This is a genomic window from Tannerella forsythia 92A2, from assembly GCF_000238215.1.
Lineage (GTDB): Bacteria > Bacteroidota > Bacteroidia > Bacteroidales > Tannerellaceae > Tannerella > Tannerella forsythia.
Genome location: NC_016610.1, coordinates 1,095,756 through 1,153,426 on the forward strand (window position 1 = coordinate 1,095,756; position 57,671 = coordinate 1,153,426).

Below are 57,671 nucleotides of genomic sequence, written 5' to 3' on the forward strand. Positions count from 1 at the left end.
GGCGGTTTGTTTGCTGTATAAAAATCTGTATAGTATGCATAAAAAGCAATCGAACCGGGCATAAAGTCATAGGTATAATATTCACTCCATAGTTTCTCATTATTCCCATTCATTTCGCCTATCGGCACAACATAAGGTAACGGAGTTTGTACATTATCTCCATTATCCAATTTTAATATCCTAAAACCTTTGACAAGACCTTTTTCGTAGATGAATTTTGTCAGCTTACTTTCTTTAAAATCAAAGATGTAATGCGAATTTAGTCCATCTTTGTTTCCTACCAACTTCCAATCGTCAGCATGAACTGTATAATAAAGTATTTCCCAGTTCAGCTTTTCTCCCGATGCTCCCGGAGGTCCGGGAGGGCCCATCGGACCTTCGCACGAGGTAAGTGCCATGGCCAGTACACAGATCAATAACCCAATCTTTTTCATTGTTCTTTATTTTAAAATTCGTGTTGCAAACATACATAAAAAGTTTGAAAGCCATACGGCTGCCCCCCAAAAAACCGCCTGTCCGACTTTATTGATGTTGCGGACGCAGCAGGTCGTTGACGGTTTTAACGGGGTTGAACGTTTCGATCGGCACTTCGACAAACACCGTATTCCAGTCGCTCATGGCGCCGTTCCATAAACCCGGCAGCTCGAGTGCTTTCAGCTCGCGTCCGTCTTTGCTCTTCTGCGAGATAAATCCCGTATTCCGGTCTACGAAATCCGGCAGGTTATATTTCGTCCCGTCGGGACTTTTCAGGGCGCAAACAAGATCGACCGGATTAAAGTGCGTTCCCTGCTCGAAGAATTGACGGGCTTCGGGTTTTTCCATATCAATCTGTGAGCTTTCGAGAATCTGCAACGAAATAGTCCTGTCGGGGTTGACGGCAAAAAAGGGTCCTCCGCCGGGCTCGCCCACGTTCTTCACCATGCCGCACACGCGCAACGGACGCAGTAATTTCCGTTTGATGTAAAGAATCACTTCGACATCTTCAAGGTACTCCAGCTCCGGATTTTCAATGCACAATTCATCTTCGACGAAGCGGATCATCTCGGCCACCTGCTTCGGCGTATAGCGGCCGCTGTCGATCAGTTTCAGGTAGTCGGCGATCCGGGATTGCAGATCGACGAGTATTCCGGCCAAAAGTTGCTTGTACGTGACCGTAGCGTCTTTGAAATGGTCGGGCACCACGTTGTCGATGTTCTTGATAAATACGACATCGGCATCCATCGCATTCAGATTGCCAATGAGTGCCCCGTGCCCTCCCGGACGGAATACAAGCTGTCCGTCGGCATCGCGAAACGGTTCATTCTTCATATCCACGGCTACCGTGTCGGTGCTGGGCTGCTGCGTGCTGAACGACACCGAATAATGCACCCCGAACGCTTTCTCGTAGGCCGGCGTCGTTTCCTTGACTAATTGCTCAAACAACGGCTGATGTTCGGGCGAAACAGTCAGATGGATATGTACCTCGCCTGTCCGGTTCTTCGCATATAATGCTCCTTCGACGAGATGTTCCTCAAGCGCCGTCCGCACACCATCCGCATACGCATGAAATTGCAGCAAGCCTTTCGGCAGTGCTCCGTAATTCAGTCCTTTTTCTTCGAGCAGATTACTGACGATCGCCTTGTATTGACCCGCAGCCAGCAGCGATGGAATATCCTGCCCCTCGTTTTGCTGGCAACAGGCATCGAGTAATTGATAAAAGGCAAATCGCCCGATTTCGTCGAAAAATTTCTTCTCAAAGGGAGTTGTGGGAACCTCGTACGAGGCGGACAGGAAGCTAAACAAGTCTTTAAACATGCGGCTGGCTGCCCCCGAAGCCGGTACAAATTTGAGTATTTTCTTGTTCTCCGCCAGATACGCTTTCCAGCGGTCGATGTACTGTTGACGTGCCTCGTCCGAGATCGAGCGGATCCCTTTCGCGACCGACGCCGACGCTTTGATCTCCAGAAATGGAAATCCCTGCACAAAACGATCCAGCTGCTCCTGTAAACCAGTTTCCGTAATCTTCTTTTCAGCCAGTAACTGAAGATCATTAGATGTTAACATATTCCTTCTTACTCTATGATTCGCTCACAAATTTACATAGAAAATCCGGTTTCGGATGTTTGTGCAGGGATTTTTCTTTTCAGACTGTGTCTTTTTTCAGCCTATTCACTTTTCTCCTTTCTTGACGACCGGAATTTTTCCTGTTAGCTTATTTTATCTCGGATTTTTTGTATTCGTAAAATATGCCTTATCTTTAAAGCCGTTTTTTTGCGGATAGATCATGAAACGGTTTCTATATTTTATTCTCGCGTTCCTGTGCTTCGCCTCGCTGACAACAGCAGAGGGAAGCCTCTTCGCAACAAAAGATACGGTACGGCAAACGCCTCAAGACACCGTTCCCATACGCCGGCTGACCCTTCAATCGCTGCCTGCCCCTCTTGAGCCTTCCGCCGCGATGGATGAACGGACGTATGGCGTGGTGACGCTTTCGGTCGCCAGCATTCGCACACAAGGCAGGTATCCTGCCGAGATGGCGACTCAGGCGCTGCTGGGCACTCCCGTCCGTATCTTGGAACGGCACGACGGATGGTTGCGCATTCAAACACCCGACAATTATACGGGATATACGAAATCCGGCAACGTGACTGAGATGAGTGCCGACGCTTTTGCAGCATGGACAGACGCCCCGAAAATCATTTTTCTGGCTCATCATGGCTTCGCCTATTCACGCGCCGACCGTAAGTCGCCTCCTGTCTCAGACTTGGTGGCGGGCAATATGCTCCGCCTCGAAGGTAAAAAGGGAGCCTTCTATCGCGTCTCATATCCCGACGGACGAACGGCTTTTGTCCTGAAAGCCGAAGCACAGCCAATGGATGAATGGCTGAAGCATATCCATCTGACGGCTGAACGTGTTCTTGCTACGGCACAATCGTTTATGGGTGTACCTTACCTTTGGGGCGGCACATCGTCGAAAGCGATGGATTGCAGCGGTTTCGTAAAGACCGTTTTCTTCCTCCACGGACTCATCCTGCAACGGGATGCGTCACAGCAATGCGTCACCGGCGAGCAGATCGATATCACGAACGGATACGGGAATCTCCGTCCGGGCGATTTGCTTTTCTTCGGAAAGAGCCGAGACCGTATCCGTCATGTCGGGATTTATCTGGGCAACGGCGAATTTATCCATGAGGCTACCCAGGTAAAGGTCGGCAGCCTCACCCCGTCTGCTCCGAACTACGATGTCCTGAACGCGTCGGAGTTTGTACGTGCCTGCCGTATCATCGGCGCTCGCGAATGGTCCGGAATCAGCACGATTAAAAATAATCCGTATTACCAAAACCCATGGAACAAACAAAAACAATGAAACAGAATCGCAGGAATTTTCTGAAAACGGCTGCGTTCGCAGCAGCGGCAGGCAGTCTGTCTCTCGACTCATCGCATGCCGCACCGTTCACCCTGATGCGGTCAGCAGCTCTCGACGGCAAAATGAAACTGACATTCGAGCCGGTCGATTTACAGCTGAGATATACGTTCACCGTATCTACTTATTCGCGCACCATGACGCCGACCGTCCGCACAAAAATCGAATACGACGGCATGACGGGATACGGCGAAGCCTCTATGCCCCAATATCTGGGTGAGTCGCAGGCTTCGGTATGCGCTTTTTTGAAACGGGTGGAGTTAGACCGCTTCCGCAGTCCGTTCGAGATGGAGGATATTCTGACGTATGTCGATCGCCTCGGCGAAAACAATACGGCCGCAAAAGCAGCCGTCGACATTGCCTTGCACGACCTCGTCGGTAAACTCATGGGGCAGCCGTGGTACAAAATCTGGGGGCTGAATCCCGATCATATCCCTCCGACGACGTACACCATCGGCATCGATCAGCCTGATGTCGTTCGCAAAAAGACGAAAGAGTACCTTGACAAATTCCGTATACTGAAAGTCAAGCTCGGAACGGAACATGATAAAACGATGATCGAGACGATCCGCGAAGTGACTGATATCCCGCTGGCCGTCGATGCCAATCAGGGATGGACAGACAAACATCAGGCACTCGATATGATTCTGTGGTTGAAAGAAAAAGGTATTGTGATGGTAGAACAACCCATGTCGAAGAAGAAGCTTGACGATAATGCATGGGTCACGGAACATAGCCCGCTGCCTGTCTTTGCCGATGAGGCCGTACAACGACTGACGGACATCCCGCGATTGAAAGATGCATACAACGGCATTAACATCAAGCTGATGAAGTGTACCGGACTGCGCGAAGCCTGGAAGATGGTCAACCTTACCCGCTCACTCAATATGCAGGTGATGATCGGCTGCATGACCGAAAGCTCATGTGCCATCTCAGCGGCGACCCAGCTCGCTCCGGCTGTCGATTTCTGCGACCTCGACGGCAACCTGCTCATCCAACCCGAATCGGATTGGTGCCGCGGTGCAACATTGCAGGACGGCATCATGAAACCTGCCGATAAACCGGGTATCGGTATCGACGTTCGCAAGAAGTAAAAACCATTCATCTCATCCACTTTTACAAGACGGTAATGAGATCACAATAAAAGAACGGCCGCCCTTTTTCAGGACAGGGTAAAGGGTAATCTGACTGAATGTTGAAAACGAACCGCAGCCACAGCAAAAAAACACCTGAATAATTAAACTATTTATATCTCTTGATTGTTTCTATAAACAAGAGAGTCATAAAGTTGTATGGCGTTGCTATCAAACGGAGTTTATCATGAAAAAGGAGGTGCTGATCATTGTTCTGGGAACTGTTTGCTGCTTTGCGGGAGCAACCGACCGGCTCCGTCCGGCCGATACCCGTACCGCAGGCATGGGAGGACAAGGCGTGACCCTCTCGTCTTTGTTAAACCCGTCGTTGCCGGCAATGATGCCAAAGCGCGAAGTACGCACCGACTATCTCAACCGTTATAACATCAAAGAGCTGGGTACACTCAGCGGAGGACTGTGCTATCCGAATACCCTGTTGCCTTTCGGCGCTCATGTGGCTTCATTCGGTTATGACGAATACCGCGAGAGCATGTTCCGCTTTTCGGTTGCGAGGCGGCTGAGTCGTCTCTGGTCGCTCGGTGTCAGCCTGCAATATATCCTCTTGCAGTCGGAGTTATTCGAGCGTGATATGGCCCGGATAGCCGTCGATGTAGGGGCGGCTTTCCATCCGTCCGACGATTGGCTGATTGCCGTGTCGGTCATGAATTTCCCGTCTGTCTCGCTCGAAGACCGTGAGACGGACAGCAAGGATTTCGTGATGCGAAGCGTTTTGTTGGGTATGAATTATTGGGTGGCGGAAAAGGTTCTGCTGACCGTCGGAGTGGAGACTTGCGAAGAAACGCCGTTTTCTTTTTCCGCAGGAATGGAATATGAAGCATTCTCTGATTTTCGGATCCGCAGCGGAATAAACACTCATCCGTTCCTTCCGTCGGCCGGTGTGAGTTATACGCTCGTCGGTCTGACAGCCGATGTGGCCTTCTGGTATCATCCCGTACTGGGTGCGGGTTCCGGTTTCGGACTTTCTTTCTCATTCTGAATATGACAGGCTATGGGACAACGAGGGTTTATTATTGGGCTGATCTTTTTCCTGATTCCTTGCTTCTGCGCAAACGGTCAGGATGAGCGATCGAACGAGCGATGGAAAGAATATATCCGGCAACTGGCCGAAGACGAGGAAGACAGCGAGCGGTTTGAATCGCTGTACTCCGAACTTTCTTATCTTTCCGAACATCCGATCGATCTGAATACGGCTACGGCCGAGTCTTTGCGACGGTTACCTTTCCTTTCCGATACACAGGTGGAGGCGATTCTTTCTTATCGTCGGAAATACGGTGCGCTGCTAACCGTCTACGAACTGAAAAATATCGCGGCGTTAGACTATCCAACTATCGAATTGATGGAGTCTTTCGTGTACGCCGGCGAGGTCGCACGGCCTCAACGCGCCATCAATGTTCGTAACCTGTGGAAATACGGTTCGCATCAATGGATTGCCCAATATCGCCGCACGCTGGAGCAGAAGCAGGGCTACCGTCCGCAGCCCGACAGTATATTGCAGCGTTACCCTAACCGGGTGTACCTCGGCGAGCCGTTTTACCATTCACTGCGTTACTCTTATACGTTCGACGAACGTATTCAGGCCGGGTTCGTGGCGGAGAAAGATGCCGGCGAGCCGTTTGGGAATGCCCGTCACAAAGGATATGATTACTATTCGGCTCATCTGCTGTTGAACGATATGAAGAAATGGCTCAGCACGTTTGCGGTGGGTGACTATAAAGCTTCTTTCGGCCGGGGGTTGGTGCTAAGCCATGATTTCATTCCCATACGCACCACCGTATTGTCTTCGTCCGGCTATCGCAGCAACGGCTTCCGACGCCATTACTCGACGAACGAGCACGATTTTTTTCGTGGTGTGGCTGCTTCTCTCGTGTGGAAAAACTGGACAGCCAACGTGTTTTATTCGCGCCGTAAAGCAGATGCTTCGACCGACAGCACCATTATCACCTCGTTCAAGACCGATGGCCTGCACCGTACGGAGAGCGAACGTAGCAAACGGCATGCGGTAACAATGCAAACCATCGGAACGAACATACGTTATGCCGCATCCGGCTCTCATATCGGACTGACGGCCATTACGTACAACTTCGGACCTCATACGGTCGAGCCTCCGGCGAAGCCTTACAATCGTTATCTTTTTCACGGGAACCGAAACGTGAATGCGAGTGTCGACTACATGTTCCGCATAAATACACTGAAAGGGTACGGAGAAACGGCTTTGTCGCACAATGGCGCCTGGGCGACCCTGAACGCACTGCAATGGACACCTTCCTCCTCCGTCAAAGGAATCATTCTCTACCGTCGCTACGCTGCCGATTATCAAGCCTATTTCGCTCATGCGTTTTCGCAAAGCAACGATATACGGAATGAAGAGGGCGTATACATCGGCTGGGAGCTTACGCCACCCGTTGGCTTTTGGAAAATAACCGGCTATGCGGATTTTTATCGTTTCCCGTGGATGAAGTTCGGGGTCGATGCACCTTCGTCGGGTACCGACTGTCTGTTGCAGGCCGATTATTCGAAGCTGGAGCATCTGGACTTTTATGTACGTTATCGCTACCGGCGACGCGAGTCAAATCATACGGTAAAGGGGAATCCCGAAACAAAAATCCTCCCGACGCGTCATCATCGCCTGCGTGCCCGGATGTTATACCATCCAACTCCCGAATGGTCGTGGAAGGCCGCCATCGATGCCTCGCTTCTTACTCCCGAAGCAAAAGCGACAAGTCACGGATGGATGGTTTCGAATACCGTCGGGTGGAAACCTCAAAGGCTTCCTCTCCAAACGGATTTGTTTATCGCTTGTTTCCGTACGGATGATTATCAGAGCCGTATCTATTCCTACGAAAAGAATCTGCTTTACGCTTTCAATAGCACTTCGTTTTACGGGAAAGGGATGCGCCTGTCGACCGTCTTGCGTTATTCGGTCGGATACCGCTTCGTTATAGCCGCTAAAATCGGGTGGACCCATTATTTTGAAGGTGAGCATATCGGCTCGGGACTTGAAACGATCGACGGCCGAAACCGCACCGATGTTCATGCCATGATCCGCTGGAAATTCTGATGAAAAAACTTGCGTATATGGCTCCTATTCCTGAAATTTGCGCAATGTACAACCCGTAAAAGAAAGAAATTTGTCGACGATATTATTTCAACAGATCGTATATGGCCCGGTACACAGCCGCCGCTTGGGCGTGTCGTTGGGCATCAATGTATCGCCTCTCGACGGGAAGCGTTGCTCATTCAACTGTATCTACTGCGAATGCGGGCTGAACGAGGACTTCCCGGCAAAAAGACCGGCTCCCAAACGTGAAGACGTGCGGAATGCGCTCACGGCCAAGTTGCAGGAGATGGCTAAAGAAGGTGTGCGACCCGATGTGATCACGTTCTCCGGTAACGGAGAGCCGACGATGCACCCGGAGTTCGCGGGGATTATCGACGACACGCTTGCCGTCCGCGATGCGCTCTGTCCTCTGGCTAAAGTGGCGGTGCTTTCGAACTCGACCATGTTGCATAAAGAGGAAGTGATGAACGCTCTGCTGAAGATCGACGAGTGTATCATGAAACTCGATTCCGTGAACGATGAACGGATGCGCCAGATCGACGATCCCGACCGGGATGACTTCACCTGCGAAAAACTTGTCCGCCAATTATGTCGCTTCGATGGACGGCTCGTCGTTCAAACGATGTTCCTGCGCGGCCATCGCGATGGCGTCGTGATCGACAATACGGGTGATGAGGAGGTCGCAGCATGGATCGATGCGCTGAAACAAATCCGTCCGTACAAAGTGATGATTTATACGATCGACAGGGAAACTCCGGTACGTACCCTCGAAAAGATTCCAAAGGCCGAACTCGATACGATTGCCGACCGCATACGTAAAGAAACGGGCATCGAAGTCTCCATCTCCTATTGATCTTAAACTTATATCACCGAACAAACAGTTAGAAAGAATATGAAATCGTACAGAAAAGAATTATTTTTTGAGATACCGACACGCCGAGCATTCGTGAATATCACGTCCGAGATCAAGCAATGTCTGGCCGAAAGCGGCATACGCGAAGGACTGCTGCTCTGCAATGCGATGCATATCACGGCCAGTGTGTTTATCAATGATGACGAGAGCGGACTGCATCATGATATGGAGCTGTGGCTTGAGAAACTCGCCCCCGAAAAACCGTATAGTCAATATCGGCATAACGGATACGAAGATAATGCCGACGCTCATCTAAAACGTTCGGTAATGGGCCGAGAGGTGGTCGTAGCCGTGACTGGCGGAAAGCTCGACTTCGGGCCGTGGGAGCAGATCTTCTACGGTGAGTTCGACGGCAAGCGGCGCAAGCGCGTCCTGGTAAAAATTATCGGAGACTGATTTCCTCCCTCACTCTTCGTTGATCGTTCTTTGGGGTGGTCATTTGATACGATATCATTAAACCCGGATTACGCGATACCCTGTTCGGCGTTTACCATTAATAATGGACGTACGAATGTACGACAATGGTTCCGTCAGGCTTACAGCCCTCCGCCGAGATGCGATGCCTTTTTCCCCAACGCTTCGCATTGGGCTGAATGATCTCGCCCTTTCAGGGCTGTTTTTCAATGGTTAATGGTTATTTTCCAAATACATGGTTCGGCGTGTTCCACGCATAACAATTAACCATTGACTATTGTCCGAAAGGGCTGAAAAGCCCTAGTTATTTCAGCCCCATCCCGCGCAAGGGTGGGATACCGATATCCAGACCTTGTTCGGAGGGCTGAAGGCCTGAATTAAATTCATTCTTATTTCTTCTATTGTGGAATCCGGGATAAATACAATAGCTATCTCATTGTTCAGTTTTAGAATTAGAAAAAGAAGTTTTAGGGATTTCTCTATCATATGTATTGCCTTGCTATAACATCCCTTTTCATTTGAACCTTGCTAAATAATGCCTTATTCTGCTATTATAACCTCACACCGCATAAGCTTCCGCCTTTGTTTGAATATGTTTTCCATTAGGGAGAAATTCTCCATAACTCTTCTGATAGTTCGACAATCATTAAAATGGAATCAATAGCAACCATGTCAGTCGGACGCAAAACATCGGAATCGAAGTTAAGTGTCATACCGGTAAATTTTAATTTTACTTTAATCCACCCTTATCTTCAGAAGTTTTCCAGGCTCACCAAAAAAGAGACAGCCGTCTTTCATGGAAACCAAAGAGCCTAAAGATTCCAACGTATTCTTATCGACTTTAAACAATTTATGAGCTGACAGGTCATTATATCTAAATTTCATCACATAAAAATCATCTTTACAGAAAAAAGAAACAGCCACATCGTTACCCTCCGAAAGCATATTTGTGGAATAAATCTTTCCATCTTCTGCAATACTGCGCATTAAATCCAGCGGGTTATCTTTTTTCACATCCGAAAAATCAGGCCATAAATAATGAAAATCTAGTTCACAAAGCACTTCGGCTTGTCCACCATAACATTTATAAATTCTCGGTTCAACAGCCGGCAAGTACAGAATGGTATCATTCGAAACTCTTGCAAACACATTATAGCTTGCAAATGTCACATTCTCTACTTCGGGAGGCACTGGCAAAACTGATTTTCTGGAGTCTCCATCCACATATATCAGCTTATCCTTATTCGAACCATACGCCACATTACCACGGTCATACCACACACCGCCAGAGTTGCCACTCTCACAGAAGAAATGATTCGCTTGAGCCTCGGCATCGTCTTTATATAGGAATGTGAAATCCTGATCCAAATATATTCGCTGAGAGGTGGAATAGGTATCAAGAAGCACTACTCCTGAAGGTATGACATTGAAATCTACAATACTAATAAACTCATTCGGGCCATTCCCTCTTTTAGTATATGAATTCACAAGCGCACCTCCTGAATCATACAAATAAAGACCGGGGTCCTTCCATGAGTCCAGAATCAGTATCGAATCTCCCATCCATTCAAGTTTGGTTATATTCCCGGGAAAATGACTTGACATGGAATCATTTAACATAAGTACATCAATAGATAATGCCGCCTCCTTCAATGGCAGGGCATCATCAAGATTTACACTCATCATACCAGATTTCATGTCTGAACCTCTTTTTGTGCAGGATAATATCATCAGTGACATCATCATACCAGCCACACTGACTTTTAATAATCTCATGCTACGTTTTATATAAATATGTTTTTGTTCCAAACTCATCAGATGGAAAGAGAATATATACTTTAATTCTCTTTCCATTCAGCATTATAAAATACGAGTAAATCAATCCGTTTTTATAATCATCCTCAAAACAGAATGATTAAACGTCCCCTCTATTTATGGATTACCATGGGGTTCCAGGACAGCTGGCACCGCCATCAGGATCACATCTCCAATGGCTCGGAGAATAAACCGTCACAATCCATCTTCCATTCCCGATCTCATTATCTGCCAAAGCTTCCACATTTTTCAATGCCATCTCCGGAAGATCGGCCTCCTTTTCCATGCTCCGGTTCACTCCGTAGCCTGTAGCTACCATTACTGCGAGGGCAAAGATCCCTCCTAAAATTTTTGTCTTCATCGTATTTTGTTTTTAAAATTTGTTTTGCAAACATATGGCATCTTTTTGGTGTATCCAAATATTTTTTTGTTTTTATTCTTTTTTTAACTATTTGGGTTTATTGTTTTGTCATCTAAGCGATTTTGTTTTTCTTTTGAAATTGTTTCTGCAAATGTAAAGATTTTGCCGTACTCATCTGCTTTTTCTTTCTATTTAGCAGGGTTAACGCATTTAAATTTTCAACAACCTCAATCACTGAAAATTCAACAATTTAGTTTTATATTATCAAAAACATCAGAATAATTAAAAACCGCATTCTCCTGGAACTCAATTGAAATAGTTTCAGCAGCAGACTCTTTTTTGAAAATATTATCTGCATCAATCTGCCTAAGGTTGTTCTTACAACAAGAGAGAGACACTATTACCAATACGATTGTCGTAAGATACATGATCTTTCTTTCATGGGCATCCGGTTTATTCACATTCCAAGCTGCAACAGCAACAATTACAGTCACGATTGGTTTTTGATCCTAAAAAGAGAACTCATTATGAGATAGTCTTTCTTCCATACGATCTCAACCCGGTTAAATATCATAAAACAACAAGACATACGTTTCTTCATCATCAATTAGATATTCTTCCAACATAGAGTTTTCTTTTACATCTTCATATAAACAGCAGCCAACGAGGGTATTCTTGTGAGACCATTGAGGGAAAAACGGTAATTTCCCATCCAAATATTTCACCGTACCGGTTTCGGATTGGCCGGTTTCCGTATTGATAAAACTATAATATCTTTTTCCATCAAGCAGCAAACTGACTATGATCCTGTTTTTTATCAAAAAATAATCAGTCGGGATCGCATAAGAAGATTCATAGATATTAAAACTGTTTACAGGTTTATCTTGAGGAATAGTGTATTGGCCGAAATCTACTTCATAATAAGACTCGTCTTTCATGCTCGTCTTTCGATATAATACATTTGTAAATGAGTCATAGAAATACAAAATCCCGTTTTCGTTCATTGTGAAATGGTTTTTTGTTCCCCAATTAAACATATCACGATGATATTTATCCTCTTTAAATGGCATGATTTTATCCAGCACAGCCCCATTTAAGTCCAAACAAATAAATTTATAATCATAGTTCGGCGATTTTGCCAAATTGTAAACAATAAGATTGTCGTTATGACACACCAAGTCTCCACCTGCAAAGCCTATGCCTGTTGTATTTATATAGTTAAGGCTTTTATCATAGCACAAAATTCTCTGTGTCATCTGGTCTAACAAGAAAATATGCTTCTCATTGGATGCTATAGCGATGGGATGAACATATTCTCGATTTCCTCCTCCCCGTCCATGCAATGTTTTTATGTGTTTACCGTTTATTATATCAAAGCTATGGATAGAAGATGCGTTCTCATCTAAAATATAAACAGTGTCTCCTATGAAACATAGATCGTTCACGCTTCCAATAATCTCCTCGTTTTGAGGTTGTAAAGGAAAGACTCTTATGTTTGACACAAGTGATTCAAGTTTCATGTTGTGATTACGAAAATCCGTTCGCGTAGCGTATTTTGCAATAAGGTTGTTTTTACCTGAATCAGAGCAGGAAATGAACATGCAACATGAAACAAATATTGAAATCCATTTCATCACAACAGACTGCTACAACTTGAACAAGAATGCGAATGCCATGATTTATTACAACCGGGACCTTGGTAGCTGCAGGCAGAATATCGTCCTGTCGTATTTCCATTGTTGTCAAAACAAGGCAGATGCATCACACAGCAACAATTGTCACCGCCACCCTCTCCTTCAGTTATTTGCGCCAATGCTTCCACATTCTCCAATGTCAAATCTTTAATCACCTCCTCTGTATGGTGACTGTTCTTATTTTTAACGATATTTGTTACTGCAACAGCAGCAATTACAATCACGAAAATTGTAGATAAAATTTTCTTTTTCATATTAATTAATTTTCGATTTATGAGTAAATTAAACTCTTTATCATGCTTCTCTTATAAAAACGTACTAAAATCATTTCAAAGAAAATGTGTTTATTTTATACGTGCAAACAAGCTATTCTTTTTTGTGATTATTTATAAAATATACACAAGGCGGCAATAAAATGTAAGAAAGCTCGACTTCGGGCCGTGGGAGCAGATTTTCTACGGTGAGTTCGACGGCAAGCGGCGCAAGCGGGTACTGGTAAAAATTATCGGAGACTGATTCCTCCTCCTGCTTCGTTTGTCGTTCTGCCTACTCGGGACATTTACGAGCAGCAATAATACGTTCCGAACGTAGCCAAATCACGTTCCGAACGTGATAAAGGTATTTCCGAACTGGGTAAAATCAGGTTCGGAACGTATCATAATGAATATCCGAAATACTTTGAATACGTTCCGAACCACCCTAAATACCATCCCGAATCTATCGGAATATGGTTTCTGACGTATTACAGCGCAAAAAAAATACCCAGCAAGTATAAATAACCTGCCGGGTATTTTATCCGTGCTTCGTCGTATTATTTATATCGTCCCGTGTCCCACCAAACACGAACATTCATGCTCTTTGGGTCGGAGTTCTGTTTGTTATTGAGTGCAGCCTCGGACGCATGAGGGTTCAGTTTGATTTCGTCGTCGAGGTAGCGTAATCGCTTTACGAACTGTCCCTGCGGGATGGTCGTGCTGTTATTCACCTCGATCGGACGGATTCCCTGACGTTTTCCATCATACAACGGATAGCCTGTACGACGGAACTCTGCCCATGCTTCAATAGAGTTGGGATAGATACCGATCCATTTTTGTGTAATGATTTTACGGAAATTATCTTCCTTATCCGCTCCCCACTTCACCTCTCCTCCAGCAATGTATGCGTCGTCTTTATCTTTCGAGTAGAAAGCGGCATCAACACCACTACGTGCCTCGGCAAACGAGGCCCGGATTCCGGCTTCGTAATTCGCTTTCGCATCGCCTGCGCCGTTGTAACCGAACAAGGCTGCTTCGGCTTTGAGAAAGCATACTTCGGCGTAGTTAAAGATGATCATGGGTATAACTACTGTCGGCGATTTTTCGTTGAAGTCGGCAGCCGTACTTCCGCTCTTCACCGTTCCCGCCTCCGATTTGTTCCATCCGGGATATCCGCGCGACCCCCATACACACGAGTTATTCAGGTAGTGATACTGATTTACGAACGTATTACGTCCGTTGGGAACACCCTGCCACTCGGCCACAGGTATTTTGTTTTCCGAATCCTGAAATTTAGTTCCATAGAGCCAGGCTTGTGTCTTACCGAACCACAGTGAGATACGTGGGTCGGTTACAGAACTTTCATAAAGCATCATGTCGATCATGGTTTTGCTGACACGGAACTCGTTCCAGAAAGCAATCGTGTACAACGAATGTCCATTGTTTGTTTTTGCTTGTGCTACTCCGGCATTGTCCTGATTTCCTTCAAGCAGGGGCGCTTTTAGTGCAGCTTCGGCCTCGGCTTTCGACTTCTCCGGGTCAATATAACGCAGACGCATCGCAAGACGCAGACGGCAAGCATTGGCCAACTTGATCCATTTTTTCACGTCACCTTTGTAGATGATGTCGTTCGCATCCGGATCCACTTGGTTCGTATTACTTGCCAATAAACCGGATGCTTCAGTCAGTTCCTTAAATATATCGTAATAGATATCCTTTTGAGAATCATATTTCGGGGTGATTTCGCCTGTTGCTGCATTGAAATAAGGCACATCCCCGAACATATCGGTCGTACGTGCCGCTCCCATTGCCGAAATAATACGCATCATTTGATAAATATTACTGTATTCGGGATGTCGGTCCAGCATGGCTTTCGTCTCATTTAAAGGTTTAGCCAAATACGTATAGTAGGATTTCCAGAAACCGTCGTTCGCCCAGTTATCTTTCCATTCATAATTTGCGGTGGCGAAATACGTAGCCGTATTGGATACGTATTGCGCATAATCGCTGGTGTACAGGTTATTCCCAACCTGATACTCCCATGAGCGGCAATTGAAGCCATATTCTTCCATCTTAGTCAGCAGTAGGGACGGAGTTACTTCGGTAGCGGCCAAAGGATTTTTGTTCATACTGTCGAAGTTTCCGGTACAACCCGCGATCATTCCGGTCAGTATGCAAATGAAAGCTATATTCTTTATTCGTTTCATAATCGTAAATACCATTAAAATTTAACATTAAGAGAGAAGCCCAAAGTGCGTGTCGGAGGCATCGCAGCATATTCGAATGCTTGTGCATAATCAGCACGAGAGAATGCAAACTCCGGATTCATCGGAGCCTTTTTGTAAAGGTAGAACAAATCGCGTCCTACGGCCGAAATTTTCACACTCGAAAGCGGCAATCCCGAAAGCCATGCTTTGGGCAGCGTATAACCGATGGCCACCTCACGTAACTTTACGTAGGTTTTGCTGTAAAGATGCGCTTCACCCAGCCCGTAAGAGCCACCGAGTCCCTGATAGTACTCTTCCAATCCGATCTTCGTCGTGTTCTTTTTCCCGTTCTCGTTGACTCCATCTACGATGATATGTCCTGTCGGGAAATCGGCCGAGGCATTATCACGTTGTCCTGCACGTTCGGAATTTCCATAGAAATCGGCATAGGAGCTGGTAGCCGAAAGGAAGCTGCCTCCGTAATTGACATCGATCAAGGCATTCAGTGAGAATCCCTTCCAGGTCAGTAACGAAGCGAATGATCCCGTCCAGTCCGGAGTCATATTGCCGAGTACCTGATTCGATTCTTTCTGCGGCAATCCGCTCTTTTCGTTCACGATGATATTGCCATTTGCATCGCGTTTATACGCAGTCGAAACAATATCGCCGTAGCGACTGCCTTCACGGGCTACGACCTTACCCATACGTGTTTCACCAATCACGAACTGGGTCAGTCCATCGGCCAGTTCAACACACTCGGTACGATTCTGTCCCCAGTTCAGCGTAACATCCCATGAGAAGTCTTTCGTTAGCACGGGTGTACCGGTCAACATAATTTCCCAACCTTTACTGGTCATCTTACCAGCATTGATCAGTTTCGTCGTATACCCCGACGATCCGGGCATGGTAACGGAAAGTATTTGGTTGGTTGTGTTCGACGAATAGTACGTCAAATCGAGTCCCAACCGGTTGTTGAACACGCGTAGCTCCGTACCCAATTCCCACGATGTTGTGTTTTCGGGTTTCAAGTTGAACAGCGGGAAGGTAGAAGAAGAATTGGCGTTGATGATGTTGCCGTTCGTCTTATTCAGCTCATACGTGTTTACTAATTTGTATGGTTCGGTATCGTTACCTACCTGTGCCCATGATCCACGCACCTTCCAATACGAAACGGGTTCAGGCAGATGGAACATCTCAGACAAGATACCCGACAGGCTGACCGACGGATAGAAGTATGAACGATTATCAGCCGGAAGGGTCGAAGACCAGTCGTTACGCGCCGTCACATCGAGATAGGCCATGCTTTTGTATCCTATGGTAGCATTTCCTAACACGGAGTTTACGCGCTTTTTAGAGTAATTCTCCGATGTAGTCTGATTATTACCGTTGGCCAAAGCAGCCAGCCCGGGCAACGTGTAATATCCGGACGAACCGTTCAGCGAACTGAGTTTACGGCTTGTCGTTGCCGCACCGAAGTTCGCCAATACACTGAAATCACCGAAATGCTTGTCGAAATTGAGGATCAGGTCTGCATTAAACTCTTCATAGTTGATCATACCTTTATGATACCCAGTCTCTGTAATCGTGTAATTATAGGATGTCTGACTGGTTGATTCGTCGTTATACCAGTCTAATCCCACACGGCCGGTCAGTCTCAGGTAATCCGTAATTTTTGCTACGGCCTGTACCTTTCCGAGTAGACGGTTACGCTGTTCTTTTGCCCCATTCTCCGGCTTCACCAATGCGTAAGGATTGAAAATCGTCGTACTCGTACCCGACCAGTTCGCCACATTGTTATTTATGATGCAATCTTCCAGATCCTGTAACCGGACATTGCGTGGCATAAATACAAACTGTTGCATGACTCCGTATTCGCCCAGACGCGGCCTGTTCAACGCTTTCTGGCGCATAAAATTTACTTTGGCGCTCAGGTCAATATACTTGCTGCTCCATTGCGAGCTCAGGTCGTAATACTGGCGGTTTAGCGAATGATTCGGCGTGATGCCTTCATTACGTGAGTCGGTAAAAGAAAAGCGGGACTGCATTTTTTCCGTACCTCCGGATGCAATGATTGAGTTCGTATAATTCACCCCCGTACGATAGAACTTGTCGATGTAGTTGCCTTGCGATTCGAGTGCGTAGTCCGGCGCATCTACTTGTCCATAAAGTGTTTTTCGCCAATTCTGCACCATCTGGCCTTCCATCTTCGGTCCCCATGAGCCTCCTACCGCTGCCGGATCATATTTTCCGGCCGAACCTTGTCCGTATGTGTTCTGGTACTTGAACGCGTCATAAGCAGCAGAGAAGGTCAAGTTACCGTTGTATTCGATTCTCAGATCGCCGGATTGTCCTTTCTTCGTCGTTACGATGATCGCACCGTTCTGGGCACGCGAACCGTACATAGCAGCGGCGTTTGCTCCTTTGAGGACCGAGATCGACTCAATGTCTTCCGGATTAATTTCGGAAGCACCCCCTTCGGCATCACGACCTCCCCACTGATCGGCTTTCTGGTTTACATCATCGCTGATGGGAATCCCGTCTACCACCCACAACGGCTGGTTGTTTCCACTCAACGATGTCGTACCGCGAAGAACTACACGGGTAGAACCGCCAACCCCTGTAGCCGACTGATTAATTTGTACTCCCGCCACTTTGCCTTGCAACATGTTGGCGACACTCACGGAACGGTTCTCCGTGAGCCCTTCCGTCTTAATCTCCTGCATCGCATAACCTAATGCTTTCTTTTCGCGCTTAATACCCAGTGCTGTCACAACGACCTCATCGAGTAACTCCGAATCTTCAGCTAACGATACATGTATAACAAGTTGATCTTTTACAGGAACTTCAACATTCTTAAAACCGATAAAAGAGATAACCAGTATGTCGCTCGAGGATACTTGAATGGAAAAATCGCCATCCACACCCGTTACGACACCATTCGTCGTGCCTTTTACATACACATTCGCACCGATAATCGGCTCACCCGAACGGTCTTTTACCGTCCCTTTGATCTCTTTTTGCTGAGTTATGACCGTTACTCCAGCAAACTTCTCCGCATGCAATATCGAAACAGGAACTCCCATCAAACACGATAGAAGTAATACGCTCGATAATCACTTTTTTACATTCACATTCATTTTCAATTATTTTGTTATTAGTGATTTAGCTTCTTTTATGTTAGCCAGACTATTAATCAGCTTTTTTGACCGACAAAATATTAGCCGAAAAACAAATCGTTCTTCGGCCATATCTGGAAATCTTTGGTTTATCCTACTTACACGCTACTATTCTTCCATCCGATTTCCGCGCCCTGCGCTTGTATCCGTTGCTGAAAGTCGGAGAGAAGCGTTCTGTTCTCACGCACGGTGCGCGGAAGCACTTTCTTCTCCTTGGCATAGGCAAGGAGCATTCCGACCGCCTCACCGACACTCCATTCAACCGGATGCAGACGGTAACAACCGTTTGTGATATGGGTCGTCCCGATATTTTTGCAGGCCGGCAACAAGTTATCAACCCGCTGCGGGATCAAGGCGCCCAAAGGTATCTGAAACGGCAGCGAATCTATATCAATGTAATTATCTCCGCCGAACGACGGATGAAGATCGATACGATAGTAGCCAATGCCGATACTGTCGTAGAATTCGGCGGCTCTGGTCTCTCCCGTAGCGAGCTTGCGATTTTCCTTCCCGACATGCTCTTCCGTAACCGTAAACAGGGCTTTGATGCGTCGCGCCTCGCGTATGTACGGATATTTAGCCATCCCGTCGTCGGTGCCGAGCACGTCGCCACGCAGACGTAACCCGGGCCAGCCCATACCTCCGTCAGGACGTGGAGCTTCTGTCTGCAACCAATAGAATAGCGACAAGTTCAGCTGCTTGGCCTGAGCAATGTGTTTTTCAAATTCCACCTCAGGCACATCGAGCAAGTTACCGAGCAGATAGTCGTTCTGAGGCCAATTGACAATCGTTATATCGCCGCTGTACAATCCCGGTGTAAAGTTTTTACGGGAAATGATCCTCCGGTAATTCCAGAGATTGAACACGCGGAGCTCCTTCCCTTCGGGATGGAAACCGGTCTGTCGTGTTTTCAGCGTAATCGGATCGGGATAACTCAGGTCGATCAGACGCCCCGACCAGGCAGGTTTCAATGAAGGGATATAATCGTGCCAGAAAGCATAGTCTGCGGGTTTGTCAATCGTCAGATTGGCCCCCGGCACATAATCCATCGCGAAACATACGGCAAATGCCTGGTTGTTCATCGGCATTGCTTCGGCTGCGGCATGCAGTTCGTTCGTTTCCGACTTCGCCTCTGCCCCGGTCACATATTCCGTTTGGGTCAACGGCAGCAAATCGCCGCATTCGGTGGCATCGACAAAATAGGGGGCGGACAGCGCCATGGAGTGTCCCGTCTCCTTACAATACACTTCGACGGCACGTATTGAATCGCCTTTCATCTCGGCATAGCGAGCCTTATATCTTAATAGGAGTTTAAGCTTGCCGGTGCTCAGATAAGGCAAGAGCATCTCTGTCAATACGGCCTCTGAGACAATCGGTTCATGACAGAGGCGGGATACGAGTCCGTCGCCCGGGTTGAGGAATTCACAAGCTCTCGCTTCGTCGGTCAACGGATAATTACGCCGGTAATATTCACGGACCTTATTTCGGAAAGTACGATACGAAGCCGGTGCGCCGTGCGTCTCGATCCACGGATGTTCATCGGGAGGAACGCCTTGCTGCGATACCTGCCCTCCGATCCAGTCGGTCTCTTCCGTCATAACCACATTCAGACCGTTGCGACATGCGGCCAACGCCGTGGCACACCCTCCGAATCCGCCGCCGATAATGACGACATCCGACCTCAACTCATTTGCTTCTTCGTTAGCCGGAAAACAAGTTTTATTACTGAAATTCATCACTCCCGCATTCGATAAAGACCATAAGCTACTGCCTCCGGCCAATGCGGCATAAGTCAAAAATTGTCTGCGTTTCATGAAATCGTTTCGATTATCTTTTCCAATATTTTTCAATTTCTTCCAGTGTTTTTCCGGTCGTTTCCGGAACCAGTTTCCATATAATTAAAATGTAAGGTACACACATGATGGCGAAGAGGAAGAATGTCCCCGCCGGTGTCAGATTCTGTAACATCCAAGGTGTCAACTGCCCGATCAGATACGTACCGATCCACAAAGCAAATCCTGCGATCGACATAGCCAGTCCGCGCACTTTCGTCGGATACATCTCGGAGAGCAAAACCCACACGACGGCACAAATCGAAACGGCACAGCAGAAAATATACAGCAGGAAGAACGTCAGCAGGAAGAGGCTCGAAACACCGAGCGCTTCACCGTACATAAAATACAGCCCGATAAGCAAGAGCGAACCGATCATTCCCGATACACCATAATAAACGAGCTTCTTGCGTCCTACCCGGTCGATGATCACTAAAGCCAGCACGGTCGTCAACATATTAACCAGACCGACCAGCACCTGATAGAACAACGAATCACCGCCGGACAATCCGGCATTCTCAAAGATGGTCGGGCCGTAATACAGCACGGCATTGACCCCCATAAACTGTCCCAGAATCGCAATGCCGACACCGATCATGACCGCTCTGAAGATCCCCGGCGTAAACAGCACCGACCATTCGGACTTCCCTTCGGAAGCGACGGATTGTTTCGTTTCGTAGACCTGCATCCGCGCCTCTTCTTCCGAAACGTATACTTTCCGGAAGATGCGATTCGCGCATTCATCATTTCCTTTCAGAATGAGCCAGCGAGGACTCTCGGGAATTAAGAAAATGATCAGAAGGAAAAGTGCGGCGGGAAAGGTTTCCATCCCCAACATCCCACGCCATACTTCGTCGATGAAGACTTTATCAAAGAATGTCGCGGATGAGGCAGCCTGCAAGTGACTTTCCGCATATCCGAGAAGTTGGAAGTTAACTAAATAAGCAGCCAAAAAACCGACCGTGATGGCCAGCTGATAGAGCGAAACGAGCCTCCCGCGGTATTCGGCAACGGCCAGCTCGGAAATATACAACGGCGAAATAATCGACACCACACCAATACCAATTCCCCCGATCATCCGGTAGATCACCAATGGATTGAAGTCGATACACACGGCACAGCCGATGGCCGAGACCGTAAACAGTACGGCGGCGAGCAACATCGTCTTTTTCCGGCCGATCGCATCACCCAATACACCCGCGAATGCGACGCCCGTAATCGAGCCGATCAGTGCGCAGCCTACATACCAACCTTGTTGAATGGCATCGAGTCCAAATTGGAAGCTTACCTGCGAAACGGTGCCGGAGATCACGGCTGTGTCGTATCCAAACAGAAATCCGCCGAGCGCCGCCACCACCGACAAAAAGATCAAATACCCGAAATGAACGTTCGATCTCATGGTTTATCCGATTTCAAAATATTCCTTGTAACGGTTATACAGGTGGCCGGCTTGCAGATAGGCCGACTGCGGACTCATGAAATGAGAGAATTCAAACGTGATGGCTTTGTCGTATCCGGCACGCGCTGCCGCTTCGAGCTTCATCCGCAACTTATCGAATTTGATCGGTAAGAAACGGATCGGCATGTCACGGTCGAACGATTCGGCGTTCGTCCAGCACTTCATTCCGTATTTGTCGGCCATCTTTTTATTGACCTCAAAAAATGCGTCCAGCTCGTCGTAATCGATATGCCCGTCCTGAAAAGCACATGCGTCTACCACATCGCAGATGCCGGAGAAAATCTCGCTCCACTCTTTTTCGTGCTCCTGTACTGAAACGGCGTCCGCCTTGGTCAGGTTGCCGCCACTGGCCATTACGGCCTTCTTTCCGTCGATCCACGGCGAAATAAAAGTCGGCAGCCCACCGGAAACATCCTTACACTGCTTACCCATGGCATGAAACGCGTCGATTGCCCCTTTCGTCTGACGACTGATTTCGCCGCTGATATACCAGCCGCCGAAACTTTTATATTTTCCGTAGTTCTGCCAGACCTCGTCAATCACATATTTATTGTCTTCGATTTCCCAGCTCAGGTCGCCCGTATCCCAGTACCGCCCGGAGTCATACAATCCGAAATAATACTTCATGCCGTACTTGTCCGCGAGGCGCAGAAACATGTCCACCAGATCGACCGAAGGCATATAACAACCTTTGCCCAACAAGTATTTTGACGGATAAGTAATAAATTTACGATAACCGGAACGTATTTGAATAACCGTATCGATTCCTATCTCCTTCATGTGGCGGAAATCTCTGTCCCATTCTTTTTCTCCCCAGTTTTGGTGCGGGATGTCATGCGAAATTTCGTCCAAAAAAGTACCGGTAATTTTCAATCCCTGTGCTTTCGGAACAATCAGACGGCTCTCAAGCGTCAACGTCTGTTCTTCATGATGTTCATGGGATGATTCACTTTGCGACTGTTTCGTACATCCCGACAAAGCCGGAACAGTCATCGCCGAAACACCCGCTACTGCGGCCTGTTTTAAAAATTCTCTGCGATTATTTACCTTCATTGTTTTTCATTTTTACCGCAAATATAAATATCTTTTTATTAACTCCGGCCGAAATAATAAACAGGATTCCTGTTTTTAGGACGAAAAATAAACTACTTTATTAAGAATGATCTTCATTCTTTTGAACGTACATGACACAATGGAATTAAAGTAGCAAAATAGTTGAGAGTAGCCATTTACAATTTATATTATGTCAGGTTTTCAGCCCTTATAAACCCCGCAGAGGCGGTGAATTGTTGATTCGTTGACATGTTGATTTGTTGGCTGCCGCTAATGAACAATTACGAATGCAAATGAACGCGAATGAAATTTTTATTGAGTTAAAAAAATATGGTACGCACCGTAGAGACGCAATTCATTGCGTCTCTATAACATGTACCCTGCATGACAATTAACCATTAATAAATAGGGGGCGAGATCATTCAGCCCAATGCGAAGTGTTGTGGAAAAAGCAAGCCCCTCGATAGAGGGCTGTAAGCCTGAATTATATTTATGGTAAGCGGTTAAGAGAAGTGTCTTGGTGAGCTCTACAGTGACGGATATGCCATAGGAATCATTTCTCCGTCGTCGGTAATTCGATAAAGTTTTTGATTGGTCGTAGGTGAAGAAAGAGGCCCCAAGCGCTCAATGTATGGGCCTAACTTAATGTATTGAAAGTGGTGAACGGGAAAGTCGGACGGCAGTGCGGGTCGTCCCGAATACCATCCGACTTTGATTGTTGCTGTTTGTTTCACAAATGCGGCCAGCCGTACTACTTCGTACGGATCTGCATCCCCTCCCATAAAGCACAGGCAGGTCACTGCGTTTCCGTAGCAGCCGAGCAGCCCGGCCAATACTTCTTCCGTCAGCGGTTCACCCCGATCTTCCTGAAGCCACAGACTATGGCAACCCGGACAGCCGTTCGGGCAGTTGGAAAGATTCAGGGCGAGCGTCGTCTCATCGGGTATTTCACGAAAAACGATATCGTAGCTGACGTATTTCAACATGACATCTCATGGACAACCGCCTTCTTTTCCGTCGACGGTTTCGCCACATGGGCCTTTTCGTAATATCGCTTCGCCGCTTCTTTCTGCCGTGCAAGTGAGAAGTTGCTCACACGTTTCATATAACCGATGACACGTGTCAGATAATCCACCTGCCGGCTATGACATACCGGGCAAGCCTTAAGATAACGCTTGTCGATATGGCCGCATTCTTTGCATAGCGTGTTCGGAATGTTAAACGTGAAATAATTACATCCTTCGGCTGCGGCAACACGCAGGAGCTGGCGATATTGCGTTTGTGAGAGATGTTCGTCCAGATTGGCATGGAGTGCCGAGCCACCGGTCAGGTGCTCGATATATTTACGTCCGTGCAGACGAAATTTATCGATCAGGTTCAGCGACTCGTCTTCGACAATATAGAAATAGCTGTTATAACAGTCGCGCGGAACGATGAAGCCGTCTTCTTTGTCCCACTTAGCATGCTTGACACCTACATTCTCGGCTGGGATCATCTCGCAGTTGAACATCACTTCGTTCGTACGGTACTTCTTATTGTAACGTTCGATAAGCCCGAGTACTTCCTGCACAAAAGCCGTGTATTGCGGATTGTCGCTGATCTCGATGCCAAGGTATTCGGCCGCTTCGACGAGTCCGTTCACGCCGATGGTCAGGTATTGCCGGTTCATATTGATGTAGCCGGCATCGAAGAGAGGCAGCATACCTTTGGAGTGTAACATCTTGAGGTTCTCGTTGTAGCCAAGCTGCACCTTGTGTACCAGGTCGACGATGTCTTCGAGGTACATCATGTAAGGGATGCTTCGTTGGCGAGCATACTGGATACAACGGTTGAGGTTTATGGTCAACACGCTTTTGGAGCCGGTCGAAACGCCTCCCGCTCCGAGCGTATAGCTGAACCCGTTGTCCTGTATCTCGTTACGCAGCCGGCAGCAGCTCGAAAGCGAATCGGCATTGTCGCTGATATACGTAAAGAACGAATGTCCTTCGGCATACATCTCAGCCGTGAAATCACCGTATTCCTTGTCTTTTACATCGCCGTCTTCGGTAAGTAACGCCATCGTTTCAACCGGGAAGGTCAACACGGTCTTGGTACGTTCTTTATTGAACCATTTCATGAAGCGTTTCTGTAACCAGCTGAGCGATTCCCAATGCGGTCGACTTCCATCGGGAAAGACGAACTCACCGAAGAGGCTCTCGAAATAGTAACGGTCGTAGTAAGCCACGTTCCAGAAGACCGCCTGAAAGTTACGCGCTCCTGTCGGTTGATTGATCGAATAGACAACCTGTTCGAAGCAATCGGTGATCACTTTGTCGATGCTACGCCGTTTGAGCGACAAATCGGCATCGCGGTCGGGGTGCAGGTAATAATCTTCGCCATATTCCTTTTGGATGAAATAGTTCATATACATCAGGAACTCGGGTGTGGCACACGCTCCGGAGAGCATGCTTGAAACGATGAAAACCATATTCACGAAGCCTCCGCAGAACGATTTCAGGTTGCTTGGCGCCGTTGAATTTCCGTCGATCGATTTTGTACCGCCGATCAGCCACGGGTACATCGTGATGCTCGCGCAGTAGTTGGCAAGACTCGTTTCGTCGTTCTTGTAGATGAAATGACGGTTGAGCAACGAGAGGTATTTATCGGACAGTTCTTTGCCGTACATCTCCTTGAGGCGGTCGGTCAGCAGGCGGCGATTCAGACGGATGAAGTTCTGTTTGGGCAGTTCCCCGATCAGCGTGGCGATGTTCTTGTGCTCTACATTGGCGTTGGCGTCGAACTTGCTTCCCGTGGCGGCGTTCTTCGCATCGCAGTAGTTCATCAGGAAAGCCAACTTGTCACGCACTTCGCGGTCTTCAAGATGCTTCTGTCGATAAAGGATATACGATTTGGCTACTTTGTAGTAGCGTTCACACATAAGCGCCGTTTCGACCTGATTTTGAATCTCTTCAACCGACATGCCGTCTTTGATCTGTACATGTCCGAGGATGGATGTCAAGTCTTCATCCGACGGGAAACAGCCGACCGAGAGGAAGGCCTTGGTCACAGCATTCTTGATCTTGTCGATAGAAAAAAGTTCTTTTTTTCCATCACGTTTCGTGATAAATGTATCCATCTGTTCCTGTATTATGATAGTGTATGCAAAATCTGCTCTTCTTTGTATATTCTTCCACCCGAGAACTTACAAATTCTTATTTCGTGTATCACGGCAGGTCTTCTGACTTGTTCCGGACGTCGCGCCTTCCCGCTCCGTCGCTGACGGGAGCAGTGGCCATAGATAGCGCCGTCCACATATGGCGGAACTTACAGCTACGGGGATAGTTCCGGACTTGCACCGGATTCCCATTTTCATTCCTTGTTGCGTCGGGCAACGCGGAAACCGTTTACGTGTACAAAGGTAGGAAATTGCCAATAGCTTCTTTACGAAAAATGCCGGAAAAGTTTTCAACAAATCTGCGATCAATGTATTGATGCAGTCTTTAACGATTTTAAGATTTTCCTCGCGCCTCGCAGGCGGGCGCAAGGAAATTTTGGGAAGAGGTGTTATGCTCCGTTCAGCTTCGAGCGGATTCGTGTAGCCACTTCTGCTAACTGCTCGGATGTCGGTTCGAGCTTCTCCTTCCCGAAGTGCATGTCGGATTCCTTCTGCATAGGCACCAGATGAATGTGTGCATGCGGCACTTCCAGCCCGATGACCGTCATTCCGATGCGTTTGCAGGGGATCGCCTGTTTCTGTGCACATGCAATCTTTTTGGCAAAGGCCATCATCCGTCCCAGCCGGTCATCGTCGATATCAAAAATATAATCGATTTCTTCTTTGGGAATGACGAGTGTATGCCCTTCGACCAAAGGATGGATATCAAGAAAAGCAAAAAATTCACGGTTCTCCGCAATTTTATGACATGGGATTTCGCCGTTGACGATTTTACTGAAAATAGTAGCCATAGTCGATCTTTGATTAGATGGATATTTCCATGATTTCAAACTTCATTATGCCTGAAGGAACTTGGATTTCAGCGATATCGCCTACTCTTTTCCCCATCAGTCCCTGTGCGATCGGAGTGCTGACTGCGATTTTGTTCTCTTTCAAATTGGCTTCCGAGTCAGACACGAGCGTATAAGTCATGACCGCTTTATTTTGCAGATTCTTGATCTTCACCTTATTCATAATCTGCACAACATCCGTCTTGATCTGTGCTTCATCAATGAGTCGCGCGTTGGAGATCAGCCCTTTCAATTGTGCAATCTTCCCTTCCAGAATCCCTTGCGCTTCTTTCGCAGCATCGTATTCCGCATTCTCGGACAAGTCGCCTTTGTCGCGCGCTTCTGCGATCTGTGCCGATATCTCAGGACGTTTGACGCTTTCGAGATAATTGATTTCGGACAGAATCTTGTTGTAACCTTCTTCTGTCATATACGTAACACCCATTTGTATGTCCTCCCTCGTCGTTTAAGTCGTTTAATTTAAAAATAAAAAAAGAATCCCGGTCAAGAAAGAATGTTTCGACCGGAATCCAGTTGTTTACCACTTATTATATTCGGATGCAAAAATAGGAGATATTTTACATATATCCAAATTCCGAAATACTGCTTTATAACATCATACCCTATTTCTTTTCTTTACAGGAGGGCTTCGATGTCTTTCTCAAGAACATTCGGATCATCGACGCGTTTAACCAGAATGCCTCGCCGGTTGAGCAAAAAGACGGCCGGAAGTTGTTTGACATTATAGAGTGCAGCAGCCTGCGAGTAGACGGATTGGGGGTCGTGCACACATGTCCAGGCCATGTTGGATGCCACATTTTTCCAAAGGTGAATATCCGCATCTAAGGAAACCTGATAGATTTCCAAACCTCGGCTATGATACTTTTCATAGAGTGAACCCAGCGTCAGGTTAAGCGAGGGTGCCCATTCCGTCTCATAAGCCGTGAAATTAAGAATCGTCACTTTGTCTTTTGCCATCTCCGAGAGTTTTACGCCAATACCGCGAAGATCGGGCAGTTCAATATCCAACATGTCGATTTCCCGCTTTTCTATCTGATTTAAGTCGAGGGCCTGCTGGCTACGAATCACTTTGAGCGACTGCAATGCCAGGTTATAAAGATGTTTGGCACGCGGACTTTCGGGATAGAGATGATTATAGCTGGTCGCCACAGCGCCGAACGAGCGAGAGTCTGCCTTATCGTAAGGATCGAAAAACAGCAGACCGTCGACTTGTTGGAACAAGGCATAGTATGCCGCGGTAGACATGGGTCTGGCATAAATATATTTGCGCGCCACCTGTTTATAAGCTTCAGCCATGGCAAGGGTTCGCCGCCGATACGCCGTGTCGGAAAGGACGCCGGAGCGATATTCACTGCGTATACGACTCATTTCCTGATCAGCATCCAACTGAGCGAGCGTAATCTCTTTGATAGCCGCACTGTTTTCGGATCCTTCCACCGTATAGGAGGTGGCGAACGTTTTAGCATCGGCTGTAAAGGTGACGGTCTCGGTAGAGTCGATGGCGAAATTAATCCATTGTCTACCCAGTCTCAGTCGATAAAAATCAGGATATTTAGGCCGTTCGGTTTTGAATGTGAATTTACCGGACGAGTTGAGTTTGACGGAGTCGATCAGCCGGATATCCGACAAGCCGATATTTTCCATGTACATGGTTTGTCCGTCAGCTCCGGCGACGATTCCAGTGACCGTAAATTCAGGCGTGCTTTCTCGACAAGCTTCCAAAGCAAACATAAAACCGTATATAACAACCCAATAGCATATTTTATTCATTTTCATACAAGCGTATTTTTTATTCATTTTTTATTCAACGGATGCAAATATACGTTATTTTATAGTTGCCGAAAAAAATTATTCGCTTACTTTTGCAACTATGATGATAAAAGAGATACGATCGATTATTGAGCAGGAGGCGGATGCTGTTCGCCGTATTCCTGTAACAGAACACTATACGGAAGCGGTAGATTTGATTGTAAAGCATGTTCACGACCAAGGAGGCAAGCTGATCACAAGCGGTATGGGCAAAGCGGGACAGATTGCGATGAATATCGCAACAACGTTCAGTTCGACAGGGACGCCGGCATTCTTCTTGCATCCCAGCGAAGCACAGCATGGCGATCTGGGCATTGTCTGCCCGAACGACGTGATGCTGCTGGTCTCAAATTCGGGAAAGACACGCGAGCTGTTGGAGCTGGTACAGCTAACACGGGGACTGGTAGAAGATATACCGTTTATTGTAATCACGTCCGATCCGGAAAGCCGGTTAGCCCAAGAGGCTGCCGTATGCCTCCCGACCGGAGCGCCGAAAGAGGTGTGTGCACTGGGATTGACACCCACAACATCAACCACCGTCATGACGGTGATCGGTGATGTATTAGTTGTCGGAACCATGAAACGTATCGGATTCACGAATACCGATTATGCCAAGCGGCATCATGGGGGGTATCTGGGGTCGAAGAGCCGTCGGCAAAGCAGAATGGAACAGGAGGAGTCATGCGGCAGGTGATCGGTATCGGCGAAACGATTCTGGATATAATTTTTCAGGACAACCGGCCGCATGTTGCGGTGCCGGGCGGCTCAACATTTAATTCGATGGTCTCATTGAGTCGGATCGGGATTCCCGTCTCGTTCACGAGCGAATTAGGCGAAGACCGGGTCGGGAAAATGATTTGCGATTTTATGAAGTCGAACGGGATGACCACTGACTTCATGGATTGCTCTCCAGATATGAAGAGTCCGGTCTCTTTAGCTTTCCTGTCCGAGGACAAAGATGCCGAATATCTCTTTTATACGCAACATCCCTCCAAACGTCTGAACGGCCATCTCCCGATGATTCATCCGGATGACATTCTGATCTTCGGCTCTTACTATGCGCTGAATCCTGTTATGCGTGAGCGGGTAACGGAAATTGTCGAATACGCCAAAGCACAGCGGGCCATCATCTATTATGATCTGAACTTCCGTAAGGCACATACGCATGAAGCGATTCAACTCCGCCCGACGGTAATGGACAATTATGAATTTGCGGATATCGTCAGAGGATCGGACGAAGATTTTATGAATTTATACCGAAAATCGGACACGGACGATATTTACCGGAACGAAGTAAAATTCTACTGTAAACGACTGATTACGACACACGGAAAGGACGGCGTGAATCTATATACGGAAAAGGGAAAAATACATTATGACGTGCAACCTCTGACCCCGGTCAGTACGATCGGCGCCGGCGATAATTTCAATGCCGGCATCGTCTACGGCCTCATCAAATACGGCATCGGATATCACGATTTATCACGACTGAGCGAGATGGTATGGAGCAAGATCATTCGTTGCGGTATGGAGTTCGCGGCCGATGTGTGCGGGAGCTTTTCCAATTATGTCTCGCCCGAATTTGCGAAGGAGAGGAGGCTTGATTAAAATGTTTTTGCTGATCAAGCCTTTCTCGACATTATTTTTTCAGCTTTTCTTTCAGGTATTTCCCTGTATATGACTGTTCGCAGGCGGCAATATCGTGAGGCGTACCTGCACAGACTACTTGCCCGCCCGCTTTCCCTCCTTCGGGGCCTAAATCGATGATATAATCGGCACATTTGATGACGTCGGGGTGATGCTCGATGATCACAGCCGTGTGCCCCCGGTCGATCAGGGCGTTAAACGCTTTGAGCAACGTCTTGATATCGTGGAAATGAAGCCCCGTCGTCGGTTCGTCAAACACGAACATGGTAGGCGCCTGCTTTTCCTGACTCAGGTAATACGCGAGCTTGACACGCTGGTTCTCGCCTCCCGAAAGAGTCGAAGAGGTCTGTCCCAACTTGATATATCCGAGCCCTACCTCTTGCAGAGGTTTTAACTTCTTCACCACTTTCTTGGCCTGCGCATCTTTTTGCGCTCCGAAAAATTCAATCGCCTGACTTACCGTCATCTCAAGCACATCGTAGATATTCGCTCCGTGGTATTCGACCTCCAAAGTATCGACATTGAACCGTTTGCCGTGGCAGGCCTCGCATTCAAGCATGATATCGGCCATAAACTGCATCTCGACCGTGATCCGTCCTTCCCCCTTGCACTCTTCGCAGCGACCGCCCTCTTTATTGAAAGAGAAATGTGCCGCCTGATAGCCCATCTGACGGGCTAAAGGTTGTTCGGCAAACAGCTTGCGTATCTCGTCGTAAGCTCCGATGTAAGTCACCGGATTGGAACGTGAGCTCTTACCGATCGAATTCTGATCTACAAATTCGATGGCTTCGATCCGGCGGATATCTCCTGTGATCGACGCACATTCGACCGATGCCGGCGCATCGTCGAGTAAACGCTTCACACCTTCGTAAAGAATGTCGCGTACAAGCGAGCTCTTACCCGACCCGCTGACACCTGTAACAACAGTCATCACATGCAGCGGAAACTTTACATCTACCTGTTTCAGATTATTCTTACGCGCCCCTTTAATCTCAATATATTCATTCCACGGACGTGTATAAGGAGGCGTTTCGATCTGCTCCTCCCCCGTCAGATAACGTACAGTATGGCTGTCGGTCTGTTGCCGTAATCCGTTTACGGCACCCTGGTAGACGACCTCGCCCCCTAACCTTCCCGCCGCCGGGCCGATATCGATGATATAGTCTGCCGCACGGATGATTTCCTCGTCATGCTCTACGACGACGACCGTATTGCCTAGCGCCTGTAATTGGCGAAGCACCTTGATTAGCATATCGGTATCACGCGAGTGCAGTCCGATACTCGGCTCGTCGAGGATATAGAGCGACCCGACGAGACTGCTCCCCAACGAAGTAGCTAAGCTGATGCGCTGGCTCTCACCTCCCGAAAGAGTGGCCGACAAACGGTCGAGCGTCAGATAGCCCAGCCCGACATCGAGCAGGAATTGCAGCCGGTTATTAATCTCCGTCAGCAGACGTTTGGCAATGATTGTATCGGCTTCGCTCAGTTCCAGCCGGTCGAAGAATGTCTTTACTTCATTTACCGGCATCGTGACCAGTTCGGCCATATTCTTCCCGCCGACCTGTACATGAAGCGCCGAAGGTTTCAGCCGGCTGCCCTTGCAGGCCGGGCATGTCGTTTTACCTCGATATCGCGCCAACATGACACGGTACTGTATCTTGTACTGATTGCTTTCGACAAACTTGAAAAAGTCGTCAATGCCATGGACACCTCGTGCGCCGTGCCACAGCAGTTCCTTCTCCTTCGCTGTCAGTTCGAAGTAAGGCCGGTGTATCGGGAAATCGTGTTTAACCGCGGCATGGATAAAATCGCGCAACCATTCGCTCATCACTTCGCCTTTCCAGCAGACGACAGCGCCTTCGTAGATCGACAGACTTTTATCCGGTACCACCAGATCTTCATCAATGCCCAGCACCTTCCCGAATCCTTCGCATGTGGGACAGGCGCCCAGCGGATTGTTAAAGTTGAACATCATCTCGGTCGGCTCCTCGAAAACCATCCCGTCAGCCTCGAAACGTTTTGAGAACTCGAACACTTCGGGCGATTCCGTCCGATAGACTTTCAGCCGACAAGTGCCCTGCCCTTCGTAAAAAGCAGTCTCAACGGAGTCGGCTAAACGATTTTTCAGCAGTTTGTCGTCCGAGACCTCTAACCGGTCGATCAAAATCTCGGCATCCTTCGTGTCCGTCAGTCCGGCATCATCGAGTACTTCCTGTATGCGATAGATTTTCCCATCGATTTCAAGTCGTGTATAGCCTTCTTTCCGGAGGATTTCAAGCTGTTCTTTGAGCGTCCGCCCTTCAGGCAGAACGACCGGAGCATAAACGGCAAAACGTATACCGGTAGGGTAGGACAACGCCTTTTTCACCACATCGGAGACTTGATGCTTCTTCACTTTCTGCCCCGAAACGGGCGAAATCGTTTGTCCCAGCCGGGCATACAGCAAGCGGAGATATTCGTAAATCTCGGTCGATGTACCGACCGTTGACCGAGGATTGCGGACACTGACCTTCTGCTCGATGGCAATTGCCGGCGGAATACCTTTGATGTAATCGCATTCAGGCTTGCTCATGCGTCCCAAAAACTGACGGGCGTAAGCCGAGAGGCTCTCCACATAGCGTCGCTGGCCCTCGGCATACAACGTATCGAATGCTAACGACGACTTGCCGCTGCCTGACAGTCCGGTAATCACTACGAACTTATCGCGCGGAATCTTGACATCGATATTTTTCAAATTGTTGACACGCGCCCCCTTGATCAGGATGTACCCGTCTTCTTCTTTTTCTTTCACCGTCTTCTTTGCCATCATGCAATCATTCAAATTGAATCGGCAAAGGTAACGATTTTTCAAGAAACAGGGGCGCGCCTTTCAGGCCTCTTACGACGACGCACGCGGTGCATCTTCAAGAGTAGCCGTCAGCAGCTTCCATACCTTTTCGACCGAATCGATACGAACGGCTTCGTCGGGAGAATGCGGGAACCGGATGTCCGGCCCGAACGAAATCATATCCATGTCAGGATATGCCTCCTGAATGATTCCGCATTCGAGGCCCGCATGCATCACCGATACGACCGGCTTTTGCCCGAAAAGTTTTTCGTACGTCGCTTCCATCGTCCGCAGAATCGGTGAATCGATGTTCGGTTGCCAGCCACCGTAGACGTTGTCGTATTCTACTTTGGCGCCGGCCATCGAGAAGACACTCTCGAGCGACGAGCAAACAGACTCCCTACGGCTCTCCGATGAGCTTCGCACAAGAATCTTCACATCGATCGCCCCGTTTTCCGACTTCACGACAGCCAGATTCGATGACGATTCTACCGTCCCCGGAAAATCGTTTAACATACTGATGACCCCATTCTGGCAACCTTCTACGGCATTGATCAGATCGTCCTGAATCTCTTCAGGGATTAGCGACGACGGTGCTTCAGTCATCTCGGCCGTAAGACAGAGGCTTTCCTCGATCCCCTTATATTCGGAGCGGTATAAATCCTGATAGTCGGCAATCAATTCCCACAGAGCTTCGATATTGTCGGCGGGAAGGGTGATCACGGCCGTTGCTTCGCGAGGGATCGCATTGCGCAGCGAGCCGCCGTCGATTGTGGCTAACCGTGCGCCATAGTCACACACAGCCACTTTCAGCAAGCGGAACATCAGCTTATTGGCATTTGCGCGACCAAGGTGAATATCAACACCCGAATGGCCGCCTTTCAGTCCCGTAAGCAGAATTTTTACGGCCACATCCCCTTCGATGGGTGGCGCTCCATCCTGATAACGGAAAGAAATATTCAAGTCTATACCGCCGGCACAGCCCACATATAACCTCCCCTCCTCTTCCGAGTCGCCATTGAGCAGAATGCGTCCTTTCAGAAAACCGGGTTTCAAGCCGGAGGCGCCATCCATCCCTACTTCTTCATCGATCGTGAACAGAGCTTCGAGCGGGCCGTGCTTCAACGTTTTGTCCGACAATACCGCCATGGCTAATGCCATCCCCATGCCGTTGTCGGCGCCGAGCGTCGTCTCACGAGCCGTCACCCATTCGCCATCGACATACGCATCGATCGGGTCCGTCAGAAAATCATGCACTACCGACGCATTCTTCTGCGGCACCATATCGACATGGGATTGCATGATGACGGTTTCACGGTCTTCATATCCCGCCGTAGCCGGCTTGCGTATCAACACATTGCCTGTCGCATCCTGAAGCGTTTCCAGACCCTGTTCTTTGCCGAACGTTTTCAGATATTCCGTCACTTGTTGGGTATGTCCCGTCGGACGCGGGATTTGCGTCAGGTCATAAAAATATCCCCAAACGGCTTGCGGTGAAAGTAATTTGATTTCTTTTGCCATGATTTTAGATATGAATGATGTATTTCTCTGCAAACGTAGACAAAAAATCTGAGATATGCTAACGAAGTCTTGATGAAGGTTGTCATTGGTCTGCCTGATAGTCTTTTCGCGGTATATCATTCTTCTTGTTTCAAGGAGGGAGAAGAAGGCCCTCAACGACTCTTTCTCCGAAAAAAAACGACGCGTTCACGATTAATTGTCAATAATTTTCTACCTTTGTCCGAATTTTAAGAAGTTAGATGTTTTTAGACGTAACGAAAGAAACAAAGATGAATGTAATTGAAAAGACGATTGATTTAGGTGATGGAAGGATCATCACCATCGAAACCGGGAAGTTGGCCAAGCAGGCTGATGGTTCCGTAACTGTCCGAATGGGAAGCACAGTGCTGTTGGCCACGGTTTGTGCTGCAAAAGACGCAGTGCCCGGTACGGACTTTATGCCGCTTCAGGTAGATTATAAGGAGAAATTTGCGGCATTTGGCCGTTTTCCCGGCGGCTTTACGCGCAGAGAAGGGAAAGCCTCCGACTATGAAGTGCTCACCTCTCGATTAGTCGACCGCGTACTCCGTCCGTTGTTCCCGGACGATTATCATGCTGAAGTATTTGTAAACATCATACTTTTCTCTGCCGACGGTGAAGATATGCCGGACGCATTGGCCGGACTGGCCGCCTCGGCAGCCCTCGCCGTTTCCGACATCCCGTTCGGAGGACCGATCTCGGAAGTGCGTGTGGCACGTGTCGACGGCCAATTTATCATCAACCCGACCTTTACGCAACTCGAAAAGGCCGATATCGACATCATGGTCGGCGCCACGTATGACAATATCATGATGGTAGAAGGCGAGATGAGCGAAGTGCAGGAGAGCGAGATGCTCGAAGCCATCAAGGTGGCGCATGAAGCCATCAAAAAGCACTGCCTCGTTCAGAAAGAGCTCGAAGCTGCATGCGGAAAAACGGTTAAACGTGAATATTGCCATGAGGAGAACGACGAAGACCTGCGTAAGAAAGTACACGACGACCTCTATGCCAAAGCGTATGCGATCTCCGTTTCGGGACAGGGCAAACAAGAACGTGCCGAAGCTTTTGAAAAGATCGTAGAAGAATTCAAAGCTCAATATACGGAAGAAGAGTTGGAGACGAAAGGGGCGCTGATCGACCGTTACTACCACGACGTGGAAAAAGAAGCCATGCGTCGGGCTATCCTCGACGAAGGCAAGCGCCTCGACGGTCGGAAAACAACCGATATCCGCTCCATCTGGATCGAAACCGACTGTTTGGCTGGGCCTCACGGAGCCGCAATCTTTACACGCGGTGAGACACAGTCGCTCACAACCGTCACATTGGGTACGAAGAATGATGAGAAAATTGTTGATGACGTGTTGAATCAGGGACGTGACCGTTTCCTGCTACACTACAATTTCCCGCCTTTCTCGACCGGTGAAGCCAGACCGCAACGCGGTGTGGGACGTCGCGAAGTAGGACACGGAAACCTTGCCCACCGTGCACTCAAGCGGATGATCCCGAATGACTATCCGTATGTCGTGCGTGTCGTTTCGGATATTCTCGAGTCTAACGGTTCGTCGTCGATGGCGACCGTCTGCGCCGGGACGTTGGCGTTACGGGATGCCGGTGTGCCTCTCAAGAAGCCGGTATCGGGGATTGCGATGGGGTTGATTTCGGAAAACAAAGGGACGAACTATGCGATTCTTTCCGATATCCTCGGCGATGAAGACCATCTCGGCGACATGGACTTTAAAGTGACCGGTACGAAGGACGGTATTACAGCGACCCAGATGGATATCAAGGTGGACGGACTTTCATACGAGATTCTTGAAAAGGCCCTTGCACAAGCCAAGGAAGGACGTATGCATATCCTCGGAAAGATTACCGACGCTCAGCCCGAAGCACGTGCCGAACTTAAGCCTCATGCGCCACGCATCGAGACGCTGATTATCGGAAAAGAATTTATCGGTGCGGTAATCGGCCCGGGAGGGAAGATTATCCAGGGGATTCAGGAGAAGAGCGGGGCAACAATCTCGATCGAAGAGGTCGACAATCAAGGCATTGTTGAGGTCTCGGCAACGAATAAAGAATCGATCGATGCTGCAATGCGTGCCATCAAGGCCATCGTTGCCGTACCCGAAGTAGGAGAAGTGTATGAAGGTAAGATTTCATCCATCATGCCCTATGGCGCTTTTGTCGAATTCATGCAGGGCAAAGACGGTCTGCTGCACATCTCGGAGATCGACTGGAAACGTCTGGAAACGGTCGAAGAAACAGGACTGCGTGAAGGCGACAGCATCACGGTGAAGCTGGTCGATATCGATCCGAAGACAGGCAAGTTCAAACTCTCTCGCAAAGTATTGATGCCGAAACCTGAAGGATATAAGGAAGCGGAACGTCCCGCACGTCCGCCACGTCAAAACAACAACGGAGGCCGTCGTGACAATGGAGGCCGTCCGCATCGCGAAAATCATCGCGGTGGCAACCAATAATCACAGATGTTTATAACATGGTATGGAAAATGATGGTGATTGTTTTCCTGCAAATAAAGAGAGGCCGCCTCAAAACGAGACGCCTCTTTTTTTAAAGAGGCTGTCTTTGCTTTTGAGACAGCCTCACTTTGGCTTAAACCCAAATTACGCGATACACTGTTCGGCGTTTACCATTAATCATGGACGTACGAATGCACGACAATGGTTACGTCAGGCTTACAGCCCTCCGCCGGGATGCGATGCCTTTTTCCCCAACGCTTCGCATTGGGCTGAATTATCTCGCCCTTTCAGGGCTCTTTCTGCAATCAGCAGTCAGCATTCAGCAATCAGCAGAGCCAACAAATCAACAACTAAACAAATAAACATCTCAACAATTCAACAACTCACCGCCTCTGCGGGGTTTACGAGGGCTGAAAGCCCGAATTATTTCAGCCCCATCCCGCAAGGGTGGGGTATATCGACATCCGGACCTTGTTCGGAGGGCTGAAAGCCTGAATTAAATTCATTCTTATTTCTTCTATTGCGGAATCTGGGTTAAAAAAGATTTCGTTATATTTTTGCGCGTCAAGTTTCGGCGATGGCCGGCTTTTTCTTCCGGATAGCATCCCAAAGCGCGAAACCGAGCAGTCCTATCAGGACGATCCCCACAATGATTGAGCCGGTCATGGAGATTTTCGCACTGCGAAGATAAACCTCGTCGATGCACTTGAACTCGATCTTATGCTGACCCGCAGGCACCTTCAATCCCCGCAGGATATAATTCACCCGCACCGGCGACACTTCCTGCCCGTCGATATACGCACGCCATGTTTTGTAAAACACTTCGGAGAAGACGGCCAGACGAGGTTGCGTACTGTTGCTCTCGTAGAGCAGATGACCCGGATTGACACAGTCAGTCAGACGGATCGAAGCCGCGCTGTCCGTCGCATGTTGTAACTGCTCCCAGTCGGCCAGCTTTTCTTTCCAGACAACATCAATCACCGCTCTCTCCAACGGATCGAAGTCGTTTAGGGCAACGATTTCTTCATCGGGCGAGTTCACCCACTGAATCTCGTTTACAAACCACACATTACCCAGCGCTCGATCGTTCTTCTGCACCTGTGGCCCTTGCTGAGTCGGAACGATGATATAACGCGTATTGAGCATGTTCAGCACATTCGGGTTAATGCCCTGTTGCGAGAAATGATAATCAATTATATCCTGATAACGGCGCAGCTTGGCCGGGCTGTATCCGCCGACGGATTTATGGAAATACGACGTCTCCGACTCGTTGAACGTATTTTTCGTCAAGTTCAACACCCGATAGTTCGGGTCTTTGTCCTGCAAGATGAGTTTGTCGACTTCCGTCGCCACGATCTCGCGCGATTTCTTCTTCGGCACAAAGCTGTCGTGATTCAGGAAACGCTTATCGACGGTCCACGCATCGATAAAAATCAGTACGCCGAAGATGGCCAGCAGATACCCCAATTTATACGATGTTCTTATATACAGCCATAACGCCGCGGCCGCCAATGCGATAAACACAAACGAGCGCCACGCGTCGGCCGATAGCAGGCTCTGACGGTCGGAGACCAAAGCCATCAGCAGATCGGGATACTGACCGAAATTCTGCGTGTCGGCCTGACTTGTAAAGCTCATCACACTGCCGCCGAACAAAGCGTAGAGCAGACACAGCCCTCCTGTGATGCCGGCCGAGATCGATAACGGACGAAGCAGCTTCTTCCGCTCGTCTTTGTATTCAAGAAACGTTTTGACGGCAAGCACGGCCAGTGCGACCATCGATACTTCCGCAATGACGAGTGCCATCGAGGGGGTACGGAACTTGTTGTACAGCGGCAGGTGATGGAACAGAAATTCATTGATCCCGGCGTTTTTCCCCCACGACAGGACGAACGAAATCAGGGTCACGGCAAGCAACCACCATCGTTCGGGCCCTTGCACGATAAGCAGCCCCAGCACAAACAGGAAGCAGACGACGGCTCCCACATAAACCGGTCCGGCCGTAAAAGGCTGGTCGCCCCAATAAGCCGGAGCGTACTGACAGAATTGTTTTCCTTGTGCGGCCTGTCCGTTACGGCTGAAGAAGTGGTAACACTCCGAATCCGTGCCGATGTCGTAATGCGAGCTGGCTCCGTAGAAATTAGGTATCAGCAGCGTCATCGTTTCTCCTTTGCCGTAACTCCAGTTGAACGCATAGTCGATATCCAGTCCGGAGCTTTCTTTCTTCCCGTCGGGATCGGCTTTCAACACGGCGCCGCCGCGCATCGTCTCTTTTACGTAATCGGCCGAGTTCATCAATGAACCTAACGCCGGAGCAATAGCCAGCAAACCAACGACCAGGAGAATAGCAGACGATTTGAAATAATCGGGCAACGTATGTTCACGGATGGCATAGATCAAATAGACTACAGCCAACACAAGAATCATCATCAACAGATAGTAGCTGATCTGTTGATGACTCCAAAGTACGTTCAGCCCCGTAAAAACAAGCGTGACGATGCTTCCCCAGAGATATTTCTTGCGATAGCAGAGAATAATTCCTCCGATAACCGGTGCCATCGTGGCCATCACAAGGCATTTATTCACATGTCCGGCATGAATACTGATCAGATTGAACGACGCGAACGCATAAGCGATCGCCCCGATGATACTTAACCAGTGTCTGCACCCCAAAGCGATCATAAAAATGTAGAAACCGATGAGAGAAAGGAAAACCACAAAGGCGTTTCCGGAAAGGAAGTAGAGCGAGAACACACGGCTCACATAACTGAAGATGTTGAAGATCGGTGCGCCATACGCGTAATTGTGCGGCATCCCCGCAAACATACGGTTCGACCAGAAAGCGTGTTCTCCCGTTTCTTTATAATAATCGACAAGATCTTTTCCCCAACCTTGTGCGCTCGTCACATCGCCCTGCATCAGCCCTTTATTGTCGAATACTTCCGGCGCGAAGTAAATGACGGACAGCCCTAAAAACAACAATACCGCTAAGATATGCAGCAAACTTTTTTTCAATGTATCGCTCATGATGTTCTATCTTTTCAATTCTTACATTATAATGTCGATTCACTAATAATTGTTCCCGAAAAGCTTCGCCCAATAGAAACGAAGGGCAAACCAAAGGTGTCGTATCCGGGTCGGGAACGTGCCGTAATAGTTACACATGATCCGGTAGCGCTCTTTCAACGACGCCTTGCGGTTGCGGGTTGTCATCCCCTCCGCGAGATAATGGATGAGACGCAGATGCGAATTGACAATCGCTGTGGATTGTTTCATGCAACGGATACACCAGTCAAAATCGGCAGAGAAACGGTATTGCAAATCGTACTCCGGTGCCGCCTCCCGCTTCATCACAAAGGCCTGATGACAGACCAGCATACCCGTACAGAAACTCTTCCATGTCAAATGCTCCGGCACTTTCAGCCGACGCGCCGCCAAGAACTTCCCCTCTTCATCCACCACGTCCGTCTCTCCGTAAAGGATATCCGGCATTCCGTTCCGTTCGGCCACCTCGGCCAACCGAGCCACCGTCTCCGGCGACTGCAACGTATCACCCGCATTGAGAAACCACACGTAATCGCCTGTCGCCACCCGAAGTCCTTTGTTCATTGCATCATAAAGTCCCTTGTCCGGCTCGGATATCACTTCAAACCGAACCAATCCCGGACTTTGTGACTTGTAACTCGTAACCATCTCCATCGTCCCGTCTGTCGATGCTCCGTCGATCACAATATATTCGATCCTTGCATACGATTGTTCCGCAACGCTTCGCAACGTCCACTCCAACACTTTCTCTGCGTTGTAAGTGACGGTGATAATGGAAAACAAAGGAGACATATATTATGACAATAGACTGTGATATAATGCCATGTGCTGTTTGGCTACGATCTCTTCGCTATAGCTTTGCTCAACCTTCTTACGTGCATTCGTCGAAAGTATTTCCGGATCAGCTTCTTCCAAAATCCAGCGGATACCATTAGCTAAATCGTCTGCATTCTTATATTCTGCCACATATCCGTTCTGCCGATGATCGATCATTTCGGGAATTCCTCCCACATCGAATCCGACGCAAGGAGTACCGCATGCCATAGCTTCCATAATGGTGTTCGGAAGATTATCTTCCATCGAAGGAATAACGAACAGGTCGACCGCATTATATAAATCAATCATCTTCTCCGCATCACGAATATAACCGACATGATATACCGGATAAGGCAATAAGGCTGCAATTTCTTCCGAATTTCCGCCGAAAACGACAATCAAAAGCTCATCTTTCGATATTTTTTCCCGTCGGGATAAATATTCGCAAGCCTCCTTCAGATAGTTAAAACCTTTCCGATCATCCGTCACCTTGCAAGCCCCGAATAAAAGCAATTTCTTATCTGTGGGCAGATGGAGCGATTGGCGAACTTCCGCTTTGTTTTTTTTCCCATAAACCATACAATCAATCGCATTAGGGATGGAACAGATCCTCGATTCATGACACAGTGCGCTTTTTCGTGCCTCATCAGCGATCCATTGGCTGCAACCGAGAAACGTGATTTTTCCGGAACGATAGATTTCCGCCTTTTTCTTAAAAATACATCGAGATAAATCCTTCTTACAGGCATGCTTTAGTTTGGCACACGCCTGACATTGTGTGTAATATTTCAAACATCCCCCGGTATAGTGACATATTCCGGTATATGCCCACTGGTCATGCATCGTCCAAACAACAGGTTTACCCAATGAGGATAATTTTGCAATGCTCTTCAAGGATAGAAAACCCTGATTGACCCAATGCAAGTGAATAACATCCGCCCATTTTACGAGAGGATGCCGGTCAATACGATATCCCGTATTGGCAATCGATACGGCAAATAAGTTATGACGTGAAAAACCGTTATTTAACCAGATAACAAGACGCTCCCATAAAAATCGGAACTTGCCGAACCACTTAGGCTGTTTCTCGTAAATACTGCAAACCCGTTCGTCGTCCGTCTGCTTATCACGTACCAGCATCTTAGCCGATATACCCTGCTCCTCCAACGCTTGCTGCAAACGCTTGCAGGCGATGGCGGCGCCCCCTTGTAACTCAAACGTACTAAGCAGGAGAATCTTCATCTTATTTTCTCGCTGCAATCACAATATAGGGTGACAAAAACTTCCCTTTGACGGAAAACAGCTTGATCGCATAACTTATCATCTTTACCATCCACCGGATCATTAAAGACGTTTTAGCTTTAGGCTCTAACCATACAATCGGTTTTCTTGTGTATTCGACACGTAAATCTTTCAAAGAGAATGTCGCCATGATTTTCTTTAATCGATCGATCTCCATCGACTTTAAATTATGTGCATCATAATTCTCTTTATCAAACCGGCGCTGTATCCATCCGTTTAGCCCTAACAAGTTGGGCAAGACAATAAGCAAAAGTCCGCCGGAAGCGAGTAAGTCTACATGCCGCAGAATTACATCCCGCGTATTGTTGAAATGCTCGATAAATCCCAAAGAGAAAACAATATCATATTTTCTGTCCGTAGAAAAGTTAAAAAAATCGGTATTGTTAAACACATATAGCCAGCTCGTTGTTTAGTTTTAGAAAAAGTAATTTTAGGGATTTTTCTATCATATGTTTTGCCTTACTATAACACTTCTCTTTTCGTTTGAACCTTGCTAAATAATGCCTTATTCTGCTATTATAACCTTCGACTGTATAAGTTTCTGCCTTCGTTTGAATGTGTTTTACATTAGGAAGAAATTCCTTATAGCTCTTCCAATAGTCAGAATAATACACAGATGCAGGAATGTTTTTTATCTTCTTCCAAAGCTTCATCCCTGTATCTGTGCTTCTGTCCCCACAGACAAAAGAGATAAATCGTTTTCCAAATCGATCAACAGCAATCCATACCCAACAGTAGTTTTTTTTGAACCTATATATGTGTGCATCTCATCTAATTCAACAACTGAAACAGGTCCCTCTTTTTGTGGTAAAGCCACCCTTTCACCCCATTCTTTTACCCAATAGTAAACAATTGTATGACTTATTTTCAATATGCGTCCGATTGCTCTAAAACCTAAGCCCTCCAAGTACATCTCCAAAGCTAATCTACGAGTAGCAGCTGATTTTGTATTAGATTTCTGTTGAACAGTATAACGATAATGACAATCTTTACAATAATGGCGCTGACGACCACCGACAATGCCATCTTTACGATGATTTATGCTTCCACATCTTGGACAATCCATAGTTTTTTTTCAGCAAAGATAATAGTACTATATAAATTTAACAATACCGTTTAAATCTTTGGGAAGAAAACGGTCAAAAAACATCTTCTGCAGTACTTTTCCGTATTGATAGTTTTTCCAGTATGTTTTCCAGAAAGAGCGATCGGTCAGATTGTTTACCTCCATATTTTTCTTCGTTTTTATATCTGTCAGTTTTTATTTAATTCGGCCTGTATTTAATCACTTTGGCCGGGTTACCTACAGCAATGGCATTAGCAGGAATATCTTTAGTCACCACACTCCCCCCGCCGATGACAGCCCCATCTCCAATGTTTACTCCGGGCAAAACAATGGTGTTGGCACCAATCCAAACATCATTCCCGATGATTACGTAATTGTTGACTGTCGACCAGGGCTGATCGGCAATGTATATTCCTTGACGGATAGAATGATTCGAAGCCGTAATTGTAATGTGCTGGGATATCAAACATTTATCACCAATGATAATTCTACCTCCTCCGGCTCTAATATTATTATATTCTCCGATATACGTATTCTCTCCGATAATTAACTCCGATCCGCGAAAAGAATTATTCCGATCATCATTGATAATGATGGTTGAGAACTCGCTAATACAACTTCCTTTTCCAATCTTGATGGCATCGATGCTTTTAAGGAGCAGTTTTGTTCGGATCGCAATATACGACCCTTTGTTACGGCGCATGATCTTTATGATAAGAATCAATCGAAGCAGAGGCTCGAATATTTTTGACATTTTTCTACAGAAAACAGCGACTGTCATGACGAAGAATTACTTATTGTTTCATCGCGTAGTTAAAAGCATCCATATAGCGCCGAGTAACGGTATGAATGTTGATTTTCTGTTGAATCACCTCACTTCCGGCAACTCCCATCCTTTTTGCAACATCCGTATCTGAAAGAATAAGGCTGATCTTGTCTGCAAGATCGTTGGCATCCCCTTCCTTGAAAAAATATCCATTGACACCATCCGCGACCAGATCTTTTTCCGTTCCATCACAGACTGAACAGATCACAGGCAGGGAAAAGCACATGGCGTCATTAATCGACAGCCCCCCCATGCCTGCCAATACATATACGGTCGACTCGTTCATGTATTGCCCCAATGTCAGAGGATCATAGATCGCTCCGGTAAAGATCGTTCTATCAGTTAAGCCTAATGCTGCCGATTGCCGGATCAGGTTTTCCTTTTCCGGGCCATTCCCGATAATGACCAGTTCGCTCTCCGGATATCGGTCCGCAACTTTCCTATATGCTTCAAGGAGTAAATCTACACGCTTCCATCTGACGAGTCTGCCGATGTGCAAAATACGTATTTTAGGAGGCAAGACAGGGGGAAGTAGAGCAATTTTTTTCCTGATTGCAAAGAGGGTATCTGTGTCGGTCGAATTATATCTTACAAAGATAGATTCTTTCTTTATCCCGTAAGAAGGGAGAATATCATAAGCTAAGGTAGTATAATTCAATGATGCAGTAGCTCGACTATAAATGAATTTTCGGATATGCATCGTCCATAAAGCCCGAAGTTTGAATGCCAACCCAACACTTTGAAGCTCCATATTCTCATTGTACACCGGATGGGTTTTGTAGTAGCTCAATTGTTTAAAAGGGGCTACTTGAAATGGTATTTCATGGAGTATAAGACGGATATGTTTCTCTTTCAATAGTCTCATGAATACCCGATCAAAATAGAGTTGAAGGAAATATGGCCAGCAAATAACCAAAATATCCGGCTCACTTTGAATCAGAGTGTTTTTAAGATCAACGAGAGCGGATTTTCCATACCACCTTCGCACGACCGGACTAAGGATTAACCGATAACTGTGATGCTGATTTTTAGCCCGTTCTACTCCGGCCCCAATAGTACCGTCATCGTCTTTGGGCAACATCATGATCAATTCACAACCTTCATTTGCCAATCGCTCAAAGACCGGATGATTATAGTTTGTTATGCCGGGGTTAACAAACAATACTTTCATAAAGTTTGAATATACTGAGCAATCCGTTCGCAAGCCTTTCCGTCGCCATATGGGTTGACCGCCTGACTCATTTTCTCGTAATATTGGGCATCGTCCAGCAAAGACGAAACTTCCGAGACAATCTTATCATAATCCGTTCCGACCAGCTTGACTGTTCCGGCTTCCAGCGCTTCAGGACGCTCCGTCGTATCACGCATAACGAGTACCGGCTTACCCAGCCCGGGGGCTTCCTCCTGTATGCCTCCGCTGTCGGTCAGGACAATATGGCTTTTCTCCATCAGATATACGAACGACAAGTATTCCAGCGGCTCGATAAAGAATAAGTTGGATTGACAATTCTCTCCGAAAATCTCTTTGATCGGTTTCCGAACATTCGGATTCAGATGCATCGGATAAACGAAATCGACATCCGGATATTTCTCGCTCAACATTTTAATCGCTCGGCAGATATGTAGAAACCCATCACCGAAGTTTTCGCGCCGGTGCCCGGTGATAAGCACAAGGCGACGCCCTTCTTCCGTCACCAATCGGCCTGTATCATAGCCTGCGGCCTTCAGCTCTTTCTCGAGTGATAATTGTAAAGGAACATCGTCTTTCATCTTATTGACTACGGCATAGAGCGCATCAATCACGGTATTACCGGTGACGAGAATACGGCTCTTATCGATGCCTTCGCGCAGCAGATTCTCCCGGCTTAACGGTGTAGGAGAGAAGTGGTATGTTGCAATCCGGCCTGTAATCTGCCGGTTCATCTCTTCGGGCCACGGACTGTAAATGTTATGTGTCCGCAGTCCTGCTTCCACATGCCCTACCGGTATTTGCTGATAGAATGCTGCCAAAGCAACAGCCATCGAAGTGGTTGTATCGCCATGTACCAGCAGCACATCCGGTTGGGTCCGGGTTAAGATATCACGCATACCGGAAAGGATTCGGGCCGTGACATCATACAAATCCTGTCCCGGCTTCATGATGTTCAGGTCGTAGTTCGGAACAATCCCGAAAATGTTTAGCACCTGATCCAACATCTCCCGATGTTGGCCCGTTACACAGACCAACGTTTCATATTGATCGGGATGTTTTCGGAACTCCTGCACAAGCGGAGCCATCTTGATCGCCTCGGGACGTGTCCCGAAGACTAACATTACTCTTTTCATCATCTTACTTTTTGAATATCCCGCAGAAATCAAGTATCACTTTCTGTTCGTTCCATGCCAACGTCTTGAATTCTTTGTGCGCAACAAGGAAAACGACAATGTCCGCCCGCTCATAAGCCGCTTGGTAGTCCGTCAGCTTAAAGATCGGGTGTTCGTGTATGTTGGGTTCTACAATCAGCAGATTTTCCGGCTCGGATTGCATGACTTTTTGGGTAATATACTTTGCCGGACTTTCTCGCAGGTCGTCGATATTCGGTTTAAAGGCCAGCCCCATAATCGCCACGACAGGCTTACGCGAACGTTTCATCTCATATTCCAACATGGTGTTTTTGATTTTTTCCGCACACCAGAAAGCTTTATAGTTATTGAGCTCGCGCGATTTGGCAATTAACTGTGACTCTACCGGAAATTCCGAAGTCAGAAAGTACGGATCGACCGCTATACAATGTCCACCGACACCGCAACCCGGCTGCAGGATGTTCACTCGAGGATGTTTATTGGCCAGCTCGATCAGCTCCCAAACATTGATTCCGGCCTTGTCGCAAATCAGAGACAATTCGTTGGCAAAAGCGATCTGTACATCGCGCGACGAGTTTTCCGTCAGCTTACACATCTCGGCCGTCTTAGCATTCGTCTTATGCAGATTACCTTTCACGAAGAGCGTATAAAACTCCATGGCCTTTTGCGTCGAAGCCTCATCAATCCCCCCGATCACCCGGTCGTTATATTCCAGCTCATAAAGGAGATTGCCGGGCAGTACTCTTTCCGGACAATAAGCCATGTAAATGGCTCCTTCCAATTCCGGGCGTTCGGCGTAAACGAGCTGTTTCATTTTATCGGTCGTCCCTACCGGTGAGGTCGACTCGATAATCAGTAGACTGCCTTTCTTCAACAGGGGAATAACCGAACGTATCGCCGTTTCAACATACGAAATATCCGGCTCATGATTGCCTCTGAAAGGTGTCGGAACGACAATCAGGTATACGTCGCCCTCTTCCGGCCGCATCGTTGCACGCAAATGTCCGCCTCGCACGACTTGTTCAACCACTTCCGACAATCCCGGCTCTACGATGTGCGTCTCACCCTTATTCACCGATTCGACCACCCGTTCATTGATATCGACACCGACCACCGTCAGTCCCTTTCCGGCCAGCATCGCCGCCGTCGGAAAACCGATATACCCTAAACCGATACAAATAATTTTGTTCATTGTTTCTGTCTGTTTCTTATCTATTACGGATGCCAACACATCCCTTATTCTCGTTTGTTTATTTTCCGGTAGCTGCCTATTTCTGCAGTCTATCCTCCCTCAAATTGCAGGTCTTTCTTAAAGAAATAAATTCTTTTTCTTATGGATAAAACCACTATGCGCTATCGTTTCTGAATGTTTAAAGAAAAGTCACCGGCTTTTAATTAATAAAATAAATTCAAATAATCTTTAAAAACATACAGTTTGCCACGGGAAGCCCCTGTAATTTCTTTTAGTATCCGCAAATCTTCCATCCTAACAATAAGCTCATAAGCGGTCTTGAGCGATTTTCCTGTAACCTCCGCCACTTTTTGAGCATCAATAACCGGAGTTCGGTAGAGAAAATCGATTACTCTGTCGGCATCTTTACCTTTTGTACCCAGTTCTTTTATCTTCGACTCAGTATGTTTTTGAAGCTGTAGAATTTTGTCGAATGTTTCTACTCCTTTCCGGGCAGTCTCAATAACACCTCTCAGAAAGAATTTCAGCCACTGATTAAGGTCGTTATGTGTGCGTACTCGCATTAAGTTATCGTAATAGAGTGTCCGATGCTTCTCAAAGAAATCAGACAAATACAGAACAGGTTGCTTCAGGATACCTCTGCTGACTAAATAAAGAGTAATCATTAAACGTCCCACACGGCCATTTCCGTCTAAAAACGGATGGATCGTCTCAAATTGATAGTGTATGATTGCGATTTTTAACAAATCGGGCAAAGGATTGAGACTATCGTTGGCAAATCTTTCCAAATCGGACATCAATTCCGGCAAACTGGTATGTATCGGGGGCACAAAAACAGCATCGGCCAAAGAAACTCCACCAATCCAGTTTTGGCTGCTTCGGTATTCACCGGGAAGTTTATGTTCACCACGTACCCCCTGCAGCAGAATTTTATGGATTTGCCGTATCAGACGTGACGAGAACGGCAATGTATGCAAGAGATTTATCCCTTCATTCATGGCTGAAATGTAGTTACGAGTTTCTTCCCAACCGTCTCTCCGCTCGGTCTCGATTTCTTCCCTTTTCAGAAAAGCCTCTTCGATGTTCGTCTGTGTACCTTCTATCTTAGTCGACTGTGTTGCTTCCTTGGCGACGTGCATACGGACAAAGAAGTCAATGTTCACATATTCCGAATACATATCAAGGCGTCCCAAATGGCGGTCTGCTTGACTGAGCAATTGAAATACATTCATGTCCGAGAATTTCCATGCTCTATTAATCGGCTCGGGCTGAAAACTTTTGTAGTAGCCTTGATTGATATAGGTTCCTGATTTGAAATTCTCCATTGAAATTATTTTTTCTTACTTTTTGCCGAAAAACGAAAATAATGATGTGCCTTATTTTACTTTTTGCCGAAAAACGAAAATAATGATGTGCCTTATTTTACTTTTTGCCGAAAAACGAAAATAATGATGTGCCTTATTTTACTTTTTGTCTTGTTATCCCATTCATGCGGAGTAACAGCATCGCCGCTGTCGGAAAACCGATATACCCTAAACCGATGCAAATAGTTTTGTTCATTGTTTCTGTCTATTCTTTATCTATTACAGATGCCAACACATCCTTTATTCTCGTTTGTTTATTTTCTGGTGGCTGCCTGTTTCTGCAGTCTATCCTTCCTCAAATTGCAAAGATTCCTCTTTTTCTTTAAAAACGCTTCCATACTATTCCGAAGACATGATAACTTGCCAGTACCCGGATTTATTATTTCCTACACGCATCAGCACCCCTTTTTCTTTAAGTTTATTGGTATGATCTACTATCTTACGACGCGATATTCCCAACGCTTCAGACAAATCGGATAACGTCATTCTGTTATTTTCGCGTAATAACGACATGATTTTTTTTTGTTTTTCGGATAAGCTATCGGTGACCTTATCGGTGACCTTACCGGTGACCTTACCGGTGACCTTATCGGTACGATTCAAAAGAAGACGAACCGTAAACAGGTGCTTATTCACATAGAACAACGGTTGTGGTAATCCGTTATCGACACATTCTTTAATGATGCGAATCGTTCCACGCCCCCAATTCTCTATTTGCCCGGATTTATAAAAAGTATCCGCAATCAAGAAATTACGAGGAATCGAATTATGAACGTTCTTAAGATCTTCTACCGTGATTTCCCCCGGTAGCTTACCATCGTTCATGATCTCCAATTTATCGGGATATACGCGAATCTGAATATTGGAAGTAATCATATAATCACGATGGATAACGGCATTAAGCACCGCTTCACGCAAAGCCTCATAGGGATATTCCAGTTTTTCGCGTCGATAAATCCCCTCATACGAAATGGGACTGAGCAAATATTTGGTTCGCAGGATATCTAAAGACAAATCGACTTGTCTGAACAGGTTTCCTTCCACGATATCGCTGGTAAGGATCTCCGCTTCATTCAAAAATTTTCCAATCCTGATTCGGGCTTGAAGAAAATATTTTTGCGGATTTTTAGCAAACAACAACACCGCGGCCCGTTTGTATTTATCTCCTTTGATCAAATTGAGTTTCTGCAAAATCATCTTTGACTTTTCTTCTTTAACATAAGGCAAGCGATCTCTGGCCAATATTTTAAAACGCTCTATCGTTTCCAAATCCAATTCTTCCTCCGTAAAATCATCCACCTCAATTTCCTCCCAGGTAACCCCGTGTTTTTTGAGTAGAAATTCGGACAACTGAGGCCCCTGCAGTTCAGTCGTTACGCTTCCACTCCGTATATAGTAGTGACCGTGATATGAAATCGGGACAATACTCGGATGCACGGTAAGGATAATATACCGTTTTCCACCCTCATCTCTTATTTTAACAACCGGTAGAATCCCTGTTTTTTGATTAATCAGATTAGGCAATGTTTCCAATAATTTTTCAGCGTTGTCCAATCCGATAACCTCACCTTCATCATTGACTCCCAGATACAAAAAACCACCTTCACTATTGCTGAACGCCGATATGTAACGGATATATTCTTCACGCCACGAAGATTTAAATTCCGTATTTTGGTTTTCATGCATCATCCTTTAGCTCTTTATATGCCGCTGACACCTCGCTCCCCATAATTGACGGTTCCGGTGTGCTCTATGTCAAATAGCCCCCCCCCGTACTGTCCGATTGATGTATGTTCCCAGTTTGAAATTTTCTACAAGACTTGTTTCTCTTACTTTTTGCCACACAAAATACAACTACAACTATATTTCTTTCAGGTATAACACTTTGCACAACCTATAACATTTCCTCCCATTTATATAAACAATAAATCCTCCATATTTTCCCCCAATTCTCATTTTTTCCAGAACAATAATTATCATATTCTTTCAGTAAGGGGTCTATTGGCATAGACGTTATGGCACTCAATTTCTTTGTTAAAAAAACCTCATCAAACGCTCTTTTTAGATCTGTTTGTTGCCACATTTCTTGGGGAGAGACAAAGCCCATCTTATCTTCTCTATTTATAATATAGTCAACCACTGTCCCTGCTGCACTAATTCTTTCAATTCTTTTATTTATAAAATTATCTATTTTCAAACTAGTAGATAAAGATAAAGCAAACTCAACTATTCGATAATCTAAAAAAGGTACTCTAGCCTCAATCCCAAAAGCCATTGAATTTCTATCTTCATAACGTAAATATTCCCTTAGTGGGGTTTTCGTTATTCCCGATAAACAATGCTCCGGAAAATTATTATTAAAAAGACAAGCCCTCAAAATATGTCTACATATCAAGCTAAAAGGAATTCGTCTTCTTTTAGAGAAGAGATGAACTTCTCTGAAAAATTTACTTATACGCCCCTGCAATAAAAGTTCCGCAAAAAACACAAAATAATCATTGGTATATCCCCCAAATAATTCATCTGCTCCTTGCCCATTCAATACAACTTTCACAGAAGCCGTTTGCATTTGCATATATTTATATATATAAAAACCAGAATAGGCAGACAATGATCTAAATGGTTCTTCCATATGGTACATCATATCATATGAATCTTTCAGGAAATCCGTAGGATTTGGATATATATAATGGGCATTCAAATTATAATATTGCACACTCTTATCTATATATTTTTTTTCACTAAACCTTTCATCTTCAAATACAGCCGAAAAACACTGTGGTTTACACCCTAATTTACTCATTACACCAACAATTAAATTTGAGTCTAATCCCCCACTAAGCAAGGCTCCAACCTCCACATCAGACTGTATATATTGCTTCACTGAATCTTCAAAAAGTAAAGAAAAACGCTCTACTGCCTCATTTATGTCTGTAATAGTTTGTTGTGGAGTAAACGACCAATATTTTTCAATCTCTATACGGCCTTTGGATAATATCAAAAGATGAGCTGGTTCTAACTCTTTAATATTACAAAAAAAAGTCTCTTCTGTATTATTTAAGAAACAGCTTTGCAAATAATTACGAACAACATTCTTATTTATTACGTCTAAAGAAGTATCTAAAGCTCTAATAAATTTCAATTCACTGCCAAAACAAAAAGAACCATTTCCCGTTATTGTATAATAAAGAGGTTTTATGCCAAAACGATCTCTTGACAAAATAATTTCATCTTTCTTTTTATCATAAATAGCTAATGCCCACATACCATTAAATTTGGCAAAGCATCCTTTCCCCCATTCTACATACGAGTATAATACAACTTCTGTGTCAGAATCCGAGTGAAAGTGATATCCTTTACACTCCAATTCATCGCGTAAATTTTTATAGTTATAAACTTCACCATTATATGTTATTACATAATTTCCATCATCAGATAAAAAAGGTTGATGTCCTTTAGATGTGATGTCTAATATTGACAACCTCCGATGACCAAATATAAAATTTGTCGTACTTTCAGTCAATAGATGTGGCAATTTCCGAAAATGATCAATCGTTTCATCTCCCCTATAAGAGTGAAATTGTCTTCCCTGATTCAACATAACAAAGCCTTCATCATCGGGACCTCTATGTCTAATTAATCTATGTGCCCTATAAAAATCAGAAACTAAAATATGAGCTGAACTCGAGATATACCCTGTTATTCCACACATCTTATTATAATTCTTTTATCCATTCTAATACATTTGCAAAGTTGACATCAAATGCCCATTTCTCTCTATCTTCAAAAACATTTCTTCGCATAGTATCAAGAGTATCAGGATTAGACATGTATTTTATAGCTTCTATTAACCCATTCATATCTTTATAATAAACAGCTCTCCCATAGTTATTCTCATTAATAATATCAAATGCATCACCTAATGGTATAGAAGCTAACACAGGTAGTCCCATATTAATATATTCAAATAATTTGGAAGGAACACAAGCGCCCCAATAATCTCCTCTCAGAGAGAGAAAACCAATATCGGCACTCTTTGACATTGTTATTATATATTGATCGTGAGACATCATTGGCAATAACTTAATCCTATCAGACTTATCATATTTCAACATTGGTGTATAATTTTCATATTTACCAATAAATATTCCCTCTACGTTTGTCGTTTTCAAAATAGCTTCCGCCAATATTTCAGGCGATTGCTCTTTCGCCAATACCCCACCATAAAGAATTCTAAGCGGATAAGAGTTCTTTTTTTCTTCTATGCTAATTGGTATCTTCTTTGTATAACCATGATAGCAGTTTTTAACTATTTTAATCCGAGGATATTTCTTCTTTAGTGCCAAATTTAAAGTCATAGAAGATGTAATAACCATATCTGCCTCTGGAACATATTTAGCCTCAAAAGCATCTCGTTTTACAGCAAAAACAGGAGGAGTACGACTTAGGCCATTAACCGTCGTATAATTAATAGGATCATGAAAATTAACCACAAATTTACATCCCAGACTCTTCTTTAACAAGAAACCTAATTTTATCATACCCAACTCACCGCCACTCGTACAAAAAAGGATGTCATCTTTTTTTATCCTATCCTTTAGGTATCTATATGAAGTACGCACCCATTTATCTAAATAATCTTCATAAATGCCAAAATTCTCAAACCACAAATCAATCTTATTATTTAAATATGGTATTTTTATCAAATTCTCTGAGCAAATTATGGTTTTATTCTCATAATTAGGTGTCACAACTGTCACATCATAACCGGCATTACGGAATATTTCCACCTTTCTCAATCGTGTTATCACTCCCCCTCCTACACTAGGCAAGTATGATCTGGTAAAAAAATAGATTTTCCTCATTTAACTATTTTATTCAATCATAGTTTTCGATACATGCCTCTCTTACTTTCTTGAATCTAAAGCTCATTGTATATGACCAATTCCCCTTCTTTCCACGATTCTTTTTATTGGTGTACGCAGGTAGCCATTTCCCTATTATAGGAATTCTTTTCCATATAAAGTAAGGTTGGGCAACTCCTTCTATTGGTAAGTATGCTTCCATTTCAAAACCACACGAAGCCAATAAGGTAACAAAATTATATGCATCCCATGCGTTAATATGATTATGCACTTTATTATAATTTGACAACATTTCCATAGAATGCCTTCGTAGACGATCAGTAGATATAAAGAAAGTCCCCCATATAAAATTAGGGTTTATAATGTTTGGCAAACTGATAATCAAGCATCCTCCTGATTTTAGCATTCTATTTATTCTACATAAATAATTACCAACATTATGTACGTGTTCTATTACTTGTGATGAAAAAACAAGATCGTACTTTAATTCAGGAAATGAAAATTCATGAATAGTCATCCATTTTACCCCCCCCCTGAAAACTTATTTTTGCTTTCGTTAACTCTATTTCAGATTGCTCTACCGCATCAACTTTACATTTGTATTTGTTGTAAAAATATTGACTGACACAACCTGTCCCACAACCATAATCAAGAATGCAATCAGACTCTTTTATTGGAGGAAAGAGTTCCAGGATTCTCACATATCTACCATATTTATCATTAAATATGGAATGATAATATGCATGTACGTCTTTTCTTATTTGCCCTATATCCATTGTACCTCTATACTTATATTACTGTTATTGTTCGTAGATCCTCTTTTGATAATCCCATTTTTTTATAATAGGCAATCTGTTGATTATATATTTCTGCATTCCGTTGAGACAGTTCTTCGTGATCAAATCCTCTCAGTTTGTCATAAATAAAATTGTTTGTTTTTCGAGGGATCCCACGTGAAAGCAAATATTGTTTCCATTTAATCTTTCTCAAATCAAAAGGAATTCTTTTTTTCTCTCGCTTCTCTTCTTCTTTTAAAACACGGATAATTTCATTTCCGGCTCTGACATGATTCAGTCCGTCATCCCATTGTATCGTCTCCCTGATCACTTCTTTTCTCTCCGATTCCATTGCCTGAAAGCCGGGCAATTCATGCGTTGAATAGAAGGAATCAATTGCAGCCTGCAATGTAGGTACATCAGGGTAATTCGGAGAACCTTTATACACATTCGCCCGTGGAAAATCAATTCCCGTAGGATTTAACAAGCATGTTTGTTTCCCTAAGAGCCATGCCTCAATAACGGTCGTAGATTCATACGTAATCCAGAAATCACTTACCGCAATACAATCAACGATTGATTCTTTTTTCAATATAAGGACATTGGGGAATTTTTCGACTCCGGCTATTCCTGATTCAAATAATCCTCTTGTATTTCCGGGATGTTCTTTTAGTAAGAACAAAATATCGGGATTCTTCTCGATGATATTTAATAATACTTGATTTGATAAATCACGATCCCGCTGAAATCTATTTATACCTGATTCTCCTATGATTTTAATAAAACTCTCATAGAAAGAATCGACAGGATAAGTGACCCCAAAATTCCAACATCCAAAACCTATAATTTTAGTATATTGGTTTTTCTTATATTTGTGAAGGAAATCGTCTTTACTGATTGGAGTAACTATTTTATAATAATCAAACCCGACCCCCCCCGATATTTTGACTTTATCTTTAAGCTCTGGCCAAGTTTCAATTGTTAACGATCTTGTCCGTGTTGACCATTGCATATTGACATTCTCATACATCTGCTGATCTACATTCCATCCCCATATATAAAAAGAAAGTGTTCCATTAAAAAAATTTCCTTCGGATGTAAGAGTCACTACTTTTATGCCCTTAAACGCAGCATATTTTACTAATTGAAAATTTATTGGAGCACCCACACCATTCGTTATAAATAATAACTCAGGTTTCAGTTTATCAATCATTTTAAACCCACAGAAAACAGAACTTTCTTTTACAGTTAGCCCCATGTACCGAAGATAATTACAGACCATTGTAGCCATATTCCTATCTCTTGAAGGATAGGAAGTCCATTCTAAATTAAGAATATCCATTATACAAAGAATTATTATGAAAGAAATTTAGTATTTCTGTGGCATTATCACTTTTCGCACGATCAATTGCCGTTTTAGAAAACTCGCTTGCAAAACGAATATCGGTTTGCGGAGCATTACATATTTTTTTCAGCATAATACAATATTCATAAAATTCAGGAATCCAATTTTCTACAACTCCTATTTTCTTATTATCCCCAAAGTCTCCTCTCCAAATAAATATATTTAGCTTTTCACACGAATACCCTAAAACAGGAAGATGCTCGATTAATTTTTTCACATCGGTAAAACGATTGGGAAAGTTTTTTAGTTTGGCATTTCTTTCCGCAATAAAAGCCTTTTCATCGTCTTTACAATAAGTATCATTTTTACCCGTAATAAGACATGTTCCTCCGATTTTAAGTATCCTGTTTATTTCTGCCAAGCTTTTTTCCTGTTCTACTACATCAAATGTTCCCAACATAATTATTTTATCGAAATAATTATCAGGGTATCTACTATCTTCTGCTGTAGCAACATGCAATGATGTATAATCATATAACGTTGCGTCATTAATCATCGATAAGTCTATATCAATACCAAATATAATATTCGTATAATGTTTTATCACCGGGAATATACGACCTTGTCCACACCCTAAATCCAACACTTTATCTTTAGAGGATATCTTCAGCTCGGCAACAAGCTCTTCTATAACCTCCAATCCGGGTACTTTTGTCCCATCAGAAGCATGCTTTACACGATCTTTCCAATATTGATTATAAGATGTATCAAACTTAAATTGATCCATAACGCCTATTGCTTATCATTTAAATAATTGTTTTTATGCATTGATTCCCATATTTATCATTGCATGCTATTTTTACAGATGCTATTTCATCTAACGGTACAGTATAAACATCAAATGTATAATAGTACTGTTGCTTGAATTTTCCGAAGTCGAGATTATCATGGAGATATTTTCCGCTTTTGGTTTTAATAGCCAGAAAAGGTTGAGGGCCAAAAGGCTCTCCTGAAATAATATCTAATTGCAACAGATTTTCTTCGATTTTGAAATCCAGATCGATCTTCTCCTCTTGCCCTGTAATGCCGATCACATTTCTAAACGCATCGATAGAACGGGCAAAGGAGAAATCAACATCGCCATACTCTTTTGAAACTTCAAGTAACATTTTGTAAAACTCATCAATTTCTACCGATATTTCTCTAAAATCATGATCTGTGACTCCCAGATATACATCACATTGTCCTCTTCGGGCTTTTGAAAAGGCCTTCCGTATCTCATCAATTGTAATATTCCGAAATCTTGTCTTTAAATTCAGAACGCGTGCAATATATCGGTTACACCTCCCTATTTTCCTCCAATCATAAATATCCGGATGATATATACTCCAATCATGGGGAGCCCCTGCCCAATCCCCAAAACGAGCACTCGAATAATAGTCATCGTTTTCTATTGATTGATTTGAGGCGTCGAAAGGAATCCATTGTTCAAGAAACCAGTTCGAGTCAGGCCGTTCAGTATGAAATCCGGCTCTGTTAACAAGTGGAAAATAATTTCGTTCTATTAATCGACGACATAATATCTGATATAATACTTCCGAATTATTGTCATAAGAAGTAGCGCTTATGTTTGC

The 57,671-nt window shown here is 45.6% G+C and carries 46 protein-coding genes, 1 pseudogene and 1 riboswitch (2 of these 48 cut by a window edge); of the genes and pseudogenes, 9 read left to right on the forward strand and 38 right to left on the reverse strand.

The features are described 5' to 3' along the window. Together BFO_RS04415 and BFO_RS04420 are read right to left on the reverse strand one after the other, a co-directional pair. Positions 1-434: the 5' portion of a hypothetical protein gene (locus BFO_RS04415; RefSeq protein WP_014224427.1), read on the reverse strand. It extends 34 nt beyond the left edge of the window; the window shows 434 of its 468 coding nt (coding positions 1-434); the start codon lies at positions 432-434; its stop codon lies beyond the left edge, outside the window. 88 nt (positions 435-522) lie between these two features. After that, on the reverse strand, positions 523-2,043 hold the full coding sequence (locus BFO_RS04420; RefSeq protein WP_014224428.1) for a DUF4301 family protein: 1,521 nt from the start codon (positions 2,041-2,043) through the stop codon (positions 523-525). A 220-nt stretch (positions 2,044-2,263) separates the two neighbouring features. On the opposite strand from BFO_RS04420, the gene BFO_RS04425 reads away from it, so the two are divergent. From BFO_RS04425 to BFO_RS04450, 6 genes are all read left to right on the forward strand, one after another. Then, positions 2,264-3,346: a C40 family peptidase gene (locus tag BFO_RS04425; RefSeq protein ID WP_014224429.1), complete on the forward strand. Its 1,083-nt coding sequence runs from the start codon at positions 2,264-2,266 to the stop codon at positions 3,344-3,346. After that, positions 3,343-4,497, forward strand: coding sequence for a dipeptide epimerase (locus tag BFO_RS04430; protein WP_014224430.1), 1,155 nt, complete (start codon positions 3,343-3,345; stop codon positions 4,495-4,497). The genes BFO_RS04425 and BFO_RS04430 overlap by 4 nt, the downstream gene beginning before the upstream one ends. A gap of 226 nt (positions 4,498-4,723) precedes the next feature. Further along, positions 4,724-5,533, forward strand: coding sequence for a PorV/PorQ family protein (locus BFO_RS04435; protein ID WP_014224431.1), 810 nt, complete (start codon positions 4,724-4,726; stop codon positions 5,531-5,533). A 12-nt stretch (positions 5,534-5,545) separates the two neighbouring features. Further along, complete coding sequence (locus BFO_RS04440; protein WP_014224432.1) at positions 5,546-7,615, forward strand: helix-hairpin-helix domain-containing protein; 2,070 nt, start codon at positions 5,546-5,548, stop codon at positions 7,613-7,615. A 70-nt stretch (positions 7,616-7,685) separates the two neighbouring features. Continuing rightward, on the forward strand, positions 7,686-8,468 hold the full coding sequence (locus tag BFO_RS04445; protein WP_014224433.1) for a radical SAM protein: 783 nt from the start codon (positions 7,686-7,688) through the stop codon (positions 8,466-8,468). Between the two features lie 39 nt (positions 8,469-8,507). Then, a complete protein-coding gene (locus BFO_RS04450; RefSeq protein ID WP_014224434.1) occupies positions 8,508-8,924 on the forward strand; it encodes a secondary thiamine-phosphate synthase enzyme YjbQ in 417 nt (138 codons plus the stop codon). Positions 8,925-9,677: 753 nt separating this feature from the next. Here BFO_RS04450 and BFO_RS04455 read toward each other — a convergent pair. The 15 genes from BFO_RS04455 to BFO_RS04520 all read right to left on the reverse strand — a co-directional run bounded on the left by BFO_RS04455 (position 9,678) and on the right by BFO_RS04520 (position 28,574). Continuing rightward, entirely contained in the window at positions 9,678-10,796 is a 1,119-nt protein-coding gene (locus BFO_RS04455) for a 6-bladed beta-propeller (protein WP_014224435.1), read from the reverse strand. Positions 10,797-10,881: 85 nt separating this feature from the next. Continuing rightward, a complete protein-coding gene (locus BFO_RS04460; protein WP_014224436.1) occupies positions 10,882-11,118 on the reverse strand; it encodes an NVEALA domain-containing protein in 237 nt (78 codons plus the stop codon). Between the two features lie 242 nt (positions 11,119-11,360). Beyond that, positions 11,361-11,612, reverse strand: a complete 252-nt coding sequence (locus BFO_RS04465; protein WP_041590669.1) for a hypothetical protein — start codon at positions 11,610-11,612, stop codon at positions 11,361-11,363. Positions 11,613-11,681: 69 nt separating this feature from the next. Further along, positions 11,682-12,638: a 6-bladed beta-propeller gene (locus BFO_RS04470; RefSeq protein ID WP_244262946.1), complete on the reverse strand. Its 957-nt coding sequence runs from the start codon at positions 12,636-12,638 to the stop codon at positions 11,682-11,684. Positions 12,639-12,751: 113 nt separating this feature from the next. After that, a complete protein-coding gene (locus BFO_RS14860; RefSeq protein ID WP_014224439.1) occupies positions 12,752-13,066 on the reverse strand; it encodes an NVEALA domain-containing protein in 315 nt (104 codons plus the stop codon). 557 nt (positions 13,067-13,623) lie between these two features. Further along, positions 13,624-15,273, reverse strand: a complete 1,650-nt coding sequence (locus BFO_RS04475; RefSeq protein ID WP_041591121.1) for a SusD/RagB family nutrient-binding outer membrane lipoprotein — start codon at positions 15,271-15,273, stop codon at positions 13,624-13,626. A gap of 14 nt (positions 15,274-15,287) precedes the next feature. Next, positions 15,288-18,356, reverse strand: a complete 3,069-nt coding sequence (locus BFO_RS14020) for a SusC/RagA family TonB-linked outer membrane protein (RefSeq protein ID WP_014224442.1) — start codon at positions 18,354-18,356, stop codon at positions 15,288-15,290. Between the two features lie 191 nt (positions 18,357-18,547). Continuing rightward, the gene (locus BFO_RS04485) at positions 18,548-20,263 is read right to left on the reverse strand and encodes an FAD-dependent oxidoreductase (protein ID WP_041590671.1); all 1,716 of its coding nucleotides are present in this window, start codon (positions 20,261-20,263) and stop codon (positions 18,548-18,550) included. Positions 20,264-20,276: 13 nt separating this feature from the next. Further along, entirely contained in the window at positions 20,277-21,680 is a 1,404-nt protein-coding gene (locus tag BFO_RS04490; protein ID WP_041590672.1) for a sugar porter family MFS transporter, read from the reverse strand. A gap of 3 nt (positions 21,681-21,683) precedes the next feature. Then, positions 21,684-22,793 carry a DUF4434 domain-containing protein gene (locus tag BFO_RS04495; protein WP_014224445.1) on the reverse strand — a complete coding sequence of 370 codons (1,110 nt, stop codon included), beginning with the start codon at positions 22,791-22,793 and terminating at the stop codon, positions 21,684-21,686. Between the two features lie 527 nt (positions 22,794-23,320). Next, positions 23,321-23,779: an anaerobic ribonucleoside-triphosphate reductase activating protein gene (gene nrdG / locus BFO_RS04500; RefSeq protein WP_014224446.1), complete on the reverse strand. Its 459-nt coding sequence runs from the start codon at positions 23,777-23,779 to the stop codon at positions 23,321-23,323. Beyond that, positions 23,773-25,908 (reverse strand): anaerobic ribonucleoside-triphosphate reductase, encoded by a 2,136-nt coding sequence (nrdD, locus tag BFO_RS04505; protein WP_014224447.1) that lies wholly within the window; start codon positions 25,906-25,908, stop codon positions 23,773-23,775. The genes nrdG and nrdD overlap by 7 nt, the downstream gene beginning before the upstream one ends. Before the next feature lie 75 nt (positions 25,909-25,983). After that, positions 25,984-26,189: riboswitch (cobalamin riboswitch) on the reverse strand. 147 nt (positions 26,190-26,336) lie between these two features. Then, positions 26,337-26,738 carry an HIT family protein gene (locus tag BFO_RS04510; protein ID WP_014224448.1) on the reverse strand — a complete coding sequence of 134 codons (402 nt, stop codon included), beginning with the start codon at positions 26,736-26,738 and terminating at the stop codon, positions 26,337-26,339. Positions 26,739-26,751: 13 nt separating this feature from the next. Next, positions 26,752-27,222 carry a transcription elongation factor GreA gene (gene greA, locus BFO_RS04515; RefSeq protein ID WP_041590673.1) on the reverse strand — a complete coding sequence of 157 codons (471 nt, stop codon included), beginning with the start codon at positions 27,220-27,222 and terminating at the stop codon, positions 26,752-26,754. Between the two features lie 191 nt (positions 27,223-27,413). Continuing rightward, positions 27,414-28,574 (reverse strand): TlpA disulfide reductase family protein, encoded by a 1,161-nt coding sequence (locus BFO_RS04520; protein ID WP_014224450.1) that lies wholly within the window; start codon positions 28,572-28,574, stop codon positions 27,414-27,416. Positions 28,575-28,668: 94 nt separating this feature from the next. Here BFO_RS04520 and BFO_RS04525 point away from each other — a divergent pair, with 94 nt between their 5' ends. Further along, positions 28,669-29,301 (forward strand): SIS domain-containing protein, encoded by a 633-nt coding sequence (locus tag BFO_RS04525; RefSeq protein WP_041590674.1) that lies wholly within the window; start codon positions 28,669-28,671, stop codon positions 29,299-29,301. Beyond that, positions 29,289-30,215 (forward strand): carbohydrate kinase family protein, encoded by a 927-nt coding sequence (locus tag BFO_RS04530; RefSeq protein ID WP_014224452.1) that lies wholly within the window; start codon positions 29,289-29,291, stop codon positions 30,213-30,215. The genes BFO_RS04525 and BFO_RS04530 overlap by 13 nt, the downstream gene beginning before the upstream one ends. 31 nt (positions 30,216-30,246) lie before the next feature. On the opposite strand, the gene uvrA is transcribed toward BFO_RS04530, so the two are convergent. Together uvrA and BFO_RS04540 are read right to left on the reverse strand one after the other, a co-directional pair. Then, a complete protein-coding gene (gene uvrA / locus BFO_RS04535) occupies positions 30,247-33,063 on the reverse strand; it encodes an excinuclease ABC subunit UvrA (protein WP_014224453.1) in 2,817 nt (938 codons plus the stop codon). Positions 33,064-33,132: 69 nt separating this feature from the next. Beyond that, a complete protein-coding gene (locus tag BFO_RS04540) occupies positions 33,133-34,602 on the reverse strand; it encodes an aminoacyl-histidine dipeptidase (protein WP_041590675.1) in 1,470 nt (489 codons plus the stop codon). A 269-nt stretch (positions 34,603-34,871) separates the two neighbouring features. Between BFO_RS04540 and BFO_RS04545 the strand changes: the two genes are divergently transcribed. Beyond that, positions 34,872-37,097: a polyribonucleotide nucleotidyltransferase gene (locus BFO_RS04545; RefSeq protein WP_041591123.1), complete on the forward strand. Its 2,226-nt coding sequence runs from the start codon at positions 34,872-34,874 to the stop codon at positions 37,095-37,097. Between the two features lie 564 nt (positions 37,098-37,661). Here the strand turns inward: BFO_RS04545 and BFO_RS04550 are convergent. The 19 genes and pseudogenes from BFO_RS04550 to BFO_RS04640 form a co-directional block, all read right to left on the reverse strand. Continuing rightward, positions 37,662-40,124 (reverse strand): membrane protein, encoded by a 2,463-nt coding sequence (locus BFO_RS04550; protein WP_014224457.1) that lies wholly within the window; start codon positions 40,122-40,124, stop codon positions 37,662-37,664. Positions 40,125-40,166: 42 nt separating this feature from the next. After that, positions 40,167-40,934 (reverse strand): glycosyltransferase family 2 protein, encoded by a 768-nt coding sequence (locus tag BFO_RS15335; protein ID WP_014224458.1) that lies wholly within the window; start codon positions 40,932-40,934, stop codon positions 40,167-40,169. 3 nt (positions 40,935-40,937) lie between these two features. Next, a complete protein-coding gene (locus tag BFO_RS15340; RefSeq protein ID WP_014224459.1) occupies positions 40,938-42,200 on the reverse strand; it encodes a glycosyltransferase family 4 protein in 1,263 nt (420 codons plus the stop codon). A gap of 1 nt (position 42,201) precedes the next feature. After that, positions 42,202-42,651, reverse strand: coding sequence for a methyltransferase domain-containing protein (locus BFO_RS04565; protein WP_014224460.1), 450 nt, complete (start codon positions 42,649-42,651; stop codon positions 42,202-42,204). Then, positions 42,644-43,326 (reverse strand): IS1 family transposase gene (locus BFO_RS14875; RefSeq protein ID WP_394329996.1). Its coding sequence is split into 2 segments (ribosomal slippage): positions 42,644-42,966 and positions 42,966-43,326, totalling 684 coding nucleotides; the frame shifts between segments, so codons are not numbered across the junction. Before BFO_RS14875 ends, BFO_RS04565 begins: the two co-directional genes overlap by 8 nt. A gap of 27 nt (positions 43,327-43,353) precedes the next feature. Next, positions 43,354-43,491, reverse strand: coding sequence for a hypothetical protein (locus tag BFO_RS15930; protein ID WP_014224462.1), 138 nt, complete (start codon positions 43,489-43,491; stop codon positions 43,354-43,356). 43 nt (positions 43,492-43,534) lie between these two features. After that, positions 43,535-43,693: pseudogene (locus tag BFO_RS16585) on the reverse strand (DapH/DapD/GlmU-related protein); the annotation flags it as partial. A 427-nt stretch (positions 43,694-44,120) separates the two neighbouring features. After that, positions 44,121-45,323: a glycosyltransferase family 4 protein gene (locus BFO_RS04585; RefSeq protein WP_014224464.1), complete on the reverse strand. Its 1,203-nt coding sequence runs from the start codon at positions 45,321-45,323 to the stop codon at positions 44,121-44,123. Further along, positions 45,320-46,477, reverse strand: a complete 1,158-nt coding sequence (wecB, locus tag BFO_RS04590; protein WP_041591126.1) for a non-hydrolyzing UDP-N-acetylglucosamine 2-epimerase — start codon at positions 46,475-46,477, stop codon at positions 45,320-45,322. The genes BFO_RS04585 and wecB overlap by 4 nt, the downstream gene beginning before the upstream one ends. A gap of 4 nt (positions 46,478-46,481) precedes the next feature. Further along, positions 46,482-47,687 (reverse strand): UDP-N-acetyl-D-mannosamine dehydrogenase, encoded by a 1,206-nt coding sequence (wecC, locus tag BFO_RS04595; RefSeq protein ID WP_014224466.1) that lies wholly within the window; start codon positions 47,685-47,687, stop codon positions 46,482-46,484. Between the two features lie 203 nt (positions 47,688-47,890). Further along, positions 47,891-49,012, reverse strand: a complete 1,122-nt coding sequence (locus BFO_RS04600; RefSeq protein WP_014224467.1) for a Fic family protein — start codon at positions 49,010-49,012, stop codon at positions 47,891-47,893. Between the two features lie 378 nt (positions 49,013-49,390). After that, the gene (locus BFO_RS04605) at positions 49,391-50,740 is read right to left on the reverse strand and encodes an ATP-binding protein (RefSeq protein WP_014224470.1); all 1,350 of its coding nucleotides are present in this window, start codon (positions 50,738-50,740) and stop codon (positions 49,391-49,393) included. 205 nt (positions 50,741-50,945) lie between these two features. After that, positions 50,946-52,763: an asparagine synthase (glutamine-hydrolyzing) gene (gene asnB / locus BFO_RS04610; RefSeq protein ID WP_014224471.1), complete on the reverse strand. Its 1,818-nt coding sequence runs from the start codon at positions 52,761-52,763 to the stop codon at positions 50,946-50,948. 4 nt (positions 52,764-52,767) lie between these two features. Next, positions 52,768-53,850 carry a glycosyltransferase family protein gene (locus BFO_RS04615; protein WP_060827562.1) on the reverse strand — a complete coding sequence of 361 codons (1,083 nt, stop codon included), beginning with the start codon at positions 53,848-53,850 and terminating at the stop codon, positions 52,768-52,770. Positions 53,851-53,929: 79 nt separating this feature from the next. Then, complete coding sequence (locus tag BFO_RS14880; protein WP_074449665.1) at positions 53,930-54,433, reverse strand: class I SAM-dependent methyltransferase; 504 nt, start codon at positions 54,431-54,433, stop codon at positions 53,930-53,932. Next, entirely contained in the window at positions 54,420-54,692 is a 273-nt protein-coding gene (locus tag BFO_RS16390; protein WP_014224474.1) for a class I SAM-dependent methyltransferase, read from the reverse strand. Before BFO_RS16390 ends, BFO_RS14880 begins: the two co-directional genes overlap by 14 nt. A 13-nt stretch (positions 54,693-54,705) precedes the next feature. After that, the gene (locus BFO_RS04630) at positions 54,706-55,983 is read right to left on the reverse strand and encodes a BFO_1060 family glycosyltransferase (protein ID WP_014224475.1); all 1,278 of its coding nucleotides are present in this window, start codon (positions 55,981-55,983) and stop codon (positions 54,706-54,708) included. A gap of 37 nt (positions 55,984-56,020) precedes the next feature. Continuing rightward, positions 56,021-56,824 carry a class I SAM-dependent methyltransferase gene (locus BFO_RS04635; RefSeq protein WP_014224476.1) on the reverse strand — a complete coding sequence of 268 codons (804 nt, stop codon included), beginning with the start codon at positions 56,822-56,824 and terminating at the stop codon, positions 56,021-56,023. Positions 56,825-56,843: 19 nt separating this feature from the next. Beyond that, a protein-coding gene (locus BFO_RS04640) for a hypothetical protein (protein WP_014224477.1) crosses the window boundary here: on the reverse strand, positions 56,844-57,671 show its 3' portion. The gene runs 504 nt beyond the window's last position; the window shows 828 of its 1,332 coding nt (coding positions 505-1,332); the start codon falls outside the window, past its right edge; the stop codon is at positions 56,844-56,846.

Bases quoted from the DNA above. Each gene is read 5' to 3' on its own strand.
- BFO_RS04420 (WP_014224428.1), bottom strand. From the start codon at position 2,043: ATGTTAACATCTAATGATCTTCAGTTACTGGCTGAAAAGAAGATTACG.
- BFO_RS04425 (WP_014224429.1), top strand. From the start codon at position 2,264: ATGAAACGGTTTCTATATTTTATTCTCGCGTTCCTGTGCTTCGCCTCG.
- BFO_RS04430 (WP_014224430.1), top strand. From the start codon at position 3,343: ATGAAACAGAATCGCAGGAATTTTCTGAAAACGGCTGCGTTCGCAGCA.
- BFO_RS04435 (WP_014224431.1), top strand. From the start codon at position 4,724: ATGAAAAAGGAGGTGCTGATCATTGTTCTGGGAACTGTTTGCTGCTTT.
- BFO_RS04440 (WP_014224432.1), top strand. From the start codon at position 5,546: ATGGGACAACGAGGGTTTATTATTGGGCTGATCTTTTTCCTGATTCCT.
- BFO_RS04450 (WP_014224434.1), top strand. From the start codon at position 8,508: ATGAAATCGTACAGAAAAGAATTATTTTTTGAGATACCGACACGCCGA.
- BFO_RS04455 (WP_014224435.1), bottom strand. From the start codon at position 10,796: ATGGAAAGAGAATTAAAGTATATATTCTCTTTCCATCTGATGAGTTTG.
- BFO_RS04460 (WP_014224436.1), bottom strand. From the start codon at position 11,118: ATGAAGACAAAAATTTTAGGAGGGATCTTTGCCCTCGCAGTAATGGTA.
- BFO_RS04470 (WP_244262946.1), bottom strand. From the start codon at position 12,638: ATGAAACTTGAATCACTTGTGTCAAACATAAGAGTCTTTCCTTTACAA.
- BFO_RS14860 (WP_014224439.1), bottom strand. From the start codon at position 13,066: ATGAAAAAGAAAATTTTATCTACAATTTTCGTGATTGTAATTGCTGCT.
- BFO_RS04475 (WP_041591121.1), bottom strand. From the start codon at position 15,273: ATGAAACGAATAAAGAATATAGCTTTCATTTGCATACTGACCGGAATG.
- BFO_RS14020 (WP_014224442.1), bottom strand. From the start codon at position 18,356: ATGGGAGTTCCTGTTTCGATATTGCATGCGGAGAAGTTTGCTGGAGTA.
- BFO_RS04485 (WP_041590671.1), bottom strand. From the start codon at position 20,263: ATGAAACGCAGACAATTTTTGACTTATGCCGCATTGGCCGGAGGCAGT.
- BFO_RS04490 (WP_041590672.1), bottom strand. From the start codon at position 21,680: ATGAGATCGAACGTTCATTTCGGGTATTTGATCTTTTTGTCGGTGGTG.
- BFO_RS04495 (WP_014224445.1), bottom strand. From the start codon at position 22,793: ATGAAGGTAAATAATCGCAGAGAATTTTTAAAACAGGCCGCAGTAGCG.
- nrdG (WP_014224446.1), bottom strand. From the start codon at position 23,779: ATGTTGAAATACGTCAGCTACGATATCGTTTTTCGTGAAATACCCGAT.
- nrdD (WP_014224447.1), bottom strand. From the start codon at position 25,908: ATGGATACATTTATCACGAAACGTGATGGAAAAAAAGAACTTTTTTCT.
- BFO_RS04510 (WP_014224448.1), bottom strand. From the start codon at position 26,738: ATGGCTACTATTTTCAGTAAAATCGTCAACGGCGAAATCCCATGTCAT.
- greA (WP_041590673.1), bottom strand. From the start codon at position 27,222: ATGGGTGTTACGTATATGACAGAAGAAGGTTACAACAAGATTCTGTCC.
- BFO_RS04520 (WP_014224450.1), bottom strand. From the start codon at position 28,574: ATGAAAATGAATAAAATATGCTATTGGGTTGTTATATACGGTTTTATG.
- BFO_RS04525 (WP_041590674.1), top strand. From the start codon at position 28,669: ATGATGATAAAAGAGATACGATCGATTATTGAGCAGGAGGCGGATGCT.
- BFO_RS04530 (WP_014224452.1), top strand. From the start codon at position 29,289: ATGCGGCAGGTGATCGGTATCGGCGAAACGATTCTGGATATAATTTTT.
- uvrA (WP_014224453.1), bottom strand. From the start codon at position 33,063: ATGATGGCAAAGAAGACGGTGAAAGAAAAAGAAGAAGACGGGTACATC.
- BFO_RS04540 (WP_041590675.1), bottom strand. From the start codon at position 34,602: ATGGCAAAAGAAATCAAATTACTTTCACCGCAAGCCGTTTGGGGATAT.
- BFO_RS04545 (WP_041591123.1), top strand. From the start codon at position 34,872: ATGAATGTAATTGAAAAGACGATTGATTTAGGTGATGGAAGGATCATC.
- BFO_RS04550 (WP_014224457.1), bottom strand. From the start codon at position 40,124: ATGAGCGATACATTGAAAAAAAGTTTGCTGCATATCTTAGCGGTATTG.
- BFO_RS15335 (WP_014224458.1), bottom strand. From the start codon at position 40,934: ATGTCTCCTTTGTTTTCCATTATCACCGTCACTTACAACGCAGAGAAA.
- BFO_RS15340 (WP_014224459.1), bottom strand. From the start codon at position 42,200: ATGAAGATTCTCCTGCTTAGTACGTTTGAGTTACAAGGGGGCGCCGCC.
- BFO_RS15930 (WP_014224462.1), bottom strand. From the start codon at position 43,491: ATGGAGGTAAACAATCTGACCGATCGCTCTTTCTGGAAAACATACTGG.
- BFO_RS04585 (WP_014224464.1), bottom strand. From the start codon at position 45,323: ATGAAAGTATTGTTTGTTAACCCCGGCATAACAAACTATAATCATCCG.
- wecB (WP_041591126.1), bottom strand. From the start codon at position 46,477: ATGAAAAGAGTAATGTTAGTCTTCGGGACACGTCCCGAGGCGATCAAG.
- wecC (WP_014224466.1), bottom strand. From the start codon at position 47,687: ATGAACAAAATTATTTGTATCGGTTTAGGGTATATCGGTTTTCCGACG.
- BFO_RS04600 (WP_014224467.1), bottom strand. From the start codon at position 49,012: ATGGAGAATTTCAAATCAGGAACCTATATCAATCAAGGCTACTACAAA.
- BFO_RS04605 (WP_014224470.1), bottom strand. From the start codon at position 50,740: ATGATGCATGAAAACCAAAATACGGAATTTAAATCTTCGTGGCGTGAA.
- asnB (WP_014224471.1), bottom strand. From the start codon at position 52,763: ATGTGTGGAATAACAGGGTATATCTCGAGTTCAGCTCATATTTTAGTT.
- BFO_RS14880 (WP_074449665.1), bottom strand. From the start codon at position 54,433: ATGACTATTCATGAATTTTCATTTCCTGAATTAAAGTACGATCTTGTT.
- BFO_RS16390 (WP_014224474.1), bottom strand. From the start codon at position 54,692: ATGGATATAGGGCAAATAAGAAAAGACGTACATGCATATTATCATTCC.
- BFO_RS04630 (WP_014224475.1), bottom strand. From the start codon at position 55,983: ATGGCTACAATGGTCTGTAATTATCTTCGGTACATGGGGCTAACTGTA.
- BFO_RS04635 (WP_014224476.1), bottom strand. From the start codon at position 56,824: ATGGATCAATTTAAGTTTGATACATCTTATAATCAATATTGGAAAGAT.